The following is a 57,671-nucleotide window of genomic DNA, read 5'->3' on the forward strand; positions in this document are numbered from 1 at the left end:
TTCCGCTCCATTTGGGAAAAATCCCAAGGGTGTATGGGAAAAGGCGTGGGAAAATCGGACGGATTTCTTCAGTTTTACGGGAAAACATTTGGTGATAATGATGGAAAAACGTAAATTTGCAGACTGATTACGGAACTTCGTTTCGCAAACTATTCACGACCATCGATTCCCGTCTCCGCTTTACGGCAGATAATCTGAGCGATTACTCCCGCTACTTCAATGAGTACGATTATACCGAATCAGCTGATGAGGGAATTGCGGGAAGTTAAGGGGAATGATAACTTCACTTAACTTCCCCACATTATATATAAATAAGGATAAAGAGGGGCGAAAAAGCAAATTTTATATGTTTTTTCGCCCCATTTGCATTTATTAACTTTTTTTTCAGACAACTTATTAAAATTTATCGTAAATTTGCAACCAGTTATTAAAATACAATAAGCTAAGCAATAAGAATCATTAGATAGAAATATATATATATAGTCAGACTATTATATAATTAAGAATCTGATTATCTCTATAAAACTACATAATATAACAATTAAAACCAAACAATTATGAGCAAAAAAAGTCAGTTTGGCATGACCCTATTACTATCTACGATTATAGTAGGTGGCGCCAATGCGAGTACTGTTTCCACCTCAAACACATTTGGTGCAACTCTCATTGCACAGCAAGGTGCTGTTTGTAAGGGTGTGGTAAAGGATGCTACAGGAGAACCAATTATTGGTGCTTCTGTATCAGTGAAAGGTACTAAGAATGCTGCTGTTACCGATCTTGACGGTAATTTTACCCTCTTAAATGTAAACAAGGGTACAACAATCGAAATTACCTATATTGGTTACATCACACGTGAAATCAAGTGGGCAGGTAAAGACCTCGATGTGATTCTTTCTGAGGATACTCAGGGCCTCGACGAGGTTGTGGTTGTAGGTTATGGTAGCTCTAAGAAGCGCGACCTGATTGCTTCCGTATCAACCGTAAAGGCAGAAGAAATGTCAAACATCCCTGTTACCAACATCGCACAGGGTCTGGCTGGTCGTTCTCCTGGTTTGATCGTACAGGCAAACGGTGGTGGTGTCAACGCTACTCCATCTATCAGTATCCGTGGTGGTGGTACTCCTTTGTACGTCATCGACGGTGTAGTTCGTGGTGAGGTTGACTTCCGTAACCTTTCTCCAGACGATATTGAGTCTATGTCTATCCTGAAGGATGCTTCTGCTACAGCTGTTTACGGTTCCCGTGCTTCTAACGGTATCGTACAGGTTGTTACCAAGAGTGGTAAGGCAGGTAGAATCAGCATCGATTACGACTTCAATATGTCTTTCTCTCAGCCAAGCAACTGGCCAAAGCAGATGCACTCTTACGAGCGTGCTGAGTGGGCCAACATTGCCAAGAACAACGACCTTTTGAATGGTGCAAAGAATGATGTGTTCACAGCAGATGCCATCCAGAAAATGCGTGATGGCTCAGATCCATTGAACTTTGGTGATACCGACTGGAGAGATCTCGTTCTCAGAGATTGGGCTCCTCAGACCAAGCACACCGTACGCTTGACTGGCGGTTCTGAGACCAACCAGTTCTATGTATCTTTGGGACATATTGACCAGAACTCTCTTTACCGTAGCGATAATCACTGGATGAAGCGTACTACATTCCGTCTCGCTGAGAACACCAAGATTAAGCCTATCGGCTTGCAGGTAAATGTTGCCCTCGACGGATATCGCCAGGAGGATACACATCCATACACTTCTACATCTAGCAGCTATTACAATGTGTTCTCACACATCAAGAACAAGTCTCCATTGAATCCGGGTGTCAACAAGTATGGTCTTCCATATAATGTTACCGATAACCCTGTAGCAGAAACAGCTAGTGATGCAGGTTACAACCGCGGTATTACCAACGTAATCAACGGTAAGGGCGAGTTGATCTGGAACTGCCTCTGGGTAGATGGCTTGAGAGTTCGTCTGGCTAGCAACTACCGCTACTATGGCACTTCTACCAAGCAGTGGAGAAAAGATGCCGCTCAGTATGACTGGGATTCTGATGTTCCACAGTACTTGGGTAAGCCACAGCTCTATCACAACTCCAGCACAGGTTATTCTTATACCAACCAGGCATTCGTAGAATATGCACAGCAGTTTGGCAAGCACAGCGTTTCTGCTCTCGGCGGTTTTGAGCAGTATTACGAGAAGGGCGAGTCTTACAGCGCTCAGCGAGTAAACTACGACTTCCCTATCGACCAGATGGGCGTAGGTCCTGCTAATGATATGACCAATGGTGGTAGCGAGGCTGAGTTGGGTCGTGCTGCATGGATTGGACAGGCTAAGTATAACTACGACAACAAGTATTATGTAGAGGGTAGCATCCGTTACGACGGTTCCGACGCCTTTGCTCCAGGTCACCGTTGGGGTGCCTTCTTCAGTGGTGCTTTAGGTTGGGTAGTTTCAAGTGAGAAGTTCATGCAGCCTCTCGTAGAGAAGAACATCATCAACTCTTTGAAGCTCCGTGCTTCTTATGGTGAGACAGGTCTCGACAGCAGTGCAGGCCGCTTTGGTTATCTCACATCATACAACCTGAACAACCAGGCTTACGTAATCAAGAATAAGTATGTGCCAGGATTCTCAGAGGGTAGTCTTCCTTCTCCAGACCTTACATGGTACACCACACGCCAGACAGATATCGGTTTCGACTTTGCGTCGTTGAACAACCGACTCTATGGTTCGCTTGATTACTTCTACTACTCTACCAAGGGTTATCTGACTACTCCAACAGGTGTAAGCTATCTGAATACCGCTATCGGTATCGGCTTGCCACGAGTTAAGTCAGACAGTGAGTATCGCCGTGCAGGTTGGGAGTTCGTGTTGGGTTGGCGCAGCAACATTGGTGCGTTGAAATACGATATTTCAGCTAACCTCACCTATTTTGATGCTCTCTGGGCACTTAATAGAGACGAGTCTGAGAGTTCTTACATGAACCCATATACTCGTACCCAGCAGCAGAAGGGTTACTACGGTACCATGTTGAAGAACCTGGGCTACTATGTGGATGCAAATGATGTTCTCAACAACCCAGGTGTAAACAGTGCTCTGAATTCAGGCTATCTGACAGCCGGTGACATCAAGTATGCCGACATGAACGGTAACGGTATGATAGACAATGGTGATATGCGCCGTCTGGGTAAGAGCCACACTCCTCGCGGACAGTATGGTATCAATATGAACTTCCAGTATAAGGGATTCTATCTGAGCATGCTCTTCCAGGGTTCTACCGCATTCGACATGTACCTCTCTGGTGTAACAACCATGCAGACAGGTCAGGCTGGTCAGTTGCCAGTAGCTTACAAATATCAGGAAGACAGCTGGACTCCAAGCAATACCAACGCCAAGTATCCACGTCTGATGGCAAATACTGGTTTGAATGCCAACAACAACTATCAGAGCAGCGACTTCTGGCTGGTAAATGGTGCTTATCTGCGTATGAAGGACTTCCAGTTCGGTTACGACTTCAAGCACGTATTGCTTCGCGGTGTAAGCTGGTTGACCCGTGCCAAGGTAGGTATCTCTGGTCAGAACATCTTCACCATTTCTCAGGCAACCAAATATGGTCTCGACCCTGAGAACTCTTCAACCGAAGGATATGGCTATCCTGTAGAGCGAGTACTTGCATTAACTGTAAACTTAGGATTTTAATTAGTTATGATAAAGAATATTATTAAAATAGGAATGTTCGGCGTTCTGGCATTGACCGCCGCTTCCTGCCAAGATACAATGGATACTCATCCAACAACGACATTCGACGAGGCTACGGTTTGGGGCTCAAAGGCTACAGCCAATGCTTTTGTGAATGCCACATACGACAATGTAATCAACATGTTCACAGGAAGTTCTTCCTGTGTAGGATGGGAATCCCGCACTCCAAACGGAGTAAGATGCTCTCAGGTAGGTGAGGGTATTGATGGCATAGCCACAGAGCTTGGCATCGACAGAACTTCTGACTTCGGTATCAGCCGCTTCGGCTTGCTCCGTCGCTGCAATATGATTATTGAGAAAGCTCAGGCTTCTACCATGACAGAAGGCGAAAAGGCTGAAATCATAGCCAAGGGCCGCTTCCTTCGTGGTCTCGTATTCTACGACCTGACCCGCAAGATGGGACGCTTCGTTCCTATCACTTCTGTGATCCAGGCCGACCAGGAAGAAAAGGCAAGAGTACCTATGACTTCCAGCGTAGAGGAAAGCTACAAGCTGGTAGTAGAGGATTTGGAGGCTGCCATCCCTAACATGCCAGTTGAGGCACAGCCAGGTGAGCCTACCAAGTATGCAGCCGAGTTGCTGTTGAGCCGTGCCTGCCTCCAGGCATACGCCTACACCAAGAAGGCTGAATACCTTGACAAGGTGATTACCTATGCTTCGGATGTTACCCAGAACTGTTCACTTTCAGACAATTACGGTGGTCTGTTCAACGAGACTGACGAAACCAATGCTGAAATTCTCTGGGGTTACTACCGTTTGAAGGCTAACACCAAGATTGGTAATTATGAGGAGCTGATCCGCACCTATCCTAACATCTCACAGGATGACTGCATCAACTCTAAGAGTCCTATTCACTTCAAGAATCCTAACGGACGCACCTATGAAGGCTGGGCAATCTACTTCCCAACACAGGACTTGGTTGACCAGTATCTCGTAACTGATGAGAAGACAGGTGAAGCACTTCCTTGGAACGAGACTTCTCAGTACAAGGAGAATGTTGAGTCTATCGATCCAAACACTGTTACAACAGAAGGTCAGCTCGACGCTTACGAGCAGGAGAACGGTAATGCACGCCGCATGCCTACTCCTCAGGACTTCCAGCAGCTTAACGCTGCTTATCCTACCAACCTGCATTACGGCAAGTTGAAGGCAGGCTCAACACGCAACATTTCTGAACTGATGTACAGCGGACGTGATGCTCGTTTCGCATCATCTATCGTTTATGATGGCTGTTCATGGATTGGTGAGACAGTAGAGACAAACCTTGGCGGTAACTGCTCTATGGGTGTACGTGATAAGGAAGACGGTGGCTGGTACAACACTACAACCGGTTACTACTGGCGCAAGTCTAACATCGAGAATCCAGAGCCACGTGCATACTTCGACTGTCTGGTACAGCTCCACTACGTGATGTGCCGCACCGGCGAGGCTTACATGAACCTTGCAGAGGCTTATCTGCTGAAGCACGATGTAACTAATGCAGTAAAGGCTCTCAACGCCACACGAGTTAAGCACGGTAAGATTGCTCCTTCAACAGCTACAACAGAGGAAGCTGCATGGGCAGACTACATCCGTGAGCGCCGTGTAGAAATGGCTAACGAGAATGGTGATATCTACTTCAGCTATCTCCGCTGGGGTAAGTATGGTGGCTATGCTAACCATGGACGTGAGGCAGGCGACATCATCTACGATCTCGACCGCCCTGTATATAAGATGGAAATCTCTCGCGACCGCAGCCAGCTTCTCGTCAACCAGCTTACATTGCTCGGTAGTGCACAGCGCCAGTTTACCACCAAGCGTTATCTGTTCCCAATCGCTCAGTCATTCCTTGACAAGCGCGAGGCATACGATCTCGATCACCAGCAGAACGAGGGTTGGTAATCTGCAAGCAGAAGCAGATATAAATTCATATTTATAAATCATAAATAAACGTTGAAAATATGAAATTCATTAAAATCATACTTGCCATGCTCGTCATGGCACTCAGTTTCAGTTCTTGTCTTGAGAGCGATCTCAAAGACCTTCCAACTTTCGATGGCAATGACATCACAGCAGGATATGCTTGGTATCGTTACATTGGAGAAGACAAGATTAATGCCAGCGGACAGCCTCAGGTTATCCAGAAGCAATTGCAGAAAACAGCAGAGGCTATTGATAACAAGGCTGCTACCTGCAACCTGACATTTGCAGTTCCATCCAACTTCTCTGAAAAGGAGAAGAATAATGTGAATCTCAACAACATCGTTGTTGCAGTACAGATTTCATCAGCTGCGGTAATGACTCCTGTTGAGGGATCTCCAGCATTGGGTACTCCAGCCGACTGGACTACTCCACACAAGTATGCTGTAAAGGCTGCCAATGGAGAGACCAAGGTATGGACCATTACATGTACATTAACAAAATAATTTAAGTCACGCAAGGGGGGACACCATTAGCGGATGGTGTTCCCCTTTTTTAAAAGGAGCTTCAACTTACTATTGATATGAACAAAAACAATTTATTAAAGCTGGCACTTACTCTTATAATGCCATTAACTCTGTGTATGGGAAGTTGGGCACAAGCTGTCATCTTTCCCCAGAAAAAGCAACCGGGTGTAGCTAAAATTACCCAGAAGTCAAACAGCTATCAGCTGGCCAACAAAGTATTGAAAGCCTCTTTCATCAACACAGGTGGCAAGCTCTACTTCAACGGCTGTTCTGAGCTGGGACTGCAGCCTAGCACAGAGTTGTTTAAGGTTCTCTTGGGAGACGGCAAAACCATTACCGCATCCGAGATGAAACTGGAAGATGTAAAGATGGTAACCCTGGCAGAGAATCCATCTGCAGCAACTGCATCTCTCCGCTATGCGGGCAAGGCTCTGGAAGCTCGTTTTACATACGAAGAACTTTCTATCGTTTGGCGCGCTGTATTGAGAAACGGCTCGCACTACCTGCGCACAGAAATGGATATCCAGGCTGCCAAAGATTTACCTATGAAGGGTATCGTGGCAATGAACTACCTGGTAGCCAAGAACAGTGCCTATACCGCTCCAGAAGTGGTGGGTAATACCCGTGGTGCCATCCTGGCAAGCAATCATATCTTTGCTGGTCTGGAAACTCCAATGGGTCTGAATTCCAGCAAGGATGAAGGCAATGCTACCCACATAGAAGGCTTATGGAGAAGAAACACCACTTTAAAAGCTGGCAAAACATGGAACATCAGTTCTGTTGTGGGCTTGGTTGCGCCTAACCAGTTGCGCCGCTCTTTCCTGGCTTACAGCGAGCGTGAAAGAGCTGTGGCTTGGAGACCTTATCCGGTCTATATCTCATGGTATGAGTTGAACATCGACCGCAACAACGCACAAGCTCCTTCTTATAAAGGCAATATGACCGTAGAACAGTGTGCCGACGTGGTAAGTCACTGGAAGACACACTTCTATGATAAATATCAGATGGCTCCAAAGGCCTTCGTATGGGATGATGGTTGGGACCAGTATGGAACCTGGACCTTCAATCCTAACTTCCCTAACGGATTCGACGAACCAGCCAACGAGGCCAAGAAGATGGGCACAGGTATCGGTGCCTGGCTGGGTCCTGTGGGCGGCTATGGTCAGTCTGGCGAATATCGCCGTGCTTACTGGCGTTCCAAGGGAGGTATGCAGCTGAGCAATGAGGATTACTACAACTTCTTCATCCGTTGCTGCACCAACATGATCGACCGTTACGACTTCCGCTTCTTCAAGTTTGATGGTATCAGTGCCCAGGCTTCAGCCATCGGTCCTGACGAAGGAACAAGAGGCGAAGAGAATGCCGAGGCCATCATCAGCATCGAGCGTGCCGTACGCCAGAAGCGTCCAGACATCTTCCTCAATACCACCGTAGGAACCTGGGCTTCTCCATTCTGGTTCCACTTCACAGATGCAGTATGGCGTCAGGAAGGTGATTACGGTGAGGCAGGTGACCAGGGCACAGACCGTGAGCGCTGGATTACCTATCGCGACCGTCTGGTTTATCAGAACTTCATACAGAGATCTCCTGTTTGTCCTATCAACACATTGATGACTCACGGATTCATCCTGAGCCGTTGGGGTGCCGTTTCCAAGAACATGGATTACGATGGAATCGTTCGTGAGATGCGCTGTGCCTTTGCCTGTGGTTCTGGTATGGTTGAGCTGTACAACGACTACAAGCTGATGGACGAAATCAAGGACAATCAGGGCAACGCCGGAGCGTTGTGGAAAGACCTGGCAGAGTGCATCAAGTGGCAGCAGGAACAGGCTGATGTATTGCCTGATGCTCACTGGGTTGGTGGCAATCCTTGGGATGGCAAGAAGGCAAATGTATATGGCTGGGCTGCATGGAACGGCAAGAAGAGTGTGCTTACCTTGCGTAACCCTTCAGCCAGTGCACAGACCTTCACCACAACCCTGAGAGAAGCCTTGGATATTCCTGCCTATGTTCGTGGAAAGATTACCTTAACTCATGCCTTTAACCAGGCAGAGTTGGATGGAATGCCAATCAATAAGGCTATCGACATTGATACTCCTTTGGTATTGAATCTTCCAGGCTCATCCGTATTTATCTATAATGGTCGTTAATGATTTGCAAAATCGAACGCTTTAATATTTCATCTGGTTTTTGCGAAGGAAATCAGTTAGATGGTTTTCCATCTCCAATTGATAAGTTGCCATTCAATAATAACCGGATTCAGAAACCAGAATGTACGGAATAACTATTTATAAATAATGAATTATAGACTAGGCTTATTGTAAGATTAGGTTTATAGGATTTAGTGTTAAATTTGGTTCATTTATTGACTTACACTATTCAAATAATGAAAACTAATCGTATGCCCTTTTGCTGCGAAGCAAGAGGGCATATCTTTTTTAATGGAATACAAGCTGCACGCCCAGAAAAGTGTAAGCAAGATTAAGCAGCACGCCCTGAAGAGCGTGTGGGGCTTACTTGCGAAACTTGAATAAGAATTTGCCAAGTAGGCAGCTTATCTATAACAAGACCATAGAAAGTGTTTGATAACAATAAAAACTCTATCTAACTCTTTACTACAATTTTTACACCTATGAGATTTGGCAATCCCAATTGTAATCAATATGAATAAGTGAGTTTTTTCAAACTCACTTATTCACTTTACGCAACGCAGAAAGCGTCTCCAATCGTACTTACCAGTTACTCTAGCTTTTGAATACTCTATACGCTTTACAATACCAATAATATAGATGTCTGGAACCAAGCCCCAATAACGAGAATCATGAGAATCTACTACATTATCACCACCGGCAAAATAATAATCATGAAGGAACGTGTGGCGAGACAGAAGTTTGTGTTTGACAAAAACTTTATTTTTCTCCCAATCAATTGTGATTTTACCCTTCAATTCCCACTCTAAAATTGTCAGATAAAGTACAGCCTCTTTGGGGGTAATCGTTATGACATCCCCTTTACGGGGAATATACAAAGGCCCGAAATTTTTAATCGTCCACTTCGGCAAATGTTCATCGTACGGCATCGCACACATTACTTCAGGAGAGATCAATGTATCTGGCATCTCACGCAAAACAGTTTGATTCTCTCTGCAGCCCAAGACACCCCTATCATTATTATTGCGATAATAACCATTGCGAATGCTCACAGAATCACCAGGCAAGCCGATGCAGCGCTTGCAATACACATAATTGATAACAAACGTAATATGATGATTAATGACTGGTTTATTAAACACAAAGACATCATTACGTCTCAAATCCCCCATACCTTTCATTCTAAAGCACTGTAATTCAACCCCTTGTTTGTCAAAATGGAAATTTCGATAGATTCTTGCACCAAAACAAAGTTTATCTGCTATTATCTTGTCACCTGGTTGCAAGGTTGGCATCATAGAATTACTAGGAACAACAAAAGTATCAAACCAGAAGATACGCACCAGCCACTTACCGACCCATAACAATATCATGAGTAAGGAGCAAATTAGCACCAGTTTAATTATGTTTAGAACTTGTTTTTGATTACAAGAAATATTTTTCATTTTACCGTTTATTAAGGAGACAATACTAAAAAGAAGACCTCTCCATCGTTCAATTTCTAATGAACGAAGGAGAGGTCACTTCTTTTATATCACTTTCAGAATTTCATTACTTCTGAGAATCCTCTGGAGCCTTGTCGATCAAGTCCATAAACTGGTCGAGCTTAGGAGTGATGATGATCTGTGTACGACGGTTACGCATCTTGCCCACCTCAGTATCATTGGTAGTTACAGGATTGTACTCACCACGACCACCAGCAGTCATACGCTTAGGACTAACACCGAAGTTGTCCTGGAGATACTGAACTACAGAAGAAGCACGGAGAGCAGAGAGGTCCCAGTTGTTGCGGATGTTCTTCATCTTGGCACTGGTAGTGCTTACAGGCACGTTATCGGTGTTACCCTCAATGAGTACATCGTAATCCTTGTAGTCCTGGATGATCTTTGCAATCTTGCTCAAAGTTTCCTTGGCACGGCTGTTTACCTCGTAGCTACCGCTCTGATAGAGCATGTTGTCAGCCAGAGAGATGTAAACCACACCCTTCATCACCTGAACGTCAACCTCCTTCATCTCCTCACGGCTGAGCGAACGGGTCAGGTTGTTGGTAAGAACCATGTTGAGCGAATCGCTCTTGCTCTTCACCTCTACCAGATGACGGATATACTGGTTGCTCTCATTAATCTGGTCAACGAGCTTCTCAATGCTGATGTTGTTCTGATTGGCATTGGTCAAACTCTTGTCCAGCGAGTTCTGCAACTTGGCATAATCCTTCTTGGTACTGCTCAACTGCTCCTGCGCAGCAGCAAGGCTAGCCTCAGCAGCAGCCAACTTCTCCTTGGTTGCCTGATAATTGGCAGTCAATTCTCTATTTTCAGATTGACAATTCTGGAGATCCTTCTTACTAGCACAGCTAGTAGCCATCAGGGCTACAGCCATCATTGCCATTACAAAAATTTTAGTCTGTTTCATATTTGCTTTCGATTTTTAAATTTTCTGTTATTGTTTTTTAATCACTATGTTATTATATAGACGGCAGTTACGCCCTCCATATAAAACGCTTTAGGCGTCTCTTTCTGGGTGCAAAGTTACTGATAAGACTCCAATAAACCTTATTTGTCTAATCCATTTATAAAATTTTAACCACTAAATCACTATTTATCACCTTTTTAACTAAAAAAAGAAAATAAATGCGTATTCTTTGCGGAGAAATCAGAATTTTGTATTACCTTTGCAGTCGGAAAGCAAAAGCATATATAATATGTAGGCTTTTGTCAAGGTAGAATTAATACATTAACAATATAAAAAGAGAAATAGTATGATTCTTTTTTTCAGAACTCCATCTAAGAGTGTGATTGCGACCGAGATTGACCACAAACCATCTCAGGACGAAATCAATGAACTTTGTTGGCTTTATGGTGACGCAACTTTAGAGGACGCCCAGCAGTTGCAGGGCTTCTATGTTGGCCCACGCCGTGAAATGATTACTCCTTGGAGTACGAATGCCGTTGAGATAACTCAGAACATGAGTCTTAACGGCATTTCGCGTATCGAGGAGTACTTCCCTGTAGATAGCGAAGACGCTGAGCACGACCCTATGCTCCAGCGTATGTACAACGGTATCGGACAGGATGTATTCACCGTGAACCACGAGCCAGAACCTATCAAGTACGTCGATGACCTCGAAAAGTACAACGAGGAAGAGGGTCTTGCCCTCAGCGAGGACGAAATGGCTTATCTCCACAAGCTGGAGAAGGAAAACGGACGTCCTCTCACCGACAGCGAAATCTTCGGTTTCGCACAGATTAACTCAGAGCACTGCCGCCACAAGATCTTCGGCGGCCAGTTTATCATCGACGGCAAGGAGATGGAGTCTTCTCTTTTCAGCATGATCAAGAAGACCACCAACGAGAACCCTAACAAGATTCTCTCTGCCTATAAGGATAACGTGGCTTTCTCTCAGGGTCCTGTTATCGAGCAGTTTGCTCCTGCCGACCAGACTACCAGCGATTTCTTCCAGGTGAAGGATATCGAGAGTGTCATCTCGCTGAAGGCTGAGACCCACAACTTCCCTACTACCGTAGAGCCTTTCAATGGTGCTGCTACCGGTACAGGTGGTGAGATCCGCGACCGTATGGGTGGTGGTGTAGGTTCATGGCCTATCGCAGGTACAGCCTGCTACATGACTGCTTATCCTCGCTTGAAGGATGACAACGGCAAGAGCGATGCTGAGCGCGACTGGGAAGACATCATGCCAGTGCGTAAGTGGCTCTATCAGACTCCAGAGCAGATTCTGATCAAGGCTTCCAACGGTGCATCAGACTTCGGTAACAAGTTTGGTCAGCCTCTCATCACCGGTTCTGTGCTTACTTTCGAGCACGAGGAGAACGGCGAGAAATATGCATACGATAAGGTAATCATGCTTGCTGGTGGTGTAGGCTACGGCAAGAAGCGTGACTATAAGAAGGGTGAGCCCCAGAAGGGCAACAAGGTTGTCGTAGTAGGTGGTGACAACTATCGCATCGGTCTTGGTGGTGGTTCTGTTTCTTCTGTAGATACAGGCCGTTACAGCAACGGTATCGAGTTGAATGCTATTCAGCGTGCCAACCCTGAGATGCAGAAGCGTGCCTACAACCTGGTTCGTGCACTCGTTGAGAACGATGAGAACCCAGTAGTCAGCATCCACGACCACGGTTCAGCCGGTCACTTGAACTGTCTCTCTGAGTTGGTAGAAGAGTGCGGTGGCGAAATCGACATATCTAAGTTGCCTATCGGCGACAAGACTTTGAGCGCCAAGGAAATCATCGCCAACGAGAGCCAGGAGCGTATGGGCTTGCTCATCGACGAGAAGTATATCAGCGAGGTTCAGAAGATTGCCGACCGTGAGCGTGCTCCAATGTACGTGGTTGGTGAGACTACTGGCGATGCTCACTTCAGCTTCAAGCAGGCTGATGGTGTGAAGCCATTCGACCTCGATGTAGCTCAGATGTTCGGTCATACTCCTAAGACTGTAATGGTAGATGAGACCGTAGAGCGTAAATATGAAGATGTAACTTATTCTGCAGATAACCTCGACGAGTACTTGCAGCGTGTTCTCCAGATGGAGGCTGTGGCTTGTAAGGACTGGTTGACCAACAAGGTGGACCGTTCGGTAACAGGTAAGATTGCCCGTCAGCAGGGACAGGGTCAGATTCAGTTGCCACTTTCTGACTGTGGTGTCGTAGCACTCGACTACCGTGGCGAGAAGGGTATCGTAACTGCAATGGGTCATGCACCTCAGGCAGGCCTTGCCGATCCTAAGGCAGGTTCTGTACTCTCTGTAGCAGAGTCATTGACCAATATCGTATGGGCTCCATTGGCAGATGGCATGGACAGCATCAGCCTCTCTGCTAACTGGATGTGGCCTTGCCGCAGTCAGAAGGGTGAGGATGCCCGTCTGTATGAGGGTGTGAAGGCATTGTCAGACTTCTGCTGCGCCATCCACGTAAACGTACCAACAGGTAAGGACTCCCTCTCATTGACCCAGCAGTATCCTAACGGCGAGAAGATCATCGCTCCTGGTACTGTTATCGTCAGTGCCGGCGGTGAGGTTTCAGATATCAAGAAGGTGGTTAGCCCAGTTCTCGTCAACGACAAGAACTCTAGCCTCTATCATATCGACTTCAGCTTCGACGAGCAGCGCCTCGGTGGTTCAGCCTTCGCACAGAGCCTGGGCAAGGTGGGCAGCGATGTTCCTACCGTCAAGAACCCAGAGTACTTCGTTGACTGCTTCAACGCCGTACAGGAGCTCATCAACCGCGGTTGGGTAATGGCTGGTCACGATATCAGTGCCGGTGGTTTGATTACAACTCTCCTCGAAATGACATTCGCCAACGTAGAGGGTGGTATGAAGATCAACCTCCACGACATCGCAGATGCCGACATCATCAAGACTCTCTTCGCCGAGAATCCAGGTGTTGTCATCCAGGTAAGCGATGCTCACAAGGATGAGTTGAAGGCATTCTTCGATGAGAACGGTATCGGTTATGCCAAGATTGGTTATCCAGCTCCTGAACTCCGCAAGATTATCATCAAGAAGGAAGGCTTCGAGCACGAGTTCGATATCGATGCATTGCGTGACGACTGGTATAAGACATCTTACCTCCTCGACCGCAAGCAGAGCATGAACGGTATGGCCAAGAAGCGTTACACCAACTATAAGAAGCAGCCTATCGAGATGAACTTCGGTTACGGCTTCAAGGGAACTCTCGCTAGCTACAGTCTCGACGCTAACCGTCGCAAGCCATCTGGCATCAAGGCAGCTATCATCCGTGAGAAGGGTACCAATGGTGAGCGTGAGATGGCATACTCTATGTATCTCGCAGGCTTCGATGTAAAGGATGTGATGATGACCGACTTGATTTCTGGTCGTGAGACTTTGGAGGATGTAAACTTCATCGTATTCTGCGGTGGTTTCTCTAACTCCGACGTTCTCGGTTCTGCCAAGGGTTGGGCTGGTGCATTCCTCTACAATCCTAAGGCTAAGGAGGCACTCGATAAGTTCTATGCCCGTGAGGACACCCTTTCACTCGGTATCTGCAACGGTTGCCAGCTGATGGTTGAGTTGAACCTCATCAATCCTGAGCACAAGCATCGTTCACACCTCTGCCACAACACATCCAAGAAGTTCGAGAGTACATTCCTCGGTTTGACAATTCCTCAGAACGACAGTGTGATGTTCGGTAGCTTGAGCGGTGATAAGCTCGGTATCTGGGTAGCTCACGGCGAGGGCCGTTTCTACTTGCCAGAGCCAGAGGATCACTACAACATCATTGCGAAGTACAACTACGCTGAGTATCCAGGTAATCCTAACGGCAGTGACTATAACGTAGCAGGTATCTGCTCTGCAGATGGTCGCCACTTGGCTATGATGCCACACTTGGAGCGTGCCATCTTCCCATGGCAGAACGCCTGGTATCCAGCTGATCGCCGCAACGACGAGGTAACTCCTTGGATTGAGGCATTTGTCAATGCACGTCAGTGGATTGAAGAAAGAGTAAAGTAATAGTTAAAAGTTAATAGTTTATAATTGAAAGCAAGATTGCTGTAAACTATAAACTATAAATTATAAACTATAATGAAGTACAGTTCATTATTTAAGACATTCATGAAGATTGGCATAGTCACCTTTGGTGGTGGCTATGCCATGATTCCTATTATAGAATCCGAAGTCGTTGACAAGCATCATTGGATGACGAAGGAGGAATTCTTGGATGCCATCGCTACCACCCAGGTTTGTCCGGGAGCCTTGGCCATCAACATGAGTTCCCTGCTCGGATATAAGTTGGCAAAGATACCGGGAGCCATCGTCTGCACCCTCGGCGCTTCGTTGCCATCATTCCTTATTATCCTGGCGATAGCCATGTTTTTCCATCAGTTTGAAGACAACAAGGTGGTGGCTGCCATGTTTGCAGGCATCCGTCCTGCCGTCGTGGCATTGATTGCCGTACCAACATTCTCTCTAGCCAAGAGTGCCAGGATTTCGCTCGTCAACTGCTGGATTCCTATTCTCTCCGCCCTCCTGATATGGCTGGTAGGTGTCAACCCCATCTGGGTGATTATTGCCGCTGGCGTGGGAGGCTACATCTATGGACAATTCATTCAACCAACGGAGTAAGACTAGTTAAAAGTTTATAGTTAATAGTTTATAGGGGCTACGCCTAATATATAGGAATGCCCTATCAACTTTACACATTATTATATATATGATATTCCTTCAGCTTTTCATCGTATTTCTTCAGATAGGCATTTTCGGATTCGGAGGTGGCTATTCCATGATATCCCTGATTCAGGGACAGGTGGTAACGCAGTATCATTGGATGACGATGAAAGAGTTCACTGATGTCGTTGCCATCTCGCAGATGACACCAGGACCTATCGGCATCAACGCTGCTACCTATTGCGGCTATACTGCTGTGCACAATGCAGGCATGGGCGGCATGATGGCCATACTCGGAAGTGCCGTGGCAACCTTTGCCCTGGTTCTCCCCTCTTTGATTTTGATGATTCTTATCAGCAGAATGCTGTACAAGTATATGAAAACCTCAGCCGTTCAGAGCATCTTCATCGGTCTCCGTCCTGCCATCGTCGGCTTGGTGGGAGCCGCAGCCCTGCTCCTGATGAATGGCGAGAACTTCTCTACGCCAGCCAATCCCTGGCATTTCTATATCTCCATCGCCCTCTTCTTTGCCACCTTTATCGGCGTGAAGGTGATGAAGATCAATCCCATCCGCATGATACTCTATGCGGCATTTGCGGGATTGGTGCTATTATATTAAAGCTTTTTCATTTTAATCCTTGCTATTTATGAGAAAGGTATATTTTGCCATAGCCCTTGGCTTCTGCAGCCAGGGCATTCAGGCTCAGCAAACCTCCTACCAATGGAAGGTGGAGGCAGAAGCAGGCGTCAGTTGCAGCGTGCTCGATACGGATGTATCGGGCCTGTCCACCACTACCTATAAGGTGAGACCGGGAGTGGCGGCTGGTATCGGGGCGGAATATCTGGCAGTTGACAACCTGGCTGTGGGAACCGGCATCCGATTCGTACAGCGCGACTACCTGTACCAGAATCTGGGCGGTGACTCCTGGAACACCCGATACAACAACAATTTCATCAGCATCCCACTCAACGTGGGATATTATCTGATTCATAATCCCTACCACGAAAAGGGATTGTGGATCAAGCCACAGGTGGGCGTATATTACGAGTACTTCACCTCCATGCACACCAAGGGCATCTATCCGATGAACATCATGCAAGGATACAAGGGCGACGGAACCTACATCAAGTATAACACCACCTACGATTTCAAGAAGAACGAGAACCATCTGCGCCGCAGCCTCTTTGGAGGAGAAGCCGGCATCAAAGTGGGGTATTCCTTCGGAAAGATAGACGGTTCCATCGGGTATAACTTTCAATACGGTTTCTCGCATATCTACGAGGAGAAAGCCCGTACCAGCAAGACTGCCCGCCGCAACTCCAGCGTCATCACCGCAGGCATTGCCTACAAACTGTTCTAGCCCCATACGCCCTGAACCAACGGTCACCGGCCGAAGGGAAAGGTAAAGGGCAGAAGCCCCTAGCCCAGGGCAACACCCTGGGTATAATAGCAGACAGCAATACGCCCTGAAAGGGCAAAAGCTTTTAAAACATATAATTTATGAGAACCCCTATATATATAAAAGGTGGAATGCGATGCCTCTTCGCCTTCCTCCTGGCGACAACCACTACCGGGATGTCGCTTACCAGTTGTGTGGCAGACAATGATGCCAACGAGAAATCGATTTCCGATTATTCCGATACCGATGTCAAGTCGTATGGCGACCTGTTCCAGGTTTTCTGGAGCGTGATGAACCAGCGCTACTGCACCCTCAATGAGCAGTCTGCCGTATCTTCACAGACCTGGGACCAGGTGTACAAGGAATACAAACCCAAGTTTGATGCCCTGAAGACCTTCCAGCATACCCCAGCTTTCACCCAGCAGGAAATTCAGGAAGACAACGCCAAGGCGAAGCAGTATTTCCAGGAAATCATCGACAAGATCATCGACCAGCATTTCTATGTCAAGATTACCCTACCCGTCTCCCACTCTTCTACGGAAACGGTGAGGTTCAACAGCACGCTCCGCAACAAGACCGAGTATTTCCCACTGAATGCTCACTGGAACCATACCCGCGACCAGCTCAACCTGGATGGTACAGCCTTCGGCGAGATTACCTCGGATGGTTTCTGCATCATGGGCGGTTACCTGAAGGAGCAGCCGGGCACCTATTACCTCGGCTTCAACAAGTTTGCCCTCTACGAAAACTGTTTCCACGAATATCAGAAGACCTATCTCCCTGGCAATGCCGCCAGCACCTATCATCTGGATGCTTCCACGATATCAGCCAAGGCGAAAGCACTGATTACTGATGCCGGAAAGCGAGAGAAGGCTGAGCAGCAGGCAGCGCAGTTGCTTGCCGATATGGATAGCTATCTGGCTTCGGATGATGCAGCCAAAGCCTGCGAGAAGATGACAGCTTACAGCAACCAGGGAGATTATTCCGGTCTCTATGCTCTCGCCAGCGAGGCTTACGAGAAGTCGCCGAATCTCCTCAAGCTGTTGCCTGTTACTGCTGATGCAAGCGGCATGGGCGAGCAGATCCGCCAGAAGCTGCAGGGCGATGCCCGTTACCAGCAGATGCTTTCAGCCTCCGGTTTTGCCAGCTGGTATTGCCAGGCTCTTGCCGATTACCTCTGGCACGAGCGGGAACTCTACGCTTACTGGAGCGACCTGAAGTTTACCTACAATCATCTCTGCGTAGAAGGTTACCGCCGCCTGTTCCTGGAGCCGCTGGCTAAGGGCGAGATCCAGAAACTGATTCTCGACTTCCGTGGCAATGGAGGCGGCAGCGTGATAGATACCCGTCTGCTTACCGACTATCTCATCACCCAATCTGCCGTCTATGCCTACGTGCGCAAGAAAGAGGACAACAATCCATACAGCTATACCCCTTGGATTCCGCAGAAGATTACGGTAACGTCGAAGAGTCTGGGCAGAAACATCCCTACCGCCATCCTGCTCGACAACTACAGTGCCAGCATGTCGGAGGTGACAACCCTCATCCTGAAAAGTCAGGGCGATCACGTGAAGACGATAGGCAGAAACAGTTACGGAGCGCAGGCGATGCTCACTTCCGACAACGAAGCCAGCAATGGAGGATGGATAGGAAATGTAACGAGCTACCTCTACTTCTATATGCCGTTCTCGCTTACCAAGGATGCACAGGGCAACCTGCTGGAAAGTGTGGGAATCACCCCCGATTATCAGCTCGACGAGATGACCCAAGAGGAAAAGGAGAAGCTCTACCAGAACAATCCATCCGCTGTGGATAGAGGTCTGAAGAAGGCAATGGAGGTTCTGAAATAAGCGAGGGTGTGCAATTTACACCTTCGCTTTTATTTTCTATATATCAGCCACTTATACCATATTCACGAATTTTGTGCTCCCACACACTTTGCACAGTAATGCAAACGTTTGCATTTCATTTTCCTTGATTTCCATCACTTTTTTGTAGCTCCTTTGAGAAAATCTTCCTACATTTGCAACCGAAAAGGAAACCCGGTGACATTCATCTTGTCACAAGGGTAAGCCTGTGATTATAAGTAAATGACAATAACAAAATAGGACAACTAACAGTATCCTTAAGAAAGAAAACAACAGAGTAAAAATATGATGATGAAGCAGAGTTTGTTCAAACGAACACCGATGTTGCTGCTGCTGATTCTCTCAACAGTAGTAACCCGAGCGCAAGAGGTAGCACTGAAGACCAACCTGCTTGGTTTGGCAACCACCTCGCTCAATGCTGGTCTAGAAATAGGCACGGGCAGGAAGAGCACTTTTCAGCTTTTCGGTGCCCTGAATCCCTGGAAGTTCTCTGGCGACAAGAAATTGCGCTACTGGAACGTAATGCCAGAATACCGCTGGTACACCTGCCAGAAATTTGGAGGCCACTTCTTCGGCATCCATGCCCTTGGAGGTGAATACAACATCAAAAATGTGGACCTGCCTTTCGGCATCTTGCCAAAGACTGAGAAAGGAAGACATTACGAAGGCTGGTATGTCGGCGGTGGTCTCACCTACGGATACCAATGGCTGCTGTCGGAGCATCTCAATCTCGAAGGATCCATCGGATTAGGATACATCTACAGCCCATACAAGCTCTACGGAAGATGTGACAAATGTCTTGACAAGGACCACCGCAACTATGTAGGTCCAACTAAAGCCGCCCTCTCCCTGATATACGCATTCTAGGAACAATATCACCGAGATAGCGAAAACCAAAATCAAACCCTCTTTTACAAGATGAAGAATATGAAGAAAATGAAGCTTTATGCGGTCATTTCGCCCCTTTGCATTCTGTTTGCACAGAGCGCATTGACTGTCCAAGCCCAGAAGATAGATGATTCGCAGCTACGGTTGGCTGGAGGCAAGATTCTGATAGACAGCGTCTTGACACAGAAGAAGAGCGACAGTCTCAAGGTTGCTTTCCGCCTCCATCTCGATAGTCTGCAGCTCAAATCAGAGCAACAGCTGGTTTTCACTCCGCTTATTGCCGGAGAAGATACCATCGCCCTGAATCCCATTATCATCAATGGCAAAAACCAGAACATCAGATACCTGCGCAAAAGCAGCAGACTGAAAAACAGCCAGGCAGTGGTAGTGAGACGCAGGAATGATACCGAGCAACAGGTGCTCTTCTCACAGACCCTTCCCTACCAAAAGTGGATGAAGGCTTTCAACCTCTCCATGACGGAAGACCTCTGCGGATGCGGCAACCTGATGGATCAGGATACCACCCAGATGGCGGTCATCAACCCAATACCCAAGATTGGTCGCGACCATTACGTGAAGCCAAAGGCTGAAGCCATCAAAGTGAGAGCCGAAAAGGGTGAAGCTTACCTGAGCTTCAAGCTCAACAAGAGCGATATCCTCGCCGACTTCCGTGAGAATGCAACTGAGCTGAGAAAGATTACATCCACCATCGACCTCGTAAAGAACGACAAGGATGTGAGCATCACCAATATCGATATTCATGGCTATGCGTCGCCAGACGGTCCTTACGCCAACAACGTGCGACTCGCCAACAACCGTGCGGCAGCCCTGCGCAATTATGTATGCAATCTCTACACTATCGATAAAAAGCTCTTCACCTATCACGCCACCCCGGAAGACTGGGAGGGATTCAAGAAGAAGGTGGAAGCAAGCAACTTAGCCGATAAGTCTGCCATCCTTGCCGTTGCCAACTCATCATTGGCACCCGATGCAAAGGACCAGAAAATCAAGAAGCTTTATCCGGCTAGCTATCGCTACATCATGAGTGAGATTTATCCTCGTTTGCGCCACAGCGACTATACGGTAACCTATACCGTTCGTCCTTTCGACATTGAGGAGGCAAAGGTAATCCTGAAGACCAAGCCTCAGCAGTTGTCATTACAGGAGATGTATCTGGTGGCACAGACCTATGAGCCTGGTTCTCCAGAGTTCAACGAGGTATTTGATATTGCCGTCCGTCTCTTCCCTGATGATGAGACAGCCAATCTCAATGCCGCCTGCACAGATTTGCAGAAGGGCGACCTCGTAACTGCCGAAAAGCATCTTGCCAAGGCAGGAAACTCGAAGGAAGCTGAACGCATCAGAAAGATTTACGGGGAAATGAAGGCGGAACAATAAAAGATATAACTAACAATAAAATCACATAGATTATGAGAATTAAACATTTCTTTGGATTGGCAGTTTTGGCTGCTATGACTGCTAGTTGCTCTAGCAACAACGAGTTAGTAAATGGGGGTAATGGCTCTGGTGAGAATGAATCAGGTGCAAGCTATGCATCTTTCTCTATCAACTTGCCTACAACAAGCGGAACACGTGCAGATGGCGGCCCTACATTCGAGGATGGTAATACCGATGAGTACAAGGTAAATGATGCAACCTTACTCATCTTTAAGAAGGGGTCAACAGAGAAAGAAGGTGATTATACTTTCGTTGAGAGTGCAGAGTTGGGTTCAATGGCACCATGGAAAGATCCAAATGAGACAGGTGTAACCACTCATGCTAAAATTACAGCCAAGTTGGAAAGCGTAAATAAAAACGATAAAAACTTCGCATTGGTGCTCTTGAACAACGGTACTGGTACTAATGCCAAGGTTGATATGCCTTCAGTGGGTGAAAAGTTCTCTGTTTGGAACGCAACAGCTACGGATAAATTTGCAAAACCCGAGAATGGCTTCTATATGGCAAATGCTCCTCTGTTCAAGGATAATAATGTTACAACTTTAGTTCCTATTGAGAGTACTAAGATTTACCCTACAGAGGAAGAGGCTGCTAAGAATGCAGCAACAGATATCTATGTAGAGCGTGGTCTTGCTAAGGTTACCTTAGGTACTGGTACAACAACAGAAAAGACGGTTAATAGTAGCACATATCAGGATGATAAGGTTACTATCTCTAACTGGGTTTTGGATGTTACCAACCAGAAGGCCTACCCTATCCATAATGTTGATGGATTGACCACAGACTACCCTGAAATTTGGAAGAACGATGCAACAGCAACAACCGCTCCATCTACTCAGCGTTTCGTAGATAATAGTAAAGCAACAGCTAAACGTGTATATTGGGGTAAAGACCCTAACTACGACAAGAATGATTTACGCAACACTGATGAGGCTGGCAAGACTGCTCGTGAAGCAGAGTTCAACTATGTTGCAAATAAAGACGTAACAGAAGACCCAGCTAAACCATTGTACTGTCTTGAGAATACATTCAATCTTGACAATATGATGCAGGGGCAGACTACTCGCATTGTTTTCAAAGCTACATATAAGCCAGCAAGTTTACCTAAAGGAGAAAAAACATTCTACAAGATTGGTAAGAACACTGCTATTTGGAGTAAAGACAATCTTGAGACAGAAATCAAAACAGCAGTTGCTAGTGTTTTCCCTGGCGTAAAAACCGACAATATCTCTGTCAAATTGGATGCTGAAAAAAATAATATCACAGCAGCAGGTACTCATTATATAAAAGCAGATAATATCACCGTTAAAACCAGCGAAACAGAAATAGCGACAATTACACCTGAAAACATCACCGCCATTAATACCCAGTTGGGTCTCAAAGAGACTGATAAGGTCGGTATTAGCACATACGCAGGTGGTGAGTCTTACTACGTTGCCCGTATCAAGCACTTCGGTGATGAATTGACTCCATGGTCATCAGGCGGCTACGGCTCTGATAATCTGCCATTCTTGGGTCGTTATGGTATGCTCCGTAACAACTGGTATGAGTTGACTGTAAGTAGCGTTAGCGGTCCTGGTTACCCTAGCGTTCCAGAGGTTAAGCCTAACACTCCAGATGATGAAGACGACAAGTACATCTCCGTCAGCGTGAAGATCCTCAAATGGGCTAAGCGTACACAGGATGTTAAGTTGTAATCGAGTATAACAACGAAAGGCGGAGCTTAAGCTCCCGCCTTCGTTAAAACATACGAGTTGTGTTTTCAGCTTCACCGTAGTGGAAGCTAGAAACACAACCTGATATTCTGAAACATTATATTGATAATAACCAAAAAGCATCATGGCAAACAATAAGTTACATAGTTGGATCAAGAATATACGCATGGAATGGGGATTCGACAGCATGGCAGCTATCAGCCGTACCGCCGCTTTCGGAACCATCGTCGCTCTCGGCAGCATGCTCAGCAGTTGCCACGACTTGATGCACGACGACCTCCCTCCTTGCGATATGGGAGTCGACTTGCAGTTCAAGTACGACTACAACGTCCAGCGCGCTGATATGTTCAACGATCATGTAGGCGGCGTCTGCGTGTTCATCTTCGATGAGCAGGGCAACCTAGTGGCTCGCCAGGATGCAGCCAACGAGGGAAAGACTCAGCCCCTCAAAGACCCTAACTATGCCATGCGCATAGACTTGCAACCTGGCAAATACCGCTTCGCTACCTTCGCCTTCCAGAAGAAATACGAAGAGGCGCTGTCACAGGCTGGTGCCAAATTCCACATTGAAGCTCCAGCAGCAGGAGAAAACATCGAAAAACTCCGTGCCCGACTCGACAGAAATGCCGGAAAGGTAGAAAACCAGGCTCTTCCGCTCGATACCCTCTGGCAGGGATTGAGCAACGAAACCGTAGAGGTGAAGGATCTTCAGATTACCCACCATACCATCAGTCTCATCAGAGACACCAAGCAGCTCACCATCAGTCTGCATCAGCTGGACGCCCCAGCCGACATCCACGCCGATGACTTCAGTTATCAGATAACTGATGCCAATGGCTACATCAATTACGACAATTCTCTCCTCCCAGACGAGGAGTTGACATACACCCCATACAAGACCTGGACCACCGAGTTCACCACTCCGGAGGGTACCGTACAGGAGCGTACCGCTCACGCCGCCCTGATGTTCTCCCGCCTCGTGTTGCATCCAGTAACCGAGAACAACAAGAATGCGATACTGAGCATCTGGAACAAGAAGACAGGCGAAGAAGTGGTCCGCATCAATCTAGCCGATTTTCTGGCACAGGGCCGTGGAGCATTCGAAGCATTGAATTATTCGGCACAGGAGTTCCTGGACAGAGAATACGACTACAAGCTGGACTTTTTCCTGAAAGGCGACAAGTGGCAATACGTTAAGTTGGGCATCTCCATCCTCGATTGGAGCAAGCGCATACAGCGAGCCGACTTATAATCTGATTCCACTTTGTCGAAATTAAACTATTGATATTAGTAAAGTAAAAGACAAAGTTATCATGAGAAGATTTCATATCTATATAGGTTTCATAGTTTGGTTGTTGACTAGTTTATTTGCAGTTAGTTGTACCGACGAGTTGGAGGGTAACGGATATACCCCCAACTCGTCAAGCAACCTGCAAGTCCTCGTGCCATTGGTACACAGCAACGGCACTCGTGCAGGAGAATCAGACCCGGCAGAAAACTTAACTTATAATGCCACAGAAGAAGAGTGCCGCATCAACAGCCTCCGACTTTTCGCTTTCCCTATAGACGGCAAAGGCACATTGCTCAATGAGTATCTCGGTGCTCCCGGTACCTCGTTCTATGAGCCTGGCAATTTTGAAGGAGGTGTGGATGTAGCCACATATACGCTGCGAATCGACCCCGGCACTTACCGCATCTATGTTGTGGCCAACATGGAGGATGTATTGAAGGCTCAGGAGACCATCGACACAGAGGACAAACTCAAAAAGGTAGTACTGAATTACCTCCCCGAAGGTAAGCCCGGCATGCCTGCCTGTGGCAATATCCCTATGATTTATGAACCCTTAAAGGATACCAACATCACTGGTGATAGCAAGACCACCGACATTGTTGCCAACTTGAAGTTCACCTGTGTCAAGGTAAAACTCAACCTGCTCTTCGACCCTGCTGACTCTGAGATGCAGGAGGCTCTGAAGACCAACGGTCTGAAGATAAATGATATTACAGCAAATAATCTCTCTCAATCTACCAGCTTGGTATGGGGAGGAAAGTTCTACGCTTCTGACAAAGAGGACGTAAGCGGAATTATCGGTCCCAAAATAATGTATAAGCAATCTTCTGAAGCCAGCGCCGCAGGATCATTCTTCTCTAATTGGACACGCGACGACACCAACAAGAACAAGAGCAATGCGGATGTAATCACTGCTGTGGGTACTGCCGCAGCGACTCCCTCAAACATAAAGGACAAATGGCTCTTCCAGGGTACATACTATCTGCCTGAGCGCTATATCAAAACCAACGACCAGCAGTCGTTCCTCACACTGAGCAGCAAGATTGGCGCCAATGACAACAGCTACAACATCCCATTGGGCCACACCGACAATCCAGAGGCAGGGTCATGCCGCACATTCCCTCGTGGCACCTATTATGAGATTATCGGCAAGATCAAGAGTCTGGGAAACATGACTCTCAACTGTAATGTGAGCGTAGAGGACTGGACTCCTGTAACGATAGATGCAGACTTCAGCCATACCACACTGTGGGTAAACAAGACAAGCGCTCAAATAACCTCCATAGAGGAAGACTCTATTTCCTACAAGTCAAATTGGGTGAATGTGGAGTTTGGTTGCGATGCGATTGTTGATGGTAAGCCCCTCGTCGTTGTAGATAAAAGAGATGAGGTCAATCATATTATCACCTTTAGGATTAATCCCGAGATTCCCATGAGTGCTTATGGAGATGGGGAAGGTAAATTTCCTCCGAAAGGAAAGACCAAGATATGGCTGAAGGCTAACAACCTGAAGAAGTATCTGGATGTAGACTACAATGTAGAACCTCTGTTTGAGGTTGATCCATTGGAGGTAATCATCTATTATGAGGCAAAAGCAGAAACCAACACAAAGGTATTCACTTGGGTTACAAACTTGGGAGGTATCGTGCTTCCGGACAATCTGACTTCCATCATTGGTAGCTCAACTATCAAAATATCGAAGCCATCCGATGAAAACGCTCCCAAGGGAACATTCCAGGTGGAGGCTACAACCGACCCTGGAACAACTACAGTGCATACATTCCGAGTACACTCGAAAGACTTGTATAATAGAAACAATAAGTACAGAGACATTAAGGTGACAGTAAGACCTCCGGTTGACGATTACCGTATCTATTTCCGTGCCATTAATGACAGGTCGTCAAATAATGGCAAGTTTGGTACTGACCAATTCCAAGGTATTTTGGATGAATACTATGGAACAGGTGATAACAATAACAACTGGAACGATTCTTGGAGTTGGGGCAATGGGATACAAACAAATAAACATAATGTATATATTTATTCTCAAAAGGGTGAAACGACAGGAACAGCAATACCTAAAGAAAATGTGTGGTATTTTAATAATAGATATAATCAGCCAAGCGGTATGACTGGGGACACGAATAATCCAGGATGGTACTACAAGGACATGGATTTTAATGCTAAAGGATATAGATGGGATAAAGGCGACGGTCAAGAAACTACACCGATCAAGCCTGGCGAGACATTGATGATATTCTACAGCTACAACAACGATGGTGCGGACCTTCACCGCTGCCCTCATCACATGGCGCCTGGTATCCCCCTTTTTAACTATGAGGATAGAGAAGGATGGATACTTTACGACCCGACAACAGACCCTTATTATCGTATTTTCGATGAGAAGCCGATAGTTAAGGATATCAATTATGTTGTCTATACCAAGAATAAAGTATTAGGCTGGGCGTTTAAGTTCGGTGTCGCAACAGACAATCCGACATCCTCTGGAACTAATGACCAATATAAACATTGGGACAACACTTGGGATGGTCACAGCGCCAAGAGTTTTAAAAGCGAACAAGTAGGAGGCTGGTGGAAGACAACGATAAGCTTGAAAGCGGTTGACGGCTATCATGAGAAGGGTATAGTCCTTCAGTTTGAAAAGGATGTCTATGATGAGAAATATACCCTTTTCGGAGGTAGAAGTTATGAGAAGCATAACGATACAGGATATTATGACAATAATAGCTGGCATCCAGGTAAACCATCAGGTGTATAAACAAGTAAAGTAAGTAAGGAAATGAAAAAGATAATATCTCTTTTAGTGGCACTGCTGACATTGGCAGCATGTAGCGACACTTTGAACGAAGGTTCCAACCCAAGCAACAAGAATGGGGTGGAAGATGGGGGCATCACGCTCACCATCAACCTTCCCGACTTTACAAAAGAAGAGCTGACAAGAGCTGGCGAGAAGGGATTGACAAGTCTGAACGCCGTGGCTTACGATAATGACAAGAACTTCCTTTTCAACCAAAAAATCACAAGCTGGGATGTTGTTTCTAATGGTTATAAAGTGAAAGTGCCAGTCAGGAACAAGGCTACAATGATTCATCTGGTTGCCAATGCCGGCGATTTGTCAGATACTCAATGTAAGAGTGGTTTGGACAAGGCTGCCATTTCGGGAACAATCAACACAGAGAATCCTGTCTGCTGGGGAAAGATCAGCGTGTCAGGCTTGATGAAGGAAAATCCGGAAATCAGTCTGCTGCGCCAGTTTGCCAAGGTAAACGTCAAGTATGAGAAGACTACATCCAGTGATTTCAATGACGACAAGACGTTTGAGCTGGAGAGTTTCCAGTTGTATGATGCGGCTGACAAGGGAACCATAGCTCCCAAGGATTTTGACTATAATGCAGCAGCAGTCAATGTGCCAGATGATGCAGGCAAAGCTAATAGCGGATGGCAGACAGGCGAAACACCTTTCTATGAGACTGCCGCCGGTCAAGCCTATCTCATCGTGAAGGGTAAATATAATAGTGTGGAGTATTACTATAAAGTATCCTTCCTTACCGACAACGACATGACAAAACCGATGGCACTGCTGCGCAACCATGCTTATACGGTGACTATCAAGCACGTCAATACCTACGGATGGCCCACAGTGGATGGGGCTATTGCAGACCCATATCCCGAGAACCGAATGAAGGTGGACGTGAAAGATGATAATCCTTTGGTTAACGATATGATAGCCTGCAAGGACTACCATCTGGGAGTAAGCGACCAAGTAAGCGGCGCATGGGATGATGAGAATATTATCGCCACTGTCGTTACAACTATCCAAAACGGCGAGACGCCGACTTGCTCTACGTCCGATGGCTGGATAAAAGAAGATGTTACGACGATCACGAAGATTGGCACTGTGCCAGATACTGACGGTTCAAACTCTACTACAGGTACGAAATATAAGATTTCGATTGCGGTAGAAAAAAATGAATACTCTGAGGTACCACGCACAGGAAAGGTAATCGTGAAGTCGGGCGACTTGACCCGCACCATAACCGTGACCCAGAAAGGTAAGGACTTCAAGCGTTCTGGCAGAATCGTAAAGCTTGTGACATCAAGCAATGTGGGCACATCGGAAGAATATGAGAACTATTTCAACAAATTCCTGCCAGGTACTAAAGGTATCAGCCCGAAGGATATGCAGAACGATATTGTCAGAAACGATGGTCTGCACTTCGGGGTGGGAACTAACGAGTTCAGTTATTTGATTCCAAAGAAAACGGGTGATGATGTGACTTATGGCGCAAACAGCAACTTGTTTAAGGTAACGGATAATGGAGACGGCAACTGGAAAGTGACGCTGAACAGCGGTGCTGACAACTATGACATCTGGATCGGCGACTTCACCATCACCTATCAGGAGAATGGACACGACATTGCTATCACGTATCCCGTTTATCATTGTGGACTCTTCCACAAGATAGATGCCACCGACAACCAACAACCGCCTGTTGATCAATCTCATGTCAGCGGCCGTTTCTACTACGGTGTAGTGAAGGTGAAAGGAAATAGTAAAACATACGTCATGCTCGACCGCAACCTCGGAGCCTCCAGCGACAGATGCTATGCTCCGGGCACCAAGGCGTTGGAAGCTAACAAGGGTGCTATTGGCGGATACTTCCATATTGCTAAAGCGAAACAGGATCAGGCAAATGCAGGTAATCTTATCGGCAATCTGCCTCAAGGTTTCACTATTCCCGAGAATAGTGTGTTCCAAGACATCATAGACGGCGGTAATCTGAAAGAGGAGACCCGCTACACCTTGTCGGGCGAGGCGTACAACAGTGTTGAGATAACAACAGACAATTCGGAGCTGCCCGTAATCTATTTGCCAGCCACAGGATATGTGGAGGGTGAGGCTTTCAGAAATGTCACCCATGTCAGCCTATGGACCCGCACGCTACTCTCAGGAAATCAGGGTTTCGACACCACCAGTCCTGAGTATGGCTTCTGGTATCGCTATTTAGATGTGTATGGTAAGATTTGCACCATGTCGAATCTCCGCTTCGTCAGCGGTAATGCAGGTAAAAACACCGGGACTTACAGGGCCATGCCAATCCGCCTGGTACATGTTCTGTAATAAACATAAGATAAGTGATAAATACAATAACATCTTTTACTTATAATAAAGTTCAAAAACAGCTGTTTTAAAAAGAAGGGTTGGGTTTTCGTGAGAAAGTCCAGCCCTTCTTTTTGTCAGGATACTCCTGACAAGGAGTCAAGACGTCACTGAGAGGTCATCATGATAGTACTGACGGATGGTAAAGACGCTTCCAGCACTTATTGCCTCACTACGGCATTATATTGCCCTTTACCAGGGCAATATCTTGCCATTGCCAGGCACAAAACGATACGTCGGGAGAGAGAAAATCCCCACTCTCTTTTTTACTCTTCACTCTTCACCGAATCGCCTGAAACCCCGATAAACACTGGGGTTCCGAGAGGTGAAGAGTGGCGCACCACTCTTCACCACTCTTCACCCACTCTTCACCTTTTGCCGGTGATCCATTTTATCTTTTCGTTTTGCCAAACAAATCAGAATGAGTACCTGTAGTTAACATCAACAGCGTCAATTCCGTATCATTCTGTTCCCATATCAAAAGCCAATCTGATTCAATATGAGCTTCCCATTCACCTTCATGATTACCATGAAGTATATGTGGTTTGTATTCTGAAGGTAAAGTACCATTTTCTACCAATAAGTAAATCGCTTTCTGTAATTTCTCTATCGGATAGCCACGCTTGCGACAAAGTTTCAACGCTTTGTCGAATCTTTTAGTTGTTCCTAATTTATACATCACTTACCAAGAATAGTGTCAAACATTTCATCAACAGAGTTCCATTGTGTAACTCTACCTTTAGCAACATCCTCTTCAGCAAGTTCCAATTCCGTTTTCTTAGGTTTCAAAACCGAAATAGAACTTACTCCATGGAGCATTTGAATGGCACTTTTAAGTTTATTGACCAAAGATGGGTCTGATATTGAAACCACTAACTGTGGTTCTTTTAATCCTATCGCTCTTGATTTCATAATCTTCTCCTTTAAAACGTTTAACATAATTAAGATACAAAAATACATTATTCCCCTCACACCGCCAAACTTCTTGCATTATTTTAACGTTAAAGGTCTTGATTTAACCCAAGTTTGGCACTTTAACCTGCTTTATTCATCATCACAAATTTTTCCGGGTGAAGGGTGGTGAAGAGTGGTGAAGAGTCGAGCGCACTCTTCACCCTATCAAAACAACTCATACACAACGACTTACACCACTTCAGTGAAGAGTGAAGAGTATTTTTGAAACTGGCGGATTATCGCTACAAGTTGCAGCGGATTGCAAATCCGCCGGGACGCCTAACGGAAGAAAGGAAGATTTAAAATAAATATCCGCCCACCAGCTGATTTCCACTTGCACAACAGGTGTTGGGCGAGCGCATATCAGCTGCTATGCAAGCGCACAACAGCTGTTGTGCGGCTGGAGAGATAGGCATTTCCGGCTTATACTATTAGTCCTTCTGGCAACAAGTAAAGGTTACTCCGAAGACTATTTACGTTAAAGCGATGCAGCAACGATAATACTTACAAGGCACAGCGATAGTACTTACAAGGCACAGCGATAGTACAGTTATCTATCGCCTGGCTTATGGGGAGAACTTGTATCTGATAATTTTATGATTTCAATTGATGCAATTGCTCATGGGTTAAGCCTGTCAGTTCCATGATAGAGTCATCATCCATACCCTTTAATAGCATTTTCTTCGCTATATCAAGACTTTTGTGATAACTACCTCTTGCTTCACCTTTGGCAAAACCCTTAGCTTCACCTTCATCAATACCATTCATGTAATAGCTCATTAAGACACCATAGTAATCATCGGCGGCCTTTAAGCTTTCATCATATTTCTCTTGCTCTTCCTGACTCAGGCAGCGGGAATCTGCCAGTTCAGCAAGACGCTTGAAAATCTTCTTCTGTGCCGTAAACGGCATTCTCTCTAATGCTTCCATATGCTTTAATACATAAATCCATTTGTCAAAATCACTTTCACATTCTTCAGCCTTCTTGTCAAAGAAAGGAAGAGACAAGTAGATGAAGTGAAGATTGTCGGAAAAGACATCTTGACTTCCTTTTTCATACAAGGCTACATCGGTTCTGAATTTCGACACTGCATTGTCCTTTGGCATGAAATTCATGAGGCAGACGACATAGACGGGCATTAACTGATAGAGAGCAGGTTTCTGCTCGATTGTCTTTTTCCGCTGCCCGACAATAGCCTTGCTGGCATAATAGATGGAGCGATTGACAAAAAACGGCACCCATCTGTTCTGCATCTCGACAATGAAATGATTTCCATCATCGGTTTCACAATAAATATCAAAGATGCAGCCACGCAAATCTTTTGAATCTGCCAGTTGCTCTTTATCCTTGAAGGTGACATCCCTGATATGCATTTCGTCAACCAACAGGTCGTTCAAGAAACTAATCAGCAAATCCTTGCTGAATTCTTGTCCGAAGAGGCGTTTGAATCCCCAATCGGTGAAGGGGTTAATATATTTACCCATGGCAAAATATTGAGATAATTGATATCTGATGGCAAATTTACGATTTTTCTCTGAAAACTCCAAGAAAAAAATGCAAAAATTTGAAAAACCATCGAATTTACCTCTATTGAATAATAAAACTATCAACCACTTATGATTTGCAATCCGTCGTATAAAAAGGTTCAACTTATCAAACCTGGGGATTTGCAATCCCCCCTGTCGGAAACTATTTACATCTTTTTAATTGCCAAAAACTTGCACAATCCAAAAAAATGCCGTATCTTTGCGGATAAAGAAAGGAATAGGAGAAATGATTATGGCAAACAATGAATACAGAAAGCTGCCGGTAGGCATACAATCTTTCAATGTTATCAGAGAGGAAGGATACCTCTATGTTGATAAAACTGACATGATTTGGAAATTGACGAACCAAGGTTTTAAGTATAATTACTTGAGCCGTCCTCGCCGATTCGGAAAATCTGTGCTTGTTGATACGCTCCAGGCTTACTTCGAAGGAAGAAAAGATCTCTTCGAAGGACTGAAAATCATGGAGCTGGAAAAAGATTGGAAACAGTACCCGGTAATTCGACTTGATATGAGCCGAGGGGGAGCAACCGCAGATGAAGTTAAGGCATATCTGGATCAAACGTTTGATGTTTATGAGCAATTATATGGCATCCATATTAAACCAACAGATTCACTGGGAAACCGCTTCGACCTCATCATCAAAACCGCCTATAAGCAAACAGGGCTCAAAGTCGCCATTCTCATCGATGAATACGACTCTCCTCTCCAGCACTCCTGGAAAACTCCCGAGCATGAGGGTTGCACAGACGTATATAGAAGCGTTTTTGCCATTCTGAAGGCTGATGATGCCTACCAGCGTTTCGTCTTCATCACGGGCATTACCAAGTTTACGCAGATTTCTCTCTTCTCGGTTCTCAACAACCTGACCAATATCAGTTTCCTTCCAGAATATGCTGCCATCTGCGGCATCACAGAAGAAGAAATCGGACAGAACTTCAAGCCGGAACTGGAAAGGATGGCAGAAGTGAACGGCTGGACTCTGCAGCAAACCCACGATAATCTGAAGGATTACTACGACGGCTACCATTTCAGTCGCAGAAATATGGTGGACATCTACAATCCTTTCAGTCTCCTCAATGCACTTGATACACAAGACCTGAGCTGTTTCTGGGTTTCATCAGGCGCTACCTCCATGCTGCCGAAGTTTGTGGATAATATGGAGCTTCGCTTACGCAATTTCGAACATTGTCCGATCTTACGCAAGACGCTTGAGAGTTCTGATGTAATCAATGGTGGTGCCGAGCTTTTCCTCTATCAGACGGGCTACCTTACCATCAAGAGCAGCGATGAATTTGGCTACTTCCTCGGTTTCCCTAATCAGGAAGTGAAACAGGCTCTTTACGAGGTGGTTCTCCCCACGCTGACAATGCAATCTGAAAGCGATATCATCAGTCTGCAGAGTAGTCTGTTCCGTCAATTGGGTACTGGTGAAATCGCAGATGCTATGAAAACATTGAAAGCATTGGTTGCCGACGTGCCTTACAGCAACAAGAAGCTTGCCTCAATGGATATGGAAGAGCGCTATAGACTCATCATCAGTACCATTCTGAATGCCATCGGACTGAAAGTAGAAGTAGAGCACATGCTTGCCACAGGAAGAATCGACCTCATAGCCCAGACTTCCCGCTACATCTACGTGATAGAACTGAAGCTGAGAAACAATGGCGGCAAGAAGGCTGCCATCCAGCAGATTCAAGAAAACAGATACCTGGAACCTTTCAAGGCTGACAAGCGAAAGGTGATAGGTCTCGGCATAGAACTGGACGAGGAAGGAAAAGGCATATTGGATTGGGGGATTACTTCATAGATTTTCCGTGCATAATCCGAGGAATAATGACACACCCTCACAGAGGATAAAAAGGTGGATTTTCAGCAGAAAATCCACCTTTTACACTATATTCTCCGTTTTGTCCACCTCTTTTCCGTGTATTTTGTGTACTTTTGCGGCTGTGTATGAATCGCAGCAGGAAGTAACTTCCAAAAGCTGCGGCTTCATGCTACCAGCAAATAACAAGCAACAAAATAAAAACAAGCCTAAAAATAAGCAAATGAACAAGAAAAGACAGTTTTTACTTTCGGCGGCTCTCGCCTCTGTTTTGGCAGCCAACGCCCAAGTAACCATACATGTAGATGCCTCTAACCCAGGCGTCAAGGTTTCACCTAATTTATATGGTATCTTCTTCGAGGATATCAACCATGCTGCTGACGGCGGTCTCTATGCCGAACTCATCAGCAACCGCTCCTTCGAAGATGATGACAAGAACATCCCTACCTGGAAAACTTCCGCCCTGGAAGGTGCAAAGATCCAGACACAACTCATCAACAAGGGTCTGCTCAACAAAGCACAGGGCAAGGCTCTCCAGCTTACCATTGCGGCAAAGCCTGCTGCCACAGCCTCTCTCATCAACGAGGGTTTCTGGGGCATCAACGCCGTACAGGGCAGAACCTACAAGCTCTCTTTCTGGGCAAAGGGTAGCTACAAGGGCGGATTGAAGGCTCGCCTCACCAACGCAAAGGGCGACAAGGTGTATGCTGAAACATCCCTCAATGCCAAGATAGGCAAGAAATGGACCAAATATACAGCAGAACTTACAGCCAATGCCAACGATGCCAAGGCACAGTTTGAACTCGTAGCCGACGGAAAGGGTACCATCGTTCTCGACGTGGTAAGCCTCTTCCCTCCTACTTTCAAGAATCGCGAGAACGGTTTGCGCCCTGATTTGGCTCAGCTTCTCTATAACATCCATCCAAAGTTCGTCCGCTTCCCAGGCGGTTGCTACGTAGAGGGACAGGAGTCTCCAGAAAATGCTTTCCACTGGGAGAAGACCATCGGTCCTATCGAGGAGCGTCCGGGTCATAAGAACGTAAACTGGCGTTACCGCACCAGCGACGGTATGGGATTCGATGAGTATCTGCAGCTTGCCGAAGATTTGAACGCCAAGCCTCTCTATGTAGTAAACGTAGGTTTGTGGCACGGCGGTATGACTCCTGTGGATAGCATCCAGCCTTGGATTGACGAGTGCATGAATGCCCTGGAGTATGCCAACGGTCCTGTTACCTCCAAGTATGGTGCGCTGCGTGCCAAGAACGGTCATCCGGAACCATACAACATCGAGTATCTGGAGATTGGCAATGAGAACAACCAGCCAGACCCTGCCGCACAGAGCGACCACTACTACGAGCGTTTCAAGAAGTTCAAGGATGCCGTATTGGCGAAATATCCTAAGATGCATCTCATCGGCAACGTGGTAGCCTGGGGCGATGACAACCCTAAGTGGGAAAGCAACGAGAGCGTAGAGCTGCTCGATGAGCACTACTACAGAAACCCAGCCTGGTTTGCCGAGAACTTCAACAAGTATGATAACTACGACCGCAAGGGCAGCGAGATTTATGTAGGTGAATATGCCGTAACCCAGGGCTTCGGCAATATGGGTTCGCTCGATGCAGCACTCGGTGAGGCTGTCTATATGATGGGCATCGAGAACAATTCTGACATCGTGACCATGGCATCCTACGCTCCTATCTTCGCCAACCTCAACAACCGTATGTGGGCACCGGATATGATTCAATATACATCCGACAAGGTATTCGGAACTCCATCTTACTACGTTCAGAACGTGATGGCGAACAACATCGGTACCCGTGTATTGAAGGTGAACCAGGAGAATCCATATAAATATGAGCAGACCCAGGTGAAGCCAGCCATCTGCCGTGTGGGCATGGGAACATGGGGCACCCAGGTTTCTTTCGAGGACAAGGGCTACAGCGATGAGAACGGCAAGGCGCTGCCAATGACCTTGCAGGAACTGCCTACCGACATCCGTGGACAGTGGAAGGCTGAGGGTAGCCTCATCAAGCAGACCAGCAACGAGGAAAGCTGCATCCGTCTGAACCCAGGCGAAATTACCAGCAACGGTTATATATATAAGGTACGTGCGAAGAAGGATGCCGGAAACGAAGGCTTCCTCATCATCTTCAACTATGTAGATAAGAACAACTACTGCTGGTTGAACCTTGGTGGCTGGAACAATACCCAGCATGGTGTGGAGTCTATCGTGAATGGTGCCAAGAGTCAGATTGCTACCTGCCCTGGCAAGATTGAAACCGGCAAGTGGTACGATATCGAGCTGAAGGTAGTAGGCGACAGCATCTTCGCCAAGTTGGATGGCAAGGAGGTATTCGCTACCAAGTTGAAGGCAAACACCCTTCCTGGCATCTTCTCTACAGCCACACTCGATGAGCAGACGGGCGAGGTAATCCTGAAGATTGCCAACACCAGCACCGAGCATACCACAGCGAAGATCAATCTTCAGGGCAAGGAGATCAAGGCTGGCAAGCTCATCCGCCTTTCTGCCAAGAACGGTCTGGAGGAGAACACCATCGACAACCCTACCAACATCTATCCTGTAGAAAACTACGTAACTACAGAGAAGAATGGTGCTACGGTAGAGATTCCAGCCAGCTCTCTGAACATCATCAGATTGAAGTAAAAAGATGAAGTAGAAAGATTGAAACAAGAAACAAGCTACATCCAGGGCATCAGCCCTGGATATACCCAATATATTGATACATTTTTTGAATAGTTGATAAGAAAGTTAGTTAGAAATGAAGAAGGCGGCAATCTGCGTGATGCAGGTTGCCGCCTCGTTTTTTATCTATCGCTAAATTTAGCTGAATACATAATTGAAGAGCAGGAAGATGCTCAGGATATAGAGCGTAGGATTCAGATCCTTAAACTTACCCACCATCATCTTGATGAGCACATAGCTCAGGATGCCGAGACAGATGCCATCGGCGATGCTGTAGCAGAGCACCATCGTAATCATCGTGATGAAGGCAGGGAACGACTCGGAAATATCCTCCAACTCAATCTTCTTGAACGAATCAATCATCAATACACCCACCATTACCAGGGCACCACTGGTGGCTGCACTCGGAATCAGCAGGAAGATAGGAGCCAGAAAAATACTCAGGATAAACATCAAACCCACAAAGAAAGATGTCAAGCCCGACTTACCGCCCTCGGCAACTCCCGAAGCACTCTCCACATAAGTGGTAATGGTAGAGCTGCCCAGTAGGGCACCGGCAGTAGTACCGATGGCATCACTCATCATCGCCTCCTTCACGCCCGGAATCTCGCCCTTCTCATTCTCCTTGACACCCAACTTGGAAACCAATCCCAGCACCGTTCCGATGGTATCGAAGATGTTGACAAGCAACAGGGAGAATACCACCATGAACATCTTTGGGGTAAAGAAGCCCGTGAAATCAAACTGGCAGAAGATTGGAGCAATGCTGTGAGGGGTAGATACCGGCATCCAGTTGTCAGAGAACTGGGTTACGCCCATCGGAATACCGATCAATGTAGAGATGATGATGGCGATAAACAAAGAGCCCTTCACTCTTCTCGCCATCAGACAGCCACAGAGCAGGATGCTGATTAGCCCCAGGATGCTGACTGGCGTAAACTTGCCGAGCTGAACGAAAGTATCAGCATTGGCAGTGATGATGCCCGCATTCTTCAAACCGATAAAGGCGATAAACATACCGATACCTGCCGATATGGCAAAGCGGAGGTTCTTCGGAATGCACTCCAATATCTTGTCACGGATATTGAGGAAGGTGATGGCAAGGAAGATGATACCCTCTACGAGCAACACTGCCAAAGCCTGCTGCCAGGTCAACCCCATAGCCTGACAAAGGGTGAAGGCGAAGAAGGCGTTCAGTCCCATGCTGGGAGCCTGGGCAAAAGGCAGTTTTGCCATGAAAGCCAGCAGGAAGGTGGCGATGGCTGAAGCGATGGCTGTGGCAGTAAAGAGAGCGCCCTTGTCCATGCCTGTGGTGGCAAGGATGGTAGGGTTCACTGCCAGGATGTAACACATGGTCAAGAAGGTAGTCATACCAGCTATCAATTCCGTCTTGACCGTAGTAGTCTTCGGGTCGAAGCCCAATAATGCTTTTAATTTATTCATTTCTTATATTGCGATTGTTATTTCTCTTTTTTTCTCTATTTTCTCTTCCCCATTTCCACAATCCAATCCCATTGTTTTTTCGGGGCGAACAAAGATAAGAAAAAATAATGAAGAATGCCTTATTTTACATGTTTTTAACTACACAGAACGCCTTATTTTACAAGTTTCCGGATTTTAATATGCTGCCATATCATACAGAAGGTAAGCGACTGGTAAAAATCGGTATCAGCTTCGACATATCTTACTCCAGCGTCAACCAGCCATCTTTTGTCCAGTTGATTTTCTTCTGAACCAGGATGCTGGCACCATTCTTTGGCACGCTGTAACCATGGCAGAAGAAGAAATCGCCATCAGGGAAGGAGTAGGCAGAACAATGACCCATCGCCTCATATTCCTTCTTGTCGCCTTCCAGCAGCAGGGTGCCACCGCCATTGCGCATATCCTTGCCTTCTTTATCCAAATAAGGACCAGCCACCTTCCTGCTTCTGCCTACAGCAACACGATAGGTACTCTTCATACCCTGGCAGCAGTAATCCCAACTGACGAAGAGATAGTAATAACCACCATGCTTCATGATGAAAGGAGCCTCGATGGCATTGGTGCCGGCATCACGGGAGGTAGGATTGGTAGGCACATCCATCTGATTGAGCGCATAACGGCGGGCAATGGTCTGAGGCTTGGCACCCTTCTTCACATGCATCGTCTTCTTGTCTAAAGGAATAAGCTGGATACCATCCCAGAAAGACCCCCAGGTAAGCCAAGGCTTTCCCTTCTCATCAATCACAAAATTCGGATCAATGGCATTCCAGTTGTCTCTACCACCCTTTGAAGATATGAGGCAGCCCTCATCCTTCCATCCATCAGTATCGGCGAGCGAAGAATTGCTCAGCAATCCGATGGCAGAGGTGTTCTTGCCGAAGGTAGAACAGGAATAAGCCATATACCACTTATCCTTATACCTGATGACATCCGGTGCCCAGGTATGACTTTCATAACCCGGCACACTATCATGCGTCCATGCCGGAAAAGCACCACGAGCCTCATCCTTCAATACACCCTGCGGATTCAGGGTCCAGTGCTGGCGGTCAGTAGAAGTCATCTGAGTCACTCCATGTCCCGTGCAATAGAGATAGTACTTGCCATTCTCGTAAGCCATCACAGGATCATGAACCATTGGTGTATCCACCACAATCGGCTGTGAAAGAGCCGTTTGCGCCTTTGCGGAAACGGCACAAGCCGCCACTAAGGGTATAGAGAGAACCCATACTCTGATATCTTTAATCAAAAAATTTTTCATACGTCTTTTTGTTACTGTTTATAGGATTACTTACTAAGTTGAGTTATTAAAAAAGGGAGCTGAATGCTTCACAGCTTAGCTCCCCTTATCAAAACCAGAAACCGCTGATGCGGTTATTTTTAAAACTAACTAAAGATCTTAATTCTTCTTTCCCCAATAGCTTCTGTTGCCACTCACTCCCGAATAAACGATGGTAACCTTGCGAGGACTTGCCTCCCAATCTACCTCACGCTGAACCTTCAGCTTGGTAGTACCGATGGTCAATGTGTTGGAAGAAGCATCGAAGCTCCATGCCTTGACATTGCTCCAGGCAGAACCACCCTCCATCACACCATTACTGCTGAGCTTGAAGGTCTTGCTGGTCTTCTGCTTGCCATACTCATAAGAGAGTTCGATACCTTCCCAGGTTCCCTCCAGTTCACTGGCGGTGATTGTCGCCTGTGGAACAGCTCCATAACGCTCAGGCATCACGACTGGCCATCCGTTGCTATCCCACTGAATAGAACGCACGCCACCCATCATGATGGCATTGCTGGCTGCAATACCTGCAACATTGGCAGGCATACGCTGCTGGGAAACATAATACCAGTTGCCTGCACCATCATCAAATACGGCACAGTGGCTGATACCTACCCAACCGCTTCCTGCGCTGAACTTGTAAGGATGAGTCAGCACGGTAGGTTCCTCATTGGCACCCTTGGCAGCATCGGTAATCTTACCATTCATGGTCTCATACGGACCATCCACGTTCTTGGAACGGAGCACACGGGTATTGTAAGGAACTTCCAGGGCATCGTAAGCAACGAAAAGATAATAATAGCCATCATGATATACAATCTCCGGAGCCTCGGAACCCTGCCAACGATTATTCAACGTACGTGTAAAGATGGTCTTTCCGTAAGCAGCGATATCATCGGCTGTACCCCATGGATTAGGCAAGGCAGCCTTGGTCTTACCCGTATTGGCATCAAGCTCCACAGCAGCGAAACCACTGTGCCAGGAACCATATATCAGCCAATGCTTTCCTTCTGGAGTAATGACGTAAGTAGGGTCGATGGCATTATACTTGAAATAGCAGTTTGCCCAATCATTTGATTTTACCTTGTAATTCAATCCCTTGTCAGAAGCGTTGGTGATGACATATCCCTTATCTTCCCATTTGTTGGAAGCCGGATCGCTGGTCTCCATCAGTCCGATGAAGGCACGTTCACTCCAGGTTCCGTCACCATTGATGGTGCCAGGACAGGTGATGGCATAATACATGCGGTAGAGATGGTCGTTGACCTTACGCACGCATGGAGCCCAGAAGCCGAAGTCCAGGTCATTGGCGAAATAGCTGTCAGGACGTTCAGCCACTCCCATGCCTTTGCGGAATTCATTGAGTTTTGTCTTTATCCAGGAAGGCAAGCCAACCATGGTGGCTCCTACAAATTCCCAATCTACGAGATTCTTGGAGCGGCGGCAGAAGAAGTGTCCGTGCTTGTTGCTGTTGCGGATATCCTTCTGATGTGCATTGCCATAGCTGGCATCAGTCTGATACATATAATAATATCCATCAGATGCCTTAACCACCGTAGGATCGTGCATATTGGCAAGATTCCACTTCGAGCGCTGTGTCCAGGCTGCCACCGATGTATAATTATCATCATAGGTAGGACATTTGTAATTAGCCAGTTCCTCTGCTGTTTGATCACCAGGAGTTGGTGTAGGGGTTGGAGTCGGTGTAGGAGTTGGAGTTGGATTCACAGGAACCTCCGGTTCATCACTGCTACTGCTGCATCCTACCGCCAGCGTACAAGCCAGCAAAAGGGCAAATATATGAAGCTTTTTCATTTTTCTTTTCGTTTAGTTAGTTTTATGATCTTCTTTTCTGAAAAAAGGCAGACCTATGGGAATGTGTTTCCGCATAGGTCATGCCTTCTCATACTATTTCAAAAATCTCTTATCTGCGATGTGCACGTGAGTAATGCTTGCGTGCTGATGCAAATGAAGAATTGGCAAATGGTAAATCGAATACCAGATGAGCCTTTTCGATGGTGAGCTTGAACGCCAGGTCATTGGCATCAATGTTGTTGATGCCATTATAGGTCTGGGTGTAGGTTACACCATTGTTGCCTATCATGGTTGCCTTGATGTTGGCTGTACCATTACCTACATTGGTTACAGAGAGCTGAACCTTGGCACCATCCATGGCAGCAAGCCAAGCACCAAAGTCTTCCCATGAGCAGGCATGAGTACATGCATCATATCCAGTACCCCAACCGAAGTTGTCGGCACGAACGGCAGCATACTCCTTGTCGTTTGCCTTGTTGACAAGAACTGCTACAAAGTTGTGCCAGTTTTCACCACCAGCTGTATAGTTGACGAACTGAGTAGAAACAGTCTTGCCTGCTGGAACATCAAACACATTAGAGAGAGCTCCGAAGAAAGCAGAAGTATTATTTTCATCTCCTACAACAGAATCAAACTCCAGGTGAGCCTTCTCGAGAGAGAGCTTGACAAAGAAATCGTTGGCATCTACGCCAGAGATTCCAGTGTAGCCCATGTGATACTTATGACCATTGGCTGCAACGATATCGTACTTGATATCTACAGTGCCATCACCATTGTTGGTTGTATAGAGAGTAACCTTGGCGCCATCCATGTCAGCGAGCCATGTAGCCCAATTTTCAGGAGCACCGAAAGGAGTTGCCTTGCCGTCATAAGCTGTACCCCAACCGAAGCAGTCGGCACGGGTAACACCATATTCTGTTCCGGCACCGTTGACCATTACAACGAGGAAGTTTTCCCAGTTATTACCACCATTGGTATAGTTGGTAAACTGCATCACCTGAGTCTCATGAGGAGCTACCTTCACAGCCTCAGTCTGAGCACCGAAGAATGGAGTTGAGTTGTCTGTAGCACCCAGACTGTTGAACATCTTATCTACCACGCTGAACTGAGCCTGACCTGCGATAGGAGTACTGCAGTTCTCGTTCTTGAACGTCTTGTTGTAGATAGCAACGAGTGTCTTCACACCTACCTGATCCATATTAGGAACAGCCACAAATCCGAGTTCAGCAGCAGGAACCTCCTTGGTAATGCCAGTCTCGAATGTAATGGTAGCAGAAACGTTGGCCATTGCATCCTCAAGAGATGTACCTACCAGCACCTTCTTTGGAACAGAGTGCAACTCCATAGAAATAGGCTGCTTATCCTCTGCAGAAGTGAAACCACCGATTGGCTCGATGTTTGACTGGAGGAAGTTGATGTATGAACCTTCCGGTACAAGGAATGCACGGATGTTGGTATCGCTTGCATCAGGATTGAGATTTGGGAGAGGAGTAGCCTGCTTGTATGTCTTAGTTACAGTTCCGTTGGTAATCTTGACACTGAAAGCATTAGGGTCTGAGCGGTCAACAGTAACAACTACTGTACCACCGAGCTTCTGCACGCCTTCATCGGTATCTGTTTCAAAAGTAAGATCACTTACTACACCACTTCTATCAATATAATCACCCCACTCAGAGTTACCGCTAGGCTGATTATCGAAACGGATAGCTCCATACTCCTTATAGTTAGCGCCACCACGATCATCATCACTAGCAAGGATGAGAGCGAAGTTCTTGAAGGTATTAGGAGCCGATGGGTTGATGTTCAGATTGAACACGGCATTCCAGATCTTGCCCTCAGGTATGACATAATACTTAGAGAAGGCTGTCCAGAAACCAGAAGAATAGTCAGTAGCACCAACGGTGTAAACATCCTCCTCACCTTCTGGCAATGCATTATTATTGCCCTTAGCAGCATTGATGGAGTCAATCTTCTCTGAAATCCAATCAGGAGAGTTAACACTGAACATGTCACTTCCCTCGCATCCTGTCAATGCAGTCAAAGCCATTGCTGCCACGCAGAAGACAGATGCTATTTTATTTAGGTGTTTCATATTTTATATATTCTATATTGTGATATTGTTACTTGCCCAAGTTTACTACTGGGTGAACTGTCCATCCTCTTCCGAAGAAATCAGAAGAGTTGTCTGTATTGGTATTCGCAGAGTTACCTGCCAGGTTAGGGTTATCGTTCAGCAAGCCCTGAAAGATTGGCAGGAACTCATGACCCGGTACGTAGGTATCGTAAGAGCTCTTCACCTCAGGATCAACACCTACCAAAGAGTAGCTGACAGCTTCCTTTGCCTTGTATGGAGAACGGCGGAAGGTTCCGTGTTCCTTCAACTGAGCCAAACGACCCTGATCATAGAAGAATCCCCAACGGATCAGGTCGTAACCACGACCATACTCGCAACCGAACTCCTTAGGACGCTCTACATTGGCAATCTGCTCGAAGAGCTTATCCTTGGTATCGAAATCTGAGAGGCTCAGATCCTTCAGGCTGGCACGCTCACGAACCTGATTGATCCAGTCGATAGCCTGCTGTGTAGGACCATTTACCTCGTTCTCGCACTCTGCAGCACGAAGCAATACATCTGAGTAACGCATCATACGGAGGTTGATACCGCAATGGAGACCTGTAGTTACCTTGTCATAAAGGTTGGTACGGAAATTAGTCCACTTAGCGATAGGGAGACCACCATAGTTGTTGTTGGTGATGATGGTATCATTAGGAGTCATTTCGCTCTTGTAAGCTACATTGCCATTCTCGAAACCAATCCAGTCAGACTCGTAGGTACCGATAGTCCAGTAGAGACGAGGATCGAGCTTGCCATCCTTGGTACGCTCCTGCTTGAAGAGGTTGTACAACCATGGAGATGCAGAGAGGTCTGCCCATCCACCGAATCTTCCTGGAGCAAAGTTAGACTCTACGGCATGACCCTGTGTAGCGTTAGGACTGGTATTGACAGGAGTCCACTCATCATCCACACCCTGTGAACCGTAGTCGAGATACTGAATCTCGAAGAGGCTCTCGTCATTGTTCTCGTAAGCAGAACCCTCACGGAAGTTGTCGCCATAGTTAGCCATCAGCTTGTAAGAGCCATACTTCTTGTTCATGATATCCTTGAGCACGGTAAGCGCATCGCTATACTTATGGCGCTGCATCAGAGTGCGGGCATAGTAGCCGGCAGCGGCACCACAGGTAGCACGACCCTTTGCCCACTCGCCACCTGCATCACGGGAAGGAAGAAGAGTCATTGCCTCAGCGAAATCCTTCTCCACCTGGTCGAGCACATCATCGTAAGTACTGTTCTTGCCATAGAGACCATCCAGAGTAGAATAGTTGGCATAATCAGTAATCAGCGCAGGATTCTGGTAATATCCTGCCAATGTATAGTATGAATAACCGCGGAGGAAGAGAGCCTGTCCCTTGATCTTCTTCATGTTCTCTGAGAGCGAAGCATCATCGCCTGTGGTACGTGAGAGGATGAAGTTACATACATTAATAGTATAGTAAGCCTCACGCCAAGGCCAGAATGAGATTTCATCAGTCACAGGGTCGTTCATATCATCGAAAGGCATGTACCACACCTGTGATGAGTTCCATACCTCATCGCCACGTGTTACATCGAGGGTATAACCCACACGTGCCGAAGAACCTTCCATACGAATATGGTTGTATGCTGCAATAACGCACTCTTCCAGATCATCAGCATTGAAACCGAAGGTTCCAGTGGTCTGCTGGTTAGGATTGGTAACATCCAACTTGTCCTCGCATGAGGTGGTAGCCATAGCACCGAGGCCAAGGAAGAGAGCTAATGATAATTTATATAGTTTCATATCAAATGTCCTTTTAAATAATGATTCTTATTCTTGTCTATTCTCATTATTAGAATGTGAAATGGAGACCACACATAAACGTTCTGGCACTTGGGAAAGAGCAGAAGTTGTAACCTGGGGTAAAGGTACCGCCGGCGTAGTCCACATTATATCCATGATAGCCTGTGAAGGTGTAGAGGTTCTGTGCTGATACATAGAGACGTACACCACTGACATATCCACCAAACCACTTGTCTGGGAAGTTGTAGCCCAATTCTACGTTGGCTATCTTCCAGTAAGCAGCATTCTGAATCTTGCGAGAACTGAAGAGGTCGTTCCATGCCAATGTTGCATTGTTGGCAGCGTAGGTACGTGGAACACTTGAAAGGTAGGTACCATCCTCTGACCAGCGGTTGGCATCCAGCATGCCTACTTCCTTGTTACCATAGCCGTAGCAAGAGTTCAAGCTATTATAGATATCATCTGATACATGATAGTTCAAAACTCCGTAGGTAGAAATGTTGAGGTCGAAGCCCTTATACTCCATGTGGGTGCTCAAACCGAAGTTCACCTTTGGAAGACCACTGCCCAATACGGTCTGGTCGTATGCATCGATTACGCCATCAGGAGTTCCTTCTGGACCAGAAATATCCTTATAGAGGCAATCACCTACATTGACACCCTGCTGAGTTGCGTGGTTGTCGAGATCTGCCTGTGTACGGGCGATTCCCTCGTAAACCCAACCATAGAACTGACCGATCTCCTGACCTACGTAGGTAGCGTATGCACCAGAGATGTAAGAGTCCTTACCGATACCCAGAGAAGTTACCTTGTTCTTCAAGGTACTCAAGTTGGCACTGATGTCATACTTGAAGGCGTGGTCACGGTTGCGATAGGTTGCGCTGAACTCGAAACCACTGTTCTCCATAGAGGCAGCGTTCATGGTAACAGAGGTGTTGGATACACCTGTCTGTGCAGGAACAGGAACAGAGTAAAGCAAGTCCTCTGACTTGTTCTTATACCACTCGGCTGTGAACTCCAGGCGGTTGTTGAACATCGCCAGGTCGATACCCACGTTGGTAGTCTTCTTCTTCTCCCATGCGATATCGTTGTTCACAAAGGTAGAAACGGCAGAACCGGTTACAGGACTGTTGCCGAAGCTGTAAGTCATGTTGTTACGGTTCATGGTAGCCATATACTGGTACTCACCGATGTTCTCGTTACCGAGCTCACCGTAGCTGGCACGAATCTTGAACATGTTAACAATATCCTTACTGATTGGGAAGAACTTTTCCTTATCGAAGCGCCAGCCCAAAGATACAGATGGGAAGGTTGCCCAACGGATGTTCTTGCTCAAACGGGAGCTACCATCACGACGTACTACTGCAGAAATCAGGTACTTCTCAGCATAGTTATAGTTCAAACGGCCTACGTAAGAAGCCAGGCTATGCTTGAATTCGTATGACTCAGAGTAAGTGTTCTTGGCATTCTGAAGCTGGAGGAAGTAAGGCTCTGTGAAGTTGATACCCCAACCTGTCAGGAGGTTGGTATTCTCCTCTTCGTAGGTCATACCGGCGAGCAGGTTGATGTTGTGCTTACCGATTGTTCCATTGTAGGTAATGGTATTCTCAACCAAGGCGTCGCTGTAGTTGCGTGAGCCCTTGGTAAGACGCTCGTTCTCCTTGGCAAGATATACACGGTTGCTCTGAATCCAGGAAGGAATCCAGGTCTTATCCTTTGCCTCTGTCTTGCTGTAAGAGAGGTTTACATTATAGTGAAGACCATGGTTCTTGCTCTTGATACCTACCATGCCCAACAAATCTACATCGGCAGAAGCGGTACCTACGAAGCGGTCAACCAAGGTGTTGCGCTGCAGGAGGTTATTAACCAGCAATGGGTTGGATGCAGAGATGTCACCATGTACGCTGTCATAGTAAACACCATAACCGTATGCATCGTAGCGATAACCGTTGGCAGCACCTACCTTGTCATCGAGAACCCATGTTGAGTTATCGTAAGCCTTGATAGTTGGCTGCATCAGAAGTGTACCACGGAGCACGTTGGTTACATCACCATAAAGACCCTGAACATACTCTGAGGCATTGGAAAGACCCATGTTGTCCTGGTTGGAATGAGAATAAACCATGCTGGTGCGGAACTTCACGAACTTGGTGTCCATGGTATTGTTCACACGGGCTGTGTAACGCTCGTAGTTAGGACCTGCACCTTCCAAGGTACCCTTCTGGTTATAGTAGTCGAGAGATACATTATAAGTACTGTGAGAGCTACCACCGCTGAGGGCTACGTTGTGATTCTGGCGGATACCAGTCTTGAACACTTCGTCAAACCAATTTGTATTGGTAGCATCCTGGAAGTGATACTTGCCATCCTCGCCCATCTTGTAACCACCAGGCAGAGGAGTATTGGAGTTAGAACAAGCCTGACCCAGGTAGTTGCTATACTGGTCGGCGTTCATCACGTCATATACATCGCCAGGAATCTGGTCAACACCGAAGTAACCAGAGTAGTTCACCTTCAGAGGCTGGTCTTTCTTACCATTCTTGGTTGTGATGATAACGACACCATTAGCTGCACGAGAACCATAGATGGCACCCGCAGAAGCATCCTTCAAGATCTGGATGGTCTCAATATCATTAGGAGAGAAATCACGGATAGTGGTACCCATTGGCACACCATCGATGACATAAAGAGGAGCTGTGCTACCGAAAGAACCGATACCACGGATACGTACGCTTGGGTCGGCACCTGGCTGACCATCGGATGTAATCTGCACACCAGCTACCTTACCTTCGAGCATGGTAGAGATGTTGGAGTTAGATACCTTCTTCATCTCCTCTGCATTGACGATAGCTACAGAACCAGTAAGGTCTGCCTTCTTCTGGGTACCATAACCCACTACGACAACCTGTTCGAGCAACTGGTTGTCTGAAGAAAGCTGGATAGGTTCGAGGATAGCGCGTCCGCGAACGGCAATCTGGCGCTCCTTGAAGCCCAAATAGCTAACCAAAAGAGTAGCGTTAGCTTTTACTTTGATCTCGAAGTTACCATCGAGGTCAGTTACAGCACCGGTCTTGGCATCCTTGGTCTTCACTGTTGCACCAATCAGAGGTTCACCCTGATCATCTACAACCTGTCCCTTGACTGTAATCACCTGGTCCTGTGCTACAGCGGCCATAGCGGTCATCGGGGTTACGAAAGAAGCACCACCGACAGCTCCTAGGCATAGCATCATAGAGAATAATTGTTTCCTCATTGCTTAAAACTTTTTAGGTTTATGATTTTGTTTATTCTAATTTTCTTTGGTTTGTTAATTTTCAAACGGTTTGTTTGTTACTGCAAATCGGTTTGATCGTTAATTTTCGGTGGCAAAAGTACAATTAATCACTATTAAGTAGGTGGACAAACGTAAATAATAGGTGGACAAACCGCATAAACAGTAGATTTTTCCGTTTATTACACACTTATCCACTAGTTGTGCACCCGCACATACAAAGCAAGGAGTCGCTTGACTTAAATCAAGTGACTCCTTGTTGTATTTTGGTTTCTTAACAATTATACACTTCCAAACACACCTACTCGTCGAGCGAATCCTTATAGGAAGAAGGTGACACACCATACTGCTTGGTAAAGCAACGGGTAAAATACTTCGGATCATTGAAGCCCACACGATAGGCTATTTCCGTGATGTTCCGGTTTGCCACTTTTTCTGTAATCATCTTCTTCGCGATGTCGAGACGATAGTTGCGGATAAACTGGGCGGTAGGCTGACCAGCCTCAGCATTCAGCATCTTACTGAGCACACTGCGGTTCATCCGCATTTCATCAGCCAACTCCTGCACACCGAACTCCGAGTTATCGTAGTTCTTCTCCATCACCTCCATCACGATATCCATAAACGGACGCTCCTTTTCGGCTACCTGTTTCCTGTCTGCCTCTATCGACTTCTTCTGACTATCCTGATAGCGCTTCTGGTTCTCCAGAATCATCTGGATGCGACTCTGCAACTTGCCCGGTTCATCACTATCCTTCAGAGCAGCCTCTATCGGACGATAGAGTTCCTCCACCTCGCGTTCGCGCATCTTCTCCAGTCTGCTGGTATAGATGTAGAGCAGGAAGGCGATGAAGGCTATCACCATCAAGGAGACAAACCACCAGCTCTTCCAGAAATAAGGAGTCACCTTAATATCTACTGAAATAACCTGCTCCTTATCGGAATCGAAGGAAGGAATATACTTCACTTCAAACTGATAGCTGCCCGCTGGCAAGGTGGAATAGCGTACACTGTGCTGTCCCGGTTTCAGCTGAACCCAATCATTCTCATATCCCTTCATGCGATAGAGATATACACCCTGACTCTCGCTGCCATAGTTCAAGGCAGAAAAGAAGATCGTAAACGACTTGTCGCTCTCATGGATGCACAACCTTTTGGCAATGGATATATCATCGTCCAGATAATCACTGCCGGCAAACACCGGCTGGTTATCTACCAGAAGTTCGGTAAAACGCAGTCTGGCTAAGTTATGAACCGCATGGTTCACACCCGTAACCGCCATCAATCCCTCATCGGTACCCAGGTAAATCTTACCCTTGGCATCACGGATGGCACCATTGAAATAGAACTGCGAACTGAGCAGTCCGTCCTCACGGGAATAACTGCTGAAGGTCTCGGTCTTCGGATTGAAGATGGAGAGTCCATTATCCGTGGCTATCCATAACATACCCTGGTTATCCTCTACAATACCCTTCACGGTATTGTTGGCTAATCCATTATTCGTGGTGAAGGACTTCACGTATGTCTTTCCCTCCTTATTATAATTATAGCAATACAAGCCGTAGCCATTGCTGCCCAGCCAGATCTTGCCATCCTTCGCCAGACAGAAAGAGAGAATCTTGTCTATCACGCCACTCTCTGGGGCATCCAACTTATACGGATGATATTCGACGGCAAACTCGCCCTTTCCACGAGAACGGGACTTCAGATTGATCTCCACCATACCCTGCACACATCCCATCAGGAGCTTGCCATCTGGTGTAATCAGGTTTCCGATGCAGCCACGCACATTCAGACAGCCCTTGAAAGGCTCAATCAACTGCTGACGCTTCAAATCGTAGAAGAAGAGACCATCATTGGTTCCCAGCCACATACCATCATTGATAGGATCATACACCAGTGCTCCTGCAAAATTCAGGAAAGGCTGATGCTTGGCATCTACCACAAGAGGAATGATCCTGCCCGGCTGCTGGAGATTCATCACAGCAATGCCCGTCCCCCAGGTGCCTATCCACAGATTCCCCCGGTTATCGGCAGCAAGCGTGGAAACACTGTTGTGGGGCAAACCGGAATTTGCCATTGTATAATGGGTAAAGTTCCTGCTGCCTGGAGCCAGAGCATTGAGTCCGCCCTCTACGGTTCCTACCCACAGGGTGCCATCCGGGGCTGCATACATCGCATTCACCGCATTCGGAGAAAGACTGGCAGGATTCGCTGCATCGTGCTTGAAAAATTCCAGTTGCAACTGGCGTGGTGCCAACTTGGTGATACCACCTGTTTCGGTACCTACCCAGATCTGTCCATCCTTAGACAACAAGCTGTTTACAAAGTTGCTACTCAACGGATTCACACTGCTACAATTCCAATGCTCGATCATACCAGTCTTATCATCTATAATATCCACACCACAGAGAGTACCCACCAGAAGCTTATCATCCTCTGTGATGGCAAGACTCGTTACCACCTCATGCTGGAGTGAATGATCGGTTGCCGAACAGTGGAATTCCTGCTTGGCGCTGTTAAACAAGCCACGATTGGTAGCCAACCAGATTTTTCCGTGATAAGATATGACGGCTCCCGCATAACGGGAATCGAGTTTAGGGAACAGAGAAGATATATTCTTAACCACCAACTGATTGTTCTTGACCGAGAATTCACTCACCACTCCATTATTGCACATCACCACCGTGCCATTGCCATATACATCACAAAGACCGAGATCAGGAGCATTGTAAGGGTAGCTGATGGACAAGACACTATTCACCTCCCCCTTCTCATTGAAGGAGAAACGGGTAAGGAGATTTGCAGCGACCATCCATACATTTCCCTTGGCATCGCAATACATTCGGGTGCAAAGGTTCTTGAGTGCTTTGTTGAGCTGAGCTTCTACCTTTTCATTCTCACAAGGTGGAATGATGGGCTGCATCGTTTTGAGGTCGAGCACCTGCGGACCTTCCTCGAAAGCTATCCAAAGGCGCTTGAAATGATCTTCATACACATTGCGACAGCTATTGCTTCGCAGACTGATACCGGATGAGCCCAGATTGAAGTTCATATAATTGAATCCATCATAACGTACCAGTCCACCACCATGCGTACTGATCCAGACGAAACCGTATGAATCCTGGAAGATATCATCCGCAAAATTATTAGGCATTCCTGCCGCCATATTGAGATAGCTTACATTAAAGCGACTAGGAAGGCTGCCTTGCGCAAAACTGCTCAAGGTTATGAATAATGCTGCTATCAGGGAAAGAATGTATCTAGTCATTAACTATTCTTTTGCTCTTTTCTGTCTTCTATCTTAACGTAAATGAAAGAACCAACAGCAATCAAAGCCAGAAATATATACATTCCTAATAATCCGTAATCCATATTATTGCCTTTTCTGTTCTTTGCGATCATCAATTTTGGCATAAATAAATATTCCTGCTGCCAAAAGCAACAAAAAGCCATACATAATAAACAATCCAGTATCCATACTATTTTCCTTTCTTTTTGTTATTTTTATCTTTGTCCTTTCGTAAACAGTACAATCCTAAGACAAACAGCAAAGCCGCAACTACAACTGCACCTATTACAACCCATGTTGAGTCATCTTGACCAAACATTTTAGCTAAAACATAGCCCGTTATCAAATATTTAGATATATCTAATAGCCATTTTCCTATTTCTCCAAACATTTTTATTAAGTTTTTATACTTCTGCATGCAAAAGTACGAAGAAAAAATGAAACCAAAGAATTTTTATCAAGAAAAAAACGTTCCTAGAAGTGTAAAAACACAATTCCAGGAACGTTCATATAGGAATATACTTGCGTTGGCAATCGCAACTACTTGCGTTTTAAAATTCAAGTATCATAGTCTGGCGAGGACGAAGCTTCACGTTCTTGTTGATCAGAACGGTACGGCCATTCGTTACATCCGTAGCCTTCTCTGCATTGCCGATAATCTCAGCATAGCGGGAAACATTCAGTTCGTTGGCTTCCTTCTTGCCATTGATGATGGTCATCACGGTCTTTCCCTTATACTGGCGGGCAATGACATACACACCCTTCTGTGGGCAGAACTGGGTCTGCTTACCTTTGGTGATGACCTCGTTGCCCTGGCGCCAATGCAATAATCTGCTGAGCCAGTCGAACATCTGGTTTTCTGCCTGTGTTCTACCCTCGGCAGTAAAGGCATTGTGCTTGTCACCAGCCCAACCGCCAGGGAAGTCCTTGCGCACATTGCCATCGGTCACGCTCTTGGTACCATTCATCAGCACCTCGGTTCCGTAATAGAGCTGTGGGGTGCGGTTGACGGTGAGGAGAAGAGCCAGCGCCTGCTTCAAAGCCAGGGTATCCTTGCCTTCACCCAGAAAGCGGTCGGTATCGTGGTTCTCTACGAATGCCATCACGCTCTTTGGGTTCGGATAGAGATAGTCGTAGCAGAACACGTTGTAGATGCGGTTCATGCCGTTCCACCAGTCATCAGTCTCCTCGTTCTTCGCACTATTGATGCGGTCGAAGAAAGCGAAATCCATCACGGTAGGCAGATAACTGTTCTTTTCTGAGAGCTTGCTGTCCTTTTGCCAGGCAGCAGTATAGGCAGGCTCGGTTACCCAAGTCTCACCCACGGTATTGAAGTGAGGATATTCCTCGCCCAGCACCTTCATCCAGTGTGCCATCGCATCACGGTCGGCGTATGGATAGGTATCCATGCGGATGCCGTCGATGCCCACGGTCTCTATCCACCACTCACTGTTCTGAATCAGATATTTGATGACGTGCGGATTGCGCTGGTTCAAATCTGGCATAGATGGAACAAACCAGCCATCCACGGTTTCTGTGAGATCTACCTTGCTGGCGTATGGGTCGAGCACAGGAGTCAACTTATAACTGGTCTGGAGATACTTGTCGTTTACCTTGGCAGCACCATCCACGGTACCTATCTTCTTCTGATGCTCAGGAGTCTGATTTTCCGGAGCAAGCCATTCTGGAGCATTGAACCAATCCTTTGATGGCATATCGGCTACCCAAGGATGATCGAAACCGCAATGGTTGAAAATCATATCCATCACCACCTTCAATCCCTTCTTGTGAGCCTCAGCAGTAAGCTGCTTGTACTCCTCGTTGGTACCGAAGCGTGGATCTACACGATAGTAATTAGTGGTAGCGTAACCATGATAGGTACTGTTCTTGCCATCATTAGGACTGTCATTCTCCAAGACCGGAGTAAACCACAGGGCGGTTACGCCCAACTGGTTGAAATAATCCAGATGCTGGCGGATTCCCTCCAGGTCGCCACCATGACGAAGACTAGGTGCCGTGCGGTCGCAGGTCTTGTCACGCATGTTCTTGAATGCATCGTTCTTCAGATTGCCATTGGCAAAGCGGTCGGGCATCAGCATGTAGAGCACATCCTCGTTAGAGAAACCGATGCGCTTGTCACCCGCCATCTCACGGTTCTTCAACACATACTTCACCTTCTTCGACTGCTTGCCCTGCTTGAAGTTGAGCGTCATCTCTCCTGCCTTGGCACCATCGAGATTGAGATACACCAGCAGGTAGTTAGGAGAATCGAGGCGGGCGATGCTATCCACCTTCACACCCGGATAATCCACCGTAACATCGGCATTCTTGATATCCTTTCCATACACCATCAGCTGGAGCGAAGCATCCTTCATGCCCACATACCAGTCGGTAGGTTCAATGCGGCTTACATTGACTGCCGCATTCATACTTATTGCGCTACCCATAAGCACTAATGAAGCTATTATCTTTTTCATATTTTATACCTTATTATATATAAAGACTATTTTTACACCTTATTATATATAGACTATTTCTGATAAAGAATCAAGGCAGACTGAGGGGCAACCTCTACTTCTTTGCCAGAGATGAAGCCCAGACCTTCCTCGTTGATGACACCATTGCAGCAAGCCACGGTGTAATTGCCCTCAGGAATCAGCATCTTCTTTGCCTGCTTGTTGAAATTATAGATGACTACGATATGCTTCCAGGCATCAATGCCCTCCAGGCTCTTGAGCTGGAAACCTACGAGGCAAGTCTGCTTGTTGCCATTGGCATCCTGACTAGGCAGGAACTCCAGATGCTGACGCACCTTATCACCTGTAGAAAGACGGAAGGCAGGATGGTTCTTGCGGAGCTGAATCAGATTCTTATAGAAGGTGAATGCCTGTGGATACTTCTGCAGATTGGTCCAGGTAAACTGGTTGATGCTGTCTGGAGAATTGAAACTGTTATGCACTCCCTTCTTGTCGCGAAGCATCTCCTCACCGGCAAGGATGAAAGGCACACCCTGCGAAGTGAAGACGCAGGTCTGGGCAAGCTGGTCGATGCGGAGCAATTCGGCAGTACGCATCTCTTCAGAGATTTTCTTGTCTGTCAGGGATGGGATGCTTGCCTTCAATCTATCAACCAAGCACATATCATCGTGGCAGCTTACATAGCTGATCTGCTCGGTTGGGTTGTTGGTCCAAGGCTTCTTGTCATAGTTCACCTTGGTCATATCGACCTGCGGATGAGCAATGCCACCCACGATACCGAACTTCAGACTCTCCTCCTCGCCAGGAAGACCAGCCAGGAGCGCACCCTTATGGTCATCAGAGAAAGGACCACGGAGGGCATCGCGCATATCATCGCTGAAAGCACCGATACCATTCAACTGATGGGTGTTCGCCTTCATGGCAAGTTTCTCCGTAGGATAAGCACAGCTGCCTGCACTCCATCCCTCACCATAGATATAAATGCTAGGATCGATGCGGTTTACCATCTCACGGATAGCCTGCATGGTCTCGATATCGTGAACACCCATCAGGTCGAAGCGGAAGCCGTCGATATGGAATTCATCAATCCAGTACTTCACGCTCTCCAGCATAAACTGGCGCATCAAAGGCTTTTCAGAAGCTGTCTCGTTGCCGCAGCCGGAACCATCGCTATACTTACCCTCCTTGGTCTTGCGATAATAATAATCAGGATAGGTACGCTGGAAGTTACTGCCATTGATATCGAAGGTGTGATTATACACGGCATCGAAAATCACTCGGATGCCAGCCTTGTGAAGCGCCATCACCATCTCCTTGAACTCCTTGATACGGGTTCCTGGAGAATATGGGTCGGTGCTGTAGCTGCCTTCCGGCACATTATAGTTCTTCGGATCGTAACCCCAGTTGAACTGAGGCTTGTTGAGCTGGGTTTCATCTACGGATGCGTAATCGAACACCGGCTGGAAATGGATGGCATTGATGCCGAGGTTCTTGAGATATTCGATGGCCTTAGGTTCGGTAAGGGCGAGATACTTGCCCTGATACTTCAAACCCGATGTAGGAGAAATGGAGAAATCACGCACGTGAAGCTCGTAGATGACGAGGTCGGCTGGCGATTGGATGGCAGGACGCACATCCTTGTCCCATCCCACAGGGTCGGTATCATAGAGATCAACGATAGCGCCACGGTTTCCATTCACACCTACCGCCTTGGCAAAGGTTCCCGGCGTTTCGCCCTTACCGATATCGAAGGTATAGAACTTACCCTTCAGATCGCCCTTCACGGTAGCCTCCCATCGCTCATCGCCCATCTTTTTCATCTTCAGCGTCTTGTAAGCCTTACCTTTTTGTCCATCCTTATAAAGACGGATGGTAACAGAAGACTTGCCGGCTGTTGGGGCATTGAGAACGAACATGGTTTTCTCCTTGGAATACATCATCTCATTGAATGTCTGCTGCGCACTCAATGAAGTTGGTAAAACAGTTGCTGTCAATGCTGCAATTATTAGTTTCTGAATGTTCATTCTTTTTATAAAATTGGTAGTTGTCATAATTAAACCGAAAAAGAGTTTAGGGAAGAAATCAGAATCTTCCCTAAACTTCTACTTTTCTATGTTTCTAATCATTATTTAGCGAGCAGTGAGATGGCGAAACCACCACCACGTGCTTCTTTAATCTTCAAGACATCACCCTTCTTCACAGTCTTGTGGATGATCTGGTAAGATTTAGGATTCTTCTCGTAATCGGCAGTCTTGCCATCCTGATAGATAGCGCAAGCATACTTCTTGCCCTTATCCAGGAAGTCGAGCTTTACTACGGATGTACGGGCTGCATCAGTCTTGCCACCAACAAACCAGTTATCGGTGCCCTTAGCCTTGCGGGCTACGGTGATATACTTAGCTGGCTCTGCTTCCAGGTACTTGGAGTCGTCCCAGTCGCAAGCTACGTCGCGGATGAACTGGAAGGCATCGTCGTACTTTTCATAATGCTCTGGAAGATCGGCTGCCATCTGCAAAGGACTGTACATCACGAGATAGAGCGAAAGCTGACCACAGAGTGTGGAATGAACATAGCTCTGGTTGTTGCTCCACTCAGAAAGCTTGGTTTCGAAGATACCAGGAGTGTAATCCATCGGACCACCCTGCAGACGGGTGAATGGCAACATCACGGTGTGATAAGGCTTGCTGCCGCCAAATGCCTCATACTCTGTACCACGGGCACTCTCGTTACCCACCAGGTTAGGCCAGGTGCGGCAGATACCTGTAGGACGGGTTGCCTCGTGGGCATTTACCATGATATGATGCTTGGCAGCTGTTTCAACCACACGCTGATAGTGATTGTTCATCAACTGGCTATAGTGATACTCACCTCTTGGGATGATATCGCCCACATAACCGGTCTTCACGGCATCATAGCCATATTTGTTCATCAGATTGAAGGCATCCTCCAGATGGCGCTCGTAGTTGAGAGCAGCAGAAGAGGTCTCGTGATGCATCATCAGCTTCACGCCCTTGGAATGAGCATAGTCGTTGAGCATCTTGATATCGAAGTCAGGATATGGAGTTACGAAATCGAAGACATCGAGCTTCTGATGGCCGAACCAGTCTTCCCAACCTTCGTTCCAGCCTTCTACCAGCACCTCCTGCAAACCGTTCTTGGCTGCAAAGTCGATATAGCGCTTTACTTCCTCGTTGGTTGCACCATGAGTGCCATTAGGCTTGCACTTGCTGTAATCGGTTACACCGAGGCGAACAGATGGCAGGTCGTTGGTATAGCTCCAGGTCTTGGTGCCAACAATCATATTCCACCAAACGCCGCAGTACTTGGTAGGATGAATCCATGAAGTATCCTCGATCTTGCAAGGCTCATTGAGATTCAAAGTCAACTTGCATGAAAGCATATCACGGGCATCATCGCTCACCATCACGGTACGCCAAGGAGTATTGAATGGAGTCTGGATGAATCCCTTTCTGCCCACGGCATCAGGAGTCAACCAAGACTCGAAGGTCAATGTCTTCTCGTCGAGGTTGAGGTGCATGGTTGGATAATCCAGACAGGCAGCCTCGTGGATATTGATATAGAGTCCATCCTTGGTCTTCATCTGGAGAGAGGTCTGAACGCCGGTATCCGAGAAGACGGTGGTAGATGAATTGCTCTTGTAAGCTTCACGGTTTTTCGCAATAATTGGGCGGATACCTGTCAACGGAGTAATGTTGTAGTCATACTCCTGGGTATCGTAATCACCAGGAATCCAATAGGCAGTATGATCGCCTGCCATGGCAAACTGTGTATGCTCCTCCTGGATTACGAAATAGTTAAGGCTTTCCTGCTGTGGGAACTCATAGCGCAAGCCCATACCATAATCATACACACGG

33 protein-coding genes and 1 pseudogene (1 of these 34 running past the window's edge) are annotated in these 57,671 nt (G+C 46.7%); 18 read left to right on the forward strand and 16 right to left on the reverse strand.

Annotated features, from left to right (window positions below):
• Nucleotides 1-116: 116 nt before the first annotated feature.
• The 5 genes from DW657_RS17670 to DW657_RS05245 all read left to right on the forward strand — a co-directional run bounded on the left by DW657_RS17670 (nucleotide 117) and on the right by DW657_RS05245 (nucleotide 8,331).
• Nucleotides 117-269 (forward strand): hypothetical protein, encoded by a 153-nt coding sequence (locus DW657_RS17670; RefSeq protein ID WP_158577317.1) that lies wholly within the window; start codon nucleotides 117-119, stop codon nucleotides 267-269.
• Between the two features lie 288 nt (nucleotides 270-557).
• Nucleotides 558-3,695, forward strand: coding sequence for a TonB-dependent receptor (locus DW657_RS05230; RefSeq protein ID WP_233546615.1), 3,138 nt, complete (start codon nucleotides 558-560; stop codon nucleotides 3,693-3,695).
• 6 nt (nucleotides 3,696-3,701) lie between these two features.
• Nucleotides 3,702-5,636, forward strand: coding sequence for a RagB/SusD family nutrient uptake outer membrane protein (locus DW657_RS05235; protein ID WP_118311672.1), 1,935 nt, complete (start codon nucleotides 3,702-3,704; stop codon nucleotides 5,634-5,636).
• A 59-nt stretch (nucleotides 5,637-5,695) separates the two neighbouring features.
• Nucleotides 5,696-6,160: a hypothetical protein gene (locus tag DW657_RS05240; protein ID WP_118311673.1), complete on the forward strand. Its 465-nt coding sequence runs from the start codon at nucleotides 5,696-5,698 to the stop codon at nucleotides 6,158-6,160.
• A gap of 137 nt (nucleotides 6,161-6,297) precedes the next feature.
• Nucleotides 6,298-8,331 (forward strand): hypothetical protein, encoded by a 2,034-nt coding sequence (locus DW657_RS05245; RefSeq protein WP_118311674.1) that lies wholly within the window; start codon nucleotides 6,298-6,300, stop codon nucleotides 8,329-8,331.
• 545 nt (nucleotides 8,332-8,876) lie between these two features.
• Here DW657_RS05245 and lepB read toward each other — a convergent pair.
• Nucleotides 8,877-9,776 (reverse strand): signal peptidase I, encoded by a 900-nt coding sequence (lepB, locus tag DW657_RS05250; protein WP_118311675.1) that lies wholly within the window; start codon nucleotides 9,774-9,776, stop codon nucleotides 8,877-8,879.
• Between the two features lie 106 nt (nucleotides 9,777-9,882).
• Nucleotides 9,883-10,743, reverse strand: a complete 861-nt coding sequence (locus tag DW657_RS05255) for an OmpA family protein (protein WP_089545200.1) — start codon at nucleotides 10,741-10,743, stop codon at nucleotides 9,883-9,885.
• A gap of 346 nt (nucleotides 10,744-11,089) precedes the next feature.
• Here DW657_RS05255 and purL point away from each other — a divergent pair, with 346 nt between their 5' ends.
• From purL to DW657_RS05310, 11 genes are all read left to right on the forward strand, one after another.
• Nucleotides 11,090-14,815 (forward strand): phosphoribosylformylglycinamidine synthase, encoded by a 3,726-nt coding sequence (purL, locus tag DW657_RS05260; RefSeq protein ID WP_118311676.1) that lies wholly within the window; start codon nucleotides 11,090-11,092, stop codon nucleotides 14,813-14,815.
• Nucleotides 14,816-14,887: 72 nt separating this feature from the next.
• Nucleotides 14,888-15,427, forward strand: coding sequence for a chromate transporter (locus DW657_RS05265; protein ID WP_118311677.1), 540 nt, complete (start codon nucleotides 14,888-14,890; stop codon nucleotides 15,425-15,427).
• Between the two features lie 88 nt (nucleotides 15,428-15,515).
• Nucleotides 15,516-16,088, forward strand: coding sequence for a chromate transporter (locus tag DW657_RS05270; RefSeq protein WP_118311678.1), 573 nt, complete (start codon nucleotides 15,516-15,518; stop codon nucleotides 16,086-16,088).
• A 28-nt stretch (nucleotides 16,089-16,116) separates the two neighbouring features.
• Nucleotides 16,117-16,830 carry an outer membrane beta-barrel protein gene (locus DW657_RS05275; RefSeq protein WP_118311679.1) on the forward strand — a complete coding sequence of 238 codons (714 nt, stop codon included), beginning with the start codon at nucleotides 16,117-16,119 and terminating at the stop codon, nucleotides 16,828-16,830.
• A 140-nt stretch (nucleotides 16,831-16,970) separates the two neighbouring features.
• Nucleotides 16,971-18,719: a S41 family peptidase gene (locus tag DW657_RS05280; RefSeq protein WP_118311680.1), complete on the forward strand. Its 1,749-nt coding sequence runs from the start codon at nucleotides 16,971-16,973 to the stop codon at nucleotides 18,717-18,719.
• 303 nt (nucleotides 18,720-19,022) lie between these two features.
• The gene (locus DW657_RS05285) at nucleotides 19,023-19,604 is read left to right on the forward strand and encodes a DUF3575 domain-containing protein (protein WP_369973465.1); all 582 of its coding nucleotides are present in this window, start codon (nucleotides 19,023-19,025) and stop codon (nucleotides 19,602-19,604) included.
• 60 nt (nucleotides 19,605-19,664) lie between these two features.
• On the forward strand, nucleotides 19,665-21,023 hold the full coding sequence (locus DW657_RS05290) for a DUF3868 domain-containing protein (RefSeq protein ID WP_158577318.1): 1,359 nt from the start codon (nucleotides 19,665-19,667) through the stop codon (nucleotides 21,021-21,023).
• A 32-nt stretch (nucleotides 21,024-21,055) separates the two neighbouring features.
• Nucleotides 21,056-22,780, forward strand: a complete 1,725-nt coding sequence (locus tag DW657_RS05295) for an Mfa1 family fimbria major subunit (RefSeq protein WP_118311682.1) — start codon at nucleotides 21,056-21,058, stop codon at nucleotides 22,778-22,780.
• 142 nt (nucleotides 22,781-22,922) lie between these two features.
• Nucleotides 22,923-24,050, forward strand: a complete 1,128-nt coding sequence (locus tag DW657_RS05300; RefSeq protein ID WP_118311683.1) for a FimB/Mfa2 family fimbrial subunit — start codon at nucleotides 22,923-22,925, stop codon at nucleotides 24,048-24,050.
• Nucleotides 24,051-24,111: 61 nt separating this feature from the next.
• Nucleotides 24,112-26,868, forward strand: a complete 2,757-nt coding sequence (locus DW657_RS05305; protein ID WP_147381886.1) for a fimbrial protein — start codon at nucleotides 24,112-24,114, stop codon at nucleotides 26,866-26,868.
• Between the two features lie 21 nt (nucleotides 26,869-26,889).
• A complete protein-coding gene (locus DW657_RS05310) occupies nucleotides 26,890-29,232 on the forward strand; it encodes a lipoprotein (RefSeq protein ID WP_118311685.1) in 2,343 nt (780 codons plus the stop codon).
• Between the two features lie 430 nt (nucleotides 29,233-29,662).
• On the opposite strand, the gene DW657_RS05315 is transcribed toward DW657_RS05310, so the two are convergent.
• The 3 genes from DW657_RS05315 to DW657_RS05325 form a co-directional block, all read right to left on the reverse strand.
• Nucleotides 29,663-29,950, reverse strand: coding sequence for a type II toxin-antitoxin system YafQ family toxin (locus tag DW657_RS05315; RefSeq protein WP_199656046.1), 288 nt, complete (start codon nucleotides 29,948-29,950; stop codon nucleotides 29,663-29,665).
• Nucleotides 29,950-30,183 carry a hypothetical protein gene (locus tag DW657_RS05320; protein WP_147381887.1) on the reverse strand — a complete coding sequence of 78 codons (234 nt, stop codon included), beginning with the start codon at nucleotides 30,181-30,183 and terminating at the stop codon, nucleotides 29,950-29,952. Before DW657_RS05320 ends, DW657_RS05315 begins: the two co-directional genes overlap by 1 nt.
• 636 nt (nucleotides 30,184-30,819) lie before the next feature.
• Nucleotides 30,820-31,836, reverse strand: coding sequence for an Rpn family recombination-promoting nuclease/putative transposase (locus tag DW657_RS05325; RefSeq protein ID WP_233546616.1), 1,017 nt, complete (start codon nucleotides 31,834-31,836; stop codon nucleotides 30,820-30,822).
• A gap of 169 nt (nucleotides 31,837-32,005) precedes the next feature.
• Between DW657_RS05325 and DW657_RS05330 the strand changes: the two genes are divergently transcribed.
• Together DW657_RS05330 and DW657_RS05335 are read left to right on the forward strand one after the other, a co-directional pair.
• Nucleotides 32,006-33,583 carry an ATP-binding protein gene (locus DW657_RS05330; protein ID WP_118311688.1) on the forward strand — a complete coding sequence of 526 codons (1,578 nt, stop codon included), beginning with the start codon at nucleotides 32,006-32,008 and terminating at the stop codon, nucleotides 33,581-33,583.
• A gap of 241 nt (nucleotides 33,584-33,824) precedes the next feature.
• Complete coding sequence (locus tag DW657_RS05335; protein WP_118311689.1) at nucleotides 33,825-36,266, forward strand: alpha-L-arabinofuranosidase C-terminal domain-containing protein; 2,442 nt, start codon at nucleotides 33,825-33,827, stop codon at nucleotides 36,264-36,266.
• Nucleotides 36,267-36,443: 177 nt separating this feature from the next.
• Here the strand turns inward: DW657_RS05335 and DW657_RS05340 are convergent, their stop codons facing one another.
• From DW657_RS05340 to DW657_RS05395, 11 genes and pseudogenes are all read right to left on the reverse strand, one after another.
• Nucleotides 36,444-37,748, reverse strand: coding sequence for an NCS2 family permease (locus tag DW657_RS05340; RefSeq protein ID WP_118311690.1), 1,305 nt, complete (start codon nucleotides 37,746-37,748; stop codon nucleotides 36,444-36,446).
• A 241-nt stretch (nucleotides 37,749-37,989) separates the two neighbouring features.
• Nucleotides 37,990-38,922, reverse strand: a complete 933-nt coding sequence (locus DW657_RS05345) for a family 43 glycosylhydrolase (RefSeq protein ID WP_233546618.1) — start codon at nucleotides 38,920-38,922, stop codon at nucleotides 37,990-37,992.
• 261 nt (nucleotides 38,923-39,183) lie between these two features.
• The gene (locus DW657_RS05350; RefSeq protein ID WP_118311692.1) at nucleotides 39,184-40,878 is read right to left on the reverse strand and encodes an arabinan endo-1,5-alpha-L-arabinosidase; all 1,695 of its coding nucleotides are present in this window, start codon (nucleotides 40,876-40,878) and stop codon (nucleotides 39,184-39,186) included.
• Between the two features lie 649 nt (nucleotides 40,879-41,527).
• Nucleotides 41,528-42,970 (reverse strand): annotated as a pseudogene (locus DW657_RS05355) (hypothetical protein); the annotation flags it as partial.
• Nucleotides 42,971-42,998: 28 nt separating this feature from the next.
• Entirely contained in the window at nucleotides 42,999-44,756 is a 1,758-nt protein-coding gene (locus DW657_RS05360) for a RagB/SusD family nutrient uptake outer membrane protein (protein WP_118311693.1), read from the reverse strand.
• 49 nt (nucleotides 44,757-44,805) lie between these two features.
• Nucleotides 44,806-48,009, reverse strand: coding sequence for a TonB-dependent receptor (locus tag DW657_RS05365; protein ID WP_118311694.1), 3,204 nt, complete (start codon nucleotides 48,007-48,009; stop codon nucleotides 44,806-44,808).
• A gap of 319 nt (nucleotides 48,010-48,328) precedes the next feature.
• Complete coding sequence (locus DW657_RS05370) at nucleotides 48,329-51,298, reverse strand: two-component regulator propeller domain-containing protein (RefSeq protein ID WP_118311695.1); 2,970 nt, start codon at nucleotides 51,296-51,298, stop codon at nucleotides 48,329-48,331.
• Between the two features lie 211 nt (nucleotides 51,299-51,509).
• Nucleotides 51,510-51,710 carry a DUF6722 family protein gene (locus DW657_RS05380; protein WP_147381888.1) on the reverse strand — a complete coding sequence of 67 codons (201 nt, stop codon included), beginning with the start codon at nucleotides 51,708-51,710 and terminating at the stop codon, nucleotides 51,510-51,512.
• 160 nt (nucleotides 51,711-51,870) lie between these two features.
• Nucleotides 51,871-53,796, reverse strand: coding sequence for a glycoside hydrolase family 13 protein (locus tag DW657_RS05385; protein ID WP_118311698.1), 1,926 nt, complete (start codon nucleotides 53,794-53,796; stop codon nucleotides 51,871-51,873).
• 53 nt (nucleotides 53,797-53,849) lie between these two features.
• Entirely contained in the window at nucleotides 53,850-55,820 is a 1,971-nt protein-coding gene (pulA, locus tag DW657_RS05390; protein WP_118311699.1) for a type I pullulanase, read from the reverse strand.
• A gap of 101 nt (nucleotides 55,821-55,921) precedes the next feature.
• Nucleotides 55,922-57,671, reverse strand: the 3' portion of a protein-coding gene (locus DW657_RS05395) for a glycoside hydrolase family 97 protein (protein WP_118311700.1). It continues 386 nt past the right edge of the window; only the last 1,750 of its 2,136 coding nucleotides appear in the window; its start codon lies off the right edge, out of view; it ends in the stop codon at nucleotides 55,922-55,924.

The sequence above is a fragment of the Prevotella sp. AM23-5 genome, from assembly GCF_003473645.1.
Lineage (GTDB): Bacteria > Bacteroidota > Bacteroidia > Bacteroidales > Bacteroidaceae > Prevotella > Prevotella copri_A.

Coding starts and splice junctions, on each gene's coding strand:
- DW657_RS05235 (WP_118311672.1), top strand. CDS start 3,702: ATGATAAAGAATATTATTAAAATAGGAATGTTCGGCGTTCTGGCATTG.
- DW657_RS05230 (WP_233546615.1), top strand. CDS start 558: ATGAGCAAAAAAAGTCAGTTTGGCATGACCCTATTACTATCTACGATT.
- DW657_RS05380 (WP_147381888.1), bottom strand. CDS start 51,710: ATGTTTGGAGAAATAGGAAAATGGCTATTAGATATATCTAAATATTTG.
- DW657_RS05370 (WP_118311695.1), bottom strand. CDS start 51,298: ATGACTAGATACATTCTTTCCCTGATAGCAGCATTATTCATAACCTTG.
- lepB (WP_118311675.1), bottom strand. CDS start 9,776: ATGAAAAATATTTCTTGTAATCAAAAACAAGTTCTAAACATAATTAAA.
- DW657_RS05310 (WP_118311685.1), top strand. CDS start 26,890: ATGAAAAAGATAATATCTCTTTTAGTGGCACTGCTGACATTGGCAGCA.
- DW657_RS05335 (WP_118311689.1), top strand. CDS start 33,825: ATGAACAAGAAAAGACAGTTTTTACTTTCGGCGGCTCTCGCCTCTGTT.
- DW657_RS05245 (WP_118311674.1), top strand. CDS start 6,298: ATGGGAAGTTGGGCACAAGCTGTCATCTTTCCCCAGAAAAAGCAACCG.
- DW657_RS05275 (WP_118311679.1), top strand. CDS start 16,117: ATGAGAAAGGTATATTTTGCCATAGCCCTTGGCTTCTGCAGCCAGGGC.
- DW657_RS05280 (WP_118311680.1), top strand. CDS start 16,971: ATGAGAACCCCTATATATATAAAAGGTGGAATGCGATGCCTCTTCGCC.
- DW657_RS05320 (WP_147381887.1), bottom strand. CDS start 30,183: ATGAAATCAAGAGCGATAGGATTAAAAGAACCACAGTTAGTGGTTTCA.
- DW657_RS05345 (WP_233546618.1), bottom strand. CDS start 38,922: ATGGTTCATGATCCTGTGATGGCTTACGAGAATGGCAAGTACTATCTC.
- DW657_RS05300 (WP_118311683.1), top strand. CDS start 22,923: ATGGCAAACAATAAGTTACATAGTTGGATCAAGAATATACGCATGGAA.
- DW657_RS05365 (WP_118311694.1), bottom strand. CDS start 48,009: ATGAGGAAACAATTATTCTCTATGATGCTATGCCTAGGAGCTGTCGGT.
- pulA (WP_118311699.1), bottom strand. CDS start 55,820: ATGAACATTCAGAAACTAATAATTGCAGCATTGACAGCAACTGTTTTA.
- DW657_RS05255 (WP_089545200.1), bottom strand. CDS start 10,743: ATGAAACAGACTAAAATTTTTGTAATGGCAATGATGGCTGTAGCCCTG.
- DW657_RS05285 (WP_369973465.1), top strand. CDS start 19,023: ATGATGATGAAGCAGAGTTTGTTCAAACGAACACCGATGTTGCTGCTG.
- DW657_RS05265 (WP_118311677.1), top strand. CDS start 14,888: ATGAAGTACAGTTCATTATTTAAGACATTCATGAAGATTGGCATAGTC.
- DW657_RS05385 (WP_118311698.1), bottom strand. CDS start 53,796: ATGAAAAAGATAATAGCTTCATTAGTGCTTATGGGTAGCGCAATAAGT.
- DW657_RS05240 (WP_118311673.1), top strand. CDS start 5,696: ATGAAATTCATTAAAATCATACTTGCCATGCTCGTCATGGCACTCAGT.
- DW657_RS05340 (WP_118311690.1), bottom strand. CDS start 37,748: ATGAATAAATTAAAAGCATTATTGGGCTTCGACCCGAAGACTACTACG.
- purL (WP_118311676.1), top strand. CDS start 11,090: ATGATTCTTTTTTTCAGAACTCCATCTAAGAGTGTGATTGCGACCGAG.
- DW657_RS05290 (WP_158577318.1), top strand. CDS start 19,665: ATGAAGAAAATGAAGCTTTATGCGGTCATTTCGCCCCTTTGCATTCTG.
- DW657_RS05360 (WP_118311693.1), bottom strand. CDS start 44,756: ATGAAACTATATAAATTATCATTAGCTCTCTTCCTTGGCCTCGGTGCT.
- DW657_RS05330 (WP_118311688.1), top strand. CDS start 32,006: ATGGCAAACAATGAATACAGAAAGCTGCCGGTAGGCATACAATCTTTC.
- DW657_RS05305 (WP_147381886.1), top strand. CDS start 24,112: ATGAGAAGATTTCATATCTATATAGGTTTCATAGTTTGGTTGTTGACT.
- DW657_RS05350 (WP_118311692.1), bottom strand. CDS start 40,878: ATGAAAAAGCTTCATATATTTGCCCTTTTGCTGGCTTGTACGCTGGCG.
- DW657_RS05315 (WP_199656046.1), bottom strand. CDS start 29,950: ATGTATAAATTAGGAACAACTAAAAGATTCGACAAAGCGTTGAAACTT.
- DW657_RS05270 (WP_118311678.1), top strand. CDS start 15,516: ATGATATTCCTTCAGCTTTTCATCGTATTTCTTCAGATAGGCATTTTC.
- DW657_RS05295 (WP_118311682.1), top strand. CDS start 21,056: ATGAGAATTAAACATTTCTTTGGATTGGCAGTTTTGGCTGCTATGACT.